Raw genomic sequence first — 57671 nt, forward strand, 5'->3', positions numbered from 1 at the left:
CACCATTACCGCCAACTCTAACCGGTCATTCTCCGAAATAGTAACAGCCTATGACAAACATGGAAACATGCAAGGGCTTAAACGCTATGGAAACACCGGTTCGTCAAATAAGTTAATAGATGATCTTTCATTCGGGTATATGGGTAATCAATTGAAGTATGTCAACGATGCCATTGCAGAAACAGCTGTAAACCAGAGTTTCCATTTCATGGACAAAAGCAAAAGTACCGGAAATGAATTCACTTATGACGGGAATGGCAACATGGTCACAGATAATAACAAAAACATTACCAATATTCAATATAATATTTTAAATTTGCCTAGGAAGGTGCAACTCTCTACAGGTGGGCTAGTTAAGTATACGTATGACGCCGCAGGTATTAAACATAACGTAACCCACCAAGGTGCAGGAGTAAACAAATCTACCGACTACTGCGGCACAGTGATCTATGAAAACGGGATACTCAACAAAATTCTGACAGAAGAGGGATATATCACTTTTGTTGGAACCACACCGACCTACCATTATTACCTGAAAGACCATTTAGGAAACAATCGTGTAGTATTGCATCAAAACGGTTCAACAGTAGAGCAGGTAAACCATTACTACCCTTTCGGCGGGTTATTTGACCAAACAGCCGAAACGCTACAAACCTACAAGTATAATGGCAAGGAACTGGACAGAACGTATGACATAGACTTGTATGATTACTCGGCCAGGTATATGGATGGTGCACTGGGAAGGTTTACGACGATGGATCCAATGGCGGAAAAGTATTATGGGATTAGTCCGTATGCGTATTGTGCGAATAATCCAATGAGGTTTGTGGATCCGACGGGAAAAGATATACTCGTATTAATATGGAGTTCCAATAATAATAGAAGTGGGCATGCTGGGATCGCCATCTCTAATTATAAGCAAGTTAATGTAACCGACTCAAACGGTAATATTGTACATGACGAAAATGGGAACCCACAAACTCAAATGGTGTCTGATGGAACTTACACATATCGAGATTTATGGCCAAAGGAGAGTATTTCGCTTCTTGATAGAACAATTACAAGTCAAGCTGATTATCAAAGCGGTAATATAACGTTAGATGACGCAATTAATAATGATGTCACAAACTTATTCACTTATGGGGAACCGGCTGATGGATTAATTAAGCTTGAAACAAATTATAATACAGACCAAAATGTAAATAAGAGTTTGAATGAATTTGAGCAAAAAAGAACTATATTTTCACCTGAAAGATGGAACTGCTCTACTTATGTGAAAGATGGAATTAATGCTTCAGGAGCAAATGTGTCAAGAGAAGAACCTATTATACCTGGTGTAACAGCCGTTACACCTAACAGGCTCTTTAGAGATACTAAATTATTGAAAAATGCGTCTGTCCTAAAAGAGCCAAATGTCGATTTAAATACCCCTTGGCTTCAAAGAAGGATTAGCTCATCAAAAAAATAATAAAGATATGAAGAAAGTGAATTTATTGACAATGTTTCTCTGTTGTATCATTCTAAGTGGATGTAGTCAAAATGAAACGATTCTGAGCAGAGAAGGAGTTCTGCAAGTAAATGTTAGGAAACATGTAAAAGAAGCGGATAGTTGTAGTTTTTATAAAGAAATTACAGATAAACAATGGATAGATGAGTTTATACTTAGAGTTTATAAAGGGAAACACGATCCTTTCAGACATTACTCTGGAACATATAATATCAATGTTATATATCCTGATACTACTGTTTATCTTGTCATTCAAGAGAACTATATAAAAACAAATCATAAAGCTGGCGCTTTTAAATCAGAATACGAACTATCTGATTTCTTAAAAAACAGTCTTTGTGATTAATTAGTGTCTTACACTAAAAAAGTTGACTAATTTATAACCTCTTTTAAAGTGAATTTTTATCAAGCAGCTACCATTCTCTAACGCGTGGTAGCTGCTTTCTTTCTACAAACCATTAAAAATCATCTATTATTCTGCAACATACAGAGAGCAGATCCACTTCACATAATACTGGTATCCCTAGGACATACCAGTATTATCTCCTAGGCATCTTATTGGTATCTCGTAGAGCTTTTACCACCTGCCGGAAGCCTTTTTAACCGAGCTTACTTTTCTTTAAATTTCTGCATGCAATTAACGCCTTTTTTACGTGCAAAACTTTAAAGTTTTACAGCAACGATATTCGAGCAAACACATAGCTTTGATTGATTACCCATCAACTTTCCCGATTGATTCGGCAAAAGGAAACAATGTTTTCTTGATATCTTTAGATTATTACGTAAATTTGCTCCTTTCACCAAGAAAGCATTATGGCACATCGTTTAAATACCAATAAGCAATTTATGATAGGCAACGGCATTCTGGCATTTGCCATCATCTTCGTCGTTGTCATCTTTGTCTATATGAGTTTCCGGCTAAAACGCCAACTGGATGCCGAGAGATATTACAATGAAACATACACCATTAGCCTCACAAAAGGATTTGTAGGAGATTCGCTAGCTATCTACATCAACGACAGCTTAATTGTCGAGAAACAAATTAGTGAAGAGCCTTTCACTATTGAAGTAGCCCGTTTTGAAGAGCAAAGCGCATTGATGATCGTAGACCAAAACACCGATAAACTATCGACATTCGACCTGAGCAACAAAGGGGGCACAGTTTCGCTGGTTAAGGAAGAAGATGGAATTAAACAGTTAGCACAATAATCCGGAAGTGGTGACAGCCACAGTTTAAAGAAAGGCTTCCGCCGGAAGCGAATAACGTTCACCATTAGGTTTTTCGAACCAAACGGTACTGTTTCCAGAAGTAGCATACTGTTCCAGAAGCAAGTTCAACCTTGTTCGGTAGCAATCGTCCATATTCTCGAATGTCTGGTCCCCGATTTGCGTAATCCGGTCACCAACAGTAATTGTCCGGGACAACTCCTTATCCCAAATAACTGTTATAATCAAATTTGAGCCGATTACACCACAGTTGGCTTTATTGCGGATATCTTTCCACTCACAATCTTTAAAAGGAATAAAACAATATCGTTTACGGGGATAATCAAGAATTATATCTCCCAAATCAGCCATCATAAATCCAATAGAAGTAGTAGGAGCCTCTTGTACCGGTATATTTCTCAAGGTATGTCCACCGAAATTAAATTCAGCAATCAATGCACGGAATTGTTTATGAAAAAGGATTTGCCCATGCAACCCTTTGAAATCAGCACCGTACCCCTCTTCTTCTTCCACAAAAGTCAACAGGTTTTTCTCTTTACACTGTTGATACGCTGCGCTATCAATCAAGATACGCGGGTATTCATTTCCGCTATCAAACAACAACTCGTCCGAAGCACCATTATTTAACCGAACCCAGCAATACGACTTTGAAAAGTCAGTAGCCATCTTCTTCCACTCCAGTTTTCCAGATGTTATACGACTTGCTTTATCGGCCAATATCATAAGCTTTGACTGGCTGTCGAACTTCACCACAAACTCTTTCAGGATATCGCCACCAATGATACCATCTACACCCGAACACCGGAAAAGCCGGGTGTTATTATCAAAGACCTGTGCCTGAAGAGCCTTTACCGGAATACCACCGATTCTCAGATGTTCTACAATGGCCAATGGCTGTTCATTGGTTATACTGTAAACATCTATCACCTTTCTTGTATCATCAGCAATAGACAATTGGCATTCATCTACAACCAAACGAGTCACTGAAGTGAAAGGACTTCCGGTATCCACTATAAATTTATATCGCATATTCTTTATGGATACTTCGATTACAGGAATACGTCCGTTATTCAAGCCCTTATACGGAATCTCTATATACAAGCCTTTGCTTTTACCTTGTCCACACAAACTAAAAACCATACATAGAGATAGAAGAATGAGGTAAATTCGCTTCATAACAGTTATAATTAAAAATCCGTTTTATATTTCTTCAATTCATTACGCAGTTCAAAAGCTTTATTATCTGTCACTGAGTTAAGCAAATCCCAGAAACGGTCGCTGTGATTCATCTCACGGGTGTGGCAAAGCTCGTGCAACAATACGTAATCAATTAAATCTTGCGGCAATAGAACAAGGAAATAAGAGAGGTTAATGTCTTTCTTAGTCGAGCAACTCCCCCATCGCCCACGACTGGAGTTGATCTTTACTTTATTATAGGGTAGATTATGTTTATTGGAGAGCATATAAAGTCGTGGAGGAAGGATTATTTTTGCATTCCGGCGCAAAGCCTCTTCAATTACTTTCCGCAGCCACTCCTGCAATCCCTCATCATCAAAGTTTGCCGTTGGCGGACAAATGATCTTCATCTCACCCAGTTCGGAGTGAGCCAGAAACTTATCGCGCTGGCCGGTAACCACTGACAACTTAAAGAAAGGAGTATCTATCCGAAAGTCCAGGTCAATCTTTTTATGTCTGGGTAACCGTTGTTGTGCTGCACGGAGCCTATGTCGCAAGGATTCAATGGCATTCTGTATTTCCTTATTGGTGGTACCGGGAGGCACAGTAACATAAATCGCATCCGGTTTGGTGCGGAAAGTCAAACGCCTGGCGCGCGGATTAACCCGCACAATCAGTTGTCCCAATTCTTTATCTTCAATTACTCCGATCATTATTAATTTTATATAAAATCCTGCCTCAGTCCAATGCGCCCCACGGTATACCGTAGGTAATAATTACCAACTGATCAGTCAATCAATATCCCTAAACATTTAACCCGAATCAAAAATACAGAGATTTATTGTATTGCACGTAGTTTTCACCCTACAATTTATACAAGACATTGAGAATCAACAAACTCATAAGCAAAATAAATATAAAGAATGAATCATCTCAACTCCCGGAAGCAAAGCATTGACGACTCCGGTTTGCTCCGGATTTGATACATTTTGCAGTTTAACTAAAGATTTTTTAAGCACAATGGTTGAATTTACATTTTTTGAATATCTTTGCATATCTTTTATTAATCCAATTATTCAGAATCTTATGAGAAGACTATCCATCACTTTAGTAGCCTTAGCACTACTACAATCGGGTGTTATGTTTGCACAAAAAAACGCGGAAAAAGGAGAAGAGTATCGTCGTAGTTCACTTTGTACCTATCTGATAGACGAAGGTGAAATGCCCAAAATTGATACTATAAAGCAAGCGTTTCTGGATGCCCCCATTCCAATCAAATATAACGACCACAATGTATGCGAACGTATATTTTCTGTAAATCTTGAAGGGCTTACCGACGAACATAGAAAAGCATTCGAGGCACATATGGCCCAATCTGGTGAAACCAATAAGCCTAAAAAGAAAAAAGGCGGATTTGGTGCTGCATTAGGAGGCTTGGGAAAAGACTTACTTAACGAAGCAGCCGGAGGAAAATCCGTCCTCGTAGACGATAAATCAAAACAAGACATTGAAATAGCTACATATAATTATCTGTTAGAACAGAAAATAGCCAAAGCATTGTTTGACAAATGGTTTATTGATGGAAACGGACAATTTACCGACGCATTGATGCGCGAACGTGGATTGTTTGATGCCTCGGCTTTAGACCTGCAAACTGCTCAGAGCAGCCTTGGCGGTATGGAAATATTAGCCACCGAAGGCGAAGAGTTGGTAAAAAACACATTTGTAGTTGTTTCCCGCTTCCGCTATATGAGCAAAGATGAAGTCATTGCCGAAGGACAAAGTTATGTTGCTACAGCAGGTGCATTAACAGGCAACTCTGAGGCAGCAGGTGCACTTAATGCATTAGGCGGACTTGGAGCTAAAGCTGCACTTGGCGAAGGATACTATGTAACAATCACTTCATATCTTTACCAACTTATCTGGAACGACGAGGTCAAAGCCAAATTATACGAGTTGTGGGATAATAAAGCACAGTATGACACAGCAGATTTCTTCGAACTGAAATACATCGGATCTGAAAGAGCACGCGCAGGAGTAAGAGCAGGTATGTTCACAAAGAAAACAGAAGAAGAATTGATCCGTATTGCTACCATCAATGCAACCGATGCCGTTTTAGCCAAGTTGGAAAAGAAGTATGAAACATTCCGCACAAAAACACCAATAGTCATTACAGAAAATGGTGAGATCACTGCACATATCGGCACTAAAGAAGATTTGAAAGGCGGCGATAAATTTGAAGTACTTGAGCGGATAATAGACAAAAAGACTGGGCTGGAAACTCATCAAAGGGTAGGTACCATCAAAGTAGCTAAAGGTAAAATCTGGAATAACATATACATGGCATCCGACGATGAAAACGCAACTACTGACAGCAATGGATTGACTGCTACCGTATTTGAAGGAAATGCAAAAAGTTTCCGTAACGGAATGCTTATCAGACAGCTAGATTAATCATCATTATATAATCCAGTAAATTGATAATATGCTTCAATGGCGTATTATCAATTTGCATTTTAATACAACAGAATGAAACGTATATTATTTATTGTAACCATTTTGGCTTTGAGCTTTGGCTATGCATCGGCACAAAAGAAAGCAAAGCGACAAGCCGACGAAGCCACTATGTCGTGGAATTATGAGATTGAACAGGTAGCTACCGGAAAAAAAGGAAGCGTAATTGTTAAGATCTGGACCATATCGTCCAAACCAGAAGTAGCTGCCGACCAAGCCAAGAAGAATGCTGTGCATGGCATTATTTTTAAAGGTGTACCCGAGAAAGATCGCCTTCCTTCAAAACGCCCATTGATGAAAGATGTTAATGGTTATGAAGAGAACAAAGCCTTTTTCGATGAATTCCTATCAAACGGAGGCGCTTATATGCGCTTTGTAACACTTACAACAAACGGCGTACTTGATGCCGGCGACCTGCTTAAAATCACTAAAAAGGAATATAAGGTTGGCGTACAGGTAACTGTTAACTATGATGAGTTACGCAAATACCTCGAACAAAGCGGAGTTATCAAGAAACTCGATTCAGGTTTCTAATTGATCCTGACTACAAATTATAACAACATATAACAAAAAATTCCTCAATTCAATTATACAATGAGAACAAGAATAATCCTATCCATAATCTCTATCTTCTGCTTTTCTGTATTATCTTTCGGACAAGCTAAAAAGCCCACATTGATGGTAGTGCCAAGTGACAATTGGTGTGCTACTAATGGTTATATGACTACTGTTGACATGCAGGGAGCCATCGAACAATTCCCCGATTATGAAAATGCACTGTTGAACAATAACCTGACATTTGCCATCAGTAAGATCGGCGAATTGATGAGTTCGCAAGGTTTCGATTTACAAGACTTGGGCATGGTTATGAAGAATCTCCGCAATGATGCCGTTCTGGATGATGTAACAAGATCTTCCGAAGGTAATGACCTTGCTGAAAACGCACGGGAAAGATTAATGAGAGTAGCCAAAGCCGACATCATCATTCAACTGTCGTATCACATTAACAAAGTAGGCCCTAAATATTCGTTAACCTACAACATGCAAGGAATCGATGCTTATACTGAAAAGCAAATAGCTGCTGCATCGGGCACAGGAGAGCAAATCTTTAGCGGAGAGTTTTCTATGCTACTCGAAAAGAGCATTGTAGAAAACATTGGCGGCTTCCAGGGGCAATTTCAGGACTACCTGGATAAGCTTCAGGAGCAAGGTAGAGAGGTAAGACTTGAGTGTAGAGCATGGAATGGCAATGAAATCAATTTCGAATCGGATTACGGTGGCGAAGAGCTTGGATTCCTTATCGAAGAATGGATGGCCGATAACACCGTACAAGGTCGTTTCTCTACGGATGATGCCAGCGAAAACAGAATGACTTTCAGCCAGGTACGCATTCCATTGGTAAACGAAAGAGGACGGGCGGTCGACACACGCCTTTGGGCAAACGGCCTTCGTCGTTGGCTGAAGGAGAAATACAGCATTGAGGCTAAGCTTTACATCAAAGGTTTAGGGAAAGCGATTATAATGGTTGGAGAGAAGTAAACGGACCCCAAAAACCAAAATGACATGATAAAAAGAATCATATTATTTGTAGCTATCGTATTGAGTTTCAACTCTATATCGTCAGCACAAAATACACTTTCGTCGAAAGACATGATTGGCATTACACCGATGCTCAGTTCTTATCTGGAGCTTCCAAGTGATGCCATACGCTCTCTTGAACTAAAACTGACGCAAATAGCGACTCAGAACGGGTTCGGTTCTTATTCCGGACAATTTGTATTGACCTCGAACGTTGTGCTTATTAATAAAGAGGCAACAGCCACGGCTCCCGTGCAACATCTGGTTAATCTTGAGGTTTCGTTCTTTGTAGTCAATGTACTGGAAAACGTGATTGTTGATGAGATGTCGTATACCGTACAAGGGATAGACCGGCTGGAAAACAAAGCCTTTATCCGGGCTATTAACGAGATCAAGCCTAAAACTGTTCAGGTACGCACGTTCATGAACAATGTACGCGAACAGATTATTACTTACTACAACACCCGCATTCCGGCATTGATTTCCAAAGCGAAAGGGCTGAGCGACCGTACCGAATACGATGAAGCCCTGGCGGTGTTGGCTTCCATACCCGAAGCTGTAGACCAGTACCCGATGGTTGCCGAACAGATGGTAGCGATTTACCAGAAGAAGATAGACCGTGAAGCCAGCGCTGCATTGATTGAAGCTAAGGGATATATGACTTTGGGCGACTATGAAAACGCCATGTATTACATAGCCAGTGTTGACCCCAACAGTTCGAAGTTTAAAGAAGCGCATGCCATGTTAAACCAGATCAAGGCCCAACTTACTGCTCAGCAAGCCGAAGCGAAGGAAAAAGAAATCCAGGAGATGGAACAGGCTATGAAGAGATACGACGATGCGGTTATGCTCGAAAAGATGCGCATCCAATCGGCACAGAAAGTGGGCGTAGAATCGGCCAAGTCGCAAGCTTCGCTTTCACAGAGTTTAAACAAATGGTTTTTCGGGAAATTTAAATAATTACGACCTATGAGAGTTTGTCCAAGATGTAAAGAAGAGATGCCGGTTTTATCGAAGATATGCCCGGGCTGCGGATATTTTGATGAAAGCGATGAAGACAGCTACACCCCTACGGAGTTTGCCAACATTCTTGAGAAAATACTATTCGAGATAAAGAGAATACCCGAGCCATCATTCCTTAAGGGCATGAGCCAGCTTACGTTTATTATCTTTCCACTGTTAACGGTCTTCATGTTTGCCCTGGCACTGATCTCCGAAGCCGGATTGTTTTGGATTTTAGGTGCGCTTTTCCTGATCTTCAGCATTATTGCATTGGTGAAGAAAAGCAAAGGAACGCTTGGAAACGATAAGTTCAACAAGCAGTTCAAGGAAGAGAAACATGCCTTCGAATACTATCAACGCATTGCTATCCGCGATTTTGGTAAATCAAGGGAAGTAAGCAAGTTGGCGAACGAGATCGAGGGAATGATTCTGGATATTGAGCAGAAAAGAAAGAAAGCGTCAACACAGAATATGCTGATCTGGGCAGTCATCCTTATCGTTGTGGTTGTACTTGCCAGTGGCGGAACGTTCCAGATGGACCGCGCGCTCAACAAAGTAGAAGACACTGTAGAGGAGGCAATGCAGAAAGGAAGTGAATCATGGCAAAGCGCTATTGATGAGCTAAAAGGCATGTCCGATTCGGATTTTGGCGTAGAACAGAAACGCATAGATATCACACAAATGATTCTCGAAGCAAACGCGCCCGAGGCAGCCGAAACATTCTTTGTTGACTACTGCATGGGAAACCGTATGGACTTTGAAGCTGCTTCGCTGATCGTGAACTACTACAAAGGTAAAGGGGAGACGGAGAAAGCCACGCAGTTTATTGCGAAATGCTCTAAAATGAGATACAGCTCTGATCTCAAGAAGTTAAAGAAAATAATAGAATAACCAAAAACACATGAATTATGGCAATATTTGGTTTTGGAAATAAGAAAGAAGGCGGAGTAATGGATGTTATCCGCTGTGACGAAGAAAACTACTTGATATGGAAATGGTCGCCTTCCGGTATGGAAAGCCGCAAGGAAAACGCCATTCGCTATGGAAGTAGCCTCAGAGTAAAAGATGGCGAAGTAGCTGTTTTCGTATATAAGCAGGCTAACGGAACCATGCAGGATTATATAGAAGGTCCATTCGACCAAACCATAAAAACGGCCAACTTTCCTGTGCTGACAAGCATTGTAGGTAGTGCCTTTGGTGGAGAATCTCCGTTTCAGGCCGAGATTTACTTTATCAACCTGGCCAAAAACATCAGTCTTGCAACCTCTACCTACATTACAGGAATCAGCGATGTACGTTTCAACAGTTTCAAGGTGCCGGTAACTGTGAAAGGGAAACTTATCTTCAACATAACTGATTATAAGGAATATATCAAGATCAACCGGATGCGTAACTACGATCTGGCGCAGTTAAAGGAAGATACAAAGGAAAACATTCAAAGCTATCTGACCGCCGCGATTAAGAAGGTGACCAAGCAGCAGAATATCTCGATGACGGAACTGGACGGTAGTACGGAAGAGGTTACGCTTCAAGTACGCGATCAGGTTATGAGAGAGATGAGTGATATTTTCGGATTGAATGCAAAATCGTTCGTTGTTTCGGCCATTATACCCGACGAAACCTGCCAGGATTATATCAAGCTGACCGAGTCTTTGCAGTCGGCCGAGCTTACTGCCAGAGATACGGACAGTTACGTCTTGAACAAAAACAAGATTGATTTACAGGATATTGGCGCTAAGAACACAGAAGAAGCGCTTCGTATTCAACGTGAAGAAACCCAACGCAGCCAGCGTCTTCAAACCGAGACTGCTTTCATCGGAGCACACCAGCTCAACCAGCAGGCCGATGTGGCTAAAACTGCCGCACAGAGCCTGGGCGAGCTTGGAGGCAGTGGTGGAATGGGCATGGGTGGCGACGGAGGATTCAATCCGGCTGCCATGATGACCGGTATGGCCATGGGTGGCGCCGTAGGCAGCAGTATGACCAATATGATGTCGGGCATGACGCAAGGCTTAAACACCCCACAACCTCCCCAGCCTCCGCAGGGAGCGATAGCAGCATATCACATTGCGGTTAACGGACAGCAATCGGGTCCTTACTCGGTCGATCAACTCCGCCAGCTGATGAGCAATGGTGCCTTCACCAAAGACACTTACGTATGGAAAAACGGTATGCCGGGATGGGATTTTGCCGGTAATGTCGTGGAATTGGCTGTGCTTTTCGCCCCCGTTCCTCCTCCAATACCAGGAAGCACACCGCCGCCTCCGCCAATGTCTAATATGTAATTTACTGAATAAAACGAACTACTATGAGCGATTCGAATCTATCTATCGAGAAAATGGTAGAAATGGCTATGGGATTCTCCATGGGATCATTGTTTGCCAAAAGCATGAACGATGCATACGCCAATAGTGCGGCCAGAGTAAATAACGATCAGCTAAACCAGCCTCCCCGGTTCCTGCATGCCATTATTGACGGCAAGCAGCAAGGGCCATTCAGCGAGGGCGAGGTGTTGGCTTTGATTCAGCAAGGTAGCATTACACAAGATAGTTACATCTGGAAACCAGGCATGCCCGAGTGGAAAAGGGCAAGCGAGGTAGATCAGATGAAACCATCATTCAACACACAGGTTCCCGAACCGCCAAAAGAATAAACGCGTATGAAATTGAATCTATTTTTAAGCATCATTGCGGTTGTGGTTAGCGGATTGGTTTTCTATGGGCTTTACGAAGTGAACAACGAAAAACTGATTTATCCTATCACGGCAACTGTGGTGAACGTGGCGCTACTCGTTTTTACGATGGGCGTATCGTTCGAAGGCTATCCCCGAAGTACAACGATGGCAAAGACAAGCACCGGTATTTTCTGGTTCATTGCCTTGGTCATGAACGTCTTGTTTGTGGTTTTTGAAGCACCCAATGTGGTGCTGATTATTACCAACGTATTATTGCTATCCATCTGCGCAGCGGTTGTATATGGAATACTTAAGTCGAAACAATAATTAGCTGCCATGATGAAAAAACATATCATTTTATCGCTCTTTCTATGCCTGTGCGCAGCCTTTGTCAGTCTGTCCGCTCAGGAAAAGGTGGTAGATAAGAGCGCCAAGAAACGCCCGGTATGGGCATCGGGCTCGGCTCAGGACTATATTATTGGCTTTGCCACGGCAGGCGATCTGGAAACAGCCAAGAACCAGGCGTTGGAAGACGTACGGAAACAGATTATCCGCGCGGTGGCCGAGAACATATCGTTCGCTTCGCAAGGGTCGACACAACAGAAGATGGAGAACAGCGACATTACGATGTTTGTCGACAACTTCGAGTCGAAGTACAAAACGCAGGCCGCTTCGCTTCCGTATATCACCGGTATCTCTTCGTCGAAGATAGAGGAATCGTACTGGGAAAAGCTTCAGGACAAGCAAACGAAGGCCATTTCGTACCTTTACAGCGTGAAGTACCCGCTACCAGCGGGCGAGCTACGGAAGATGATCCTTGCTTTCGAGAAACAAGACCGGGAGATGTACCAAAAGTACACCGAGCTTGAGAAACAGTTGACCCAGGTGTCTTCGCTCGAAGAAATTGACGGGCGTATCGCCGAGCTTAACCCTTTGATAGAGTATTTCTTCGATGACGTCCGGAAAAACGCAGCACGATCGTTGCAACAGCGTTACAGGGATCTTTATAAGAACATCTCCTTCAAGGTGTTCTCCAACAAGTTGGGCGATCATCGCTTTGGGCTTGTGTTGAACGGACGGCCGATCTCTACCTCGCAACGGATTCAGGTTAAGTCGGACGACATATACGACGTGAACGTAGAACCAACAGGCGATGAAATCGTCGTTAAATACCAGTTCGATGGTGCCGAATACGACCGGATGAACGAGGTAACGGTCAACGTTAAGATGGGTGGAAGAACCGTACCCCATAAGTTTTCCTTCATCGTGCGCAAAGCCGGGATAAAACTGTATCCGCAAAAAACGGTTTACCTGACGGCTGCAACAAAGAACGATTCCATCGTGGGGTTGATCAACATCCGCATCCCGATGAAGTCGGAATATAGTACGCCTTACACCATCCGGAACATCACGCTAACCGTTCCCGGACTGGCTAATCCTCTTTTCATAGACGGCATTAACTTCACCTCCAGTCGCAAAGAAGATACGTTTATTCTTGACTATGACGACGAAATGGAAGTGCTCCGCCTCTTGAAAGGCCAGATGGACATGGTGAAGGGAAGCATGGATATAGAGATTCCAGCCGAGGAGATAGATACACGTATTGATTTCTCGCTACCGGTCAAGACGAACTGGTAAGTTATTTAGAATCAATACGCTAAAGAAAATGAGCGGAAATACGCGGAATTAATTAATCCTGTGTATTTCCGCTCATTCCGTTTCGTAAGGTGCCACTCCCAAATGCTACTGGCATTCAAGTAAAATGCTACTGGCATTTGAGCCGGATGCTACTAGCAATTGAACTGAATGCTACTGGCATTTGAAACGAATGCTACTAGCATTTAAAACGGATGAAAGGGCAATGCCATTAAGTAAAGCAAGTGATTAACCGTAGGGGCGGTTCGCGAACCGCCCGAAAATGGTTTTCTGTATATTCCTGTATATTGGGCGGTTCGCGAACCGCCCCTACAGTTAATCATTAACTTTACCTCAACACAAAATAAATAGCTTAGGTTAATGATATTAGGGGATAAAGGGTGGACGTTATTAAATCACTTTCATCTAAAAAACCGCACACCCTGTTCGATTCCGAACAGTACGGGAACAAAGGTATGCACTATAAATCAGCCAATTAGAGTTTTGGCACAGTTCTTGATCCATCATAACCAGAAAAAAAACAGATAAAATAACCGAATCAGATGCAACCTTTTTTTCGAAGGTAACGTCTAACTTACAAAGAAACTCTAAAAACATCAAAAATATGAAAACAAGAACAATCCTTCTGACAGCAATCTTACTGACCGTTCTCACCACAAGCAGCCGCTGCATAAACAACCGCGAGGTTATAACCGGTAGCAAGAACTACATTACACGAGATTATAAAGTAGCCGACTTCGACAAACTCAATCTCGGCACAGTAGCCGACGTTTACTATACACAATCCGCAGATGATAGCTGGACACTTCAAGTCTACGGCCCGGACAATATCGTCGAACTCGTCAATGTCGATGTGAAGGACAATACACTTATCGTCAATATGAAGAAGAAAGGTGTTAAAAAGGCCAACCTGAAAATAAACATTTCTTCTCCCAACCTGCAACACGTCAGAACCCACGGCGTAGGCAACTTCAATATCAAAGAAAAGTTTGAAACAACCAACTTCACCCTTAGAAACGAAGGCGTAGGAGGAATAAAGATCAACGACATCATGTGTACAGACCTCGATATACGTTCCGAAGGCGTAGGAAATGTCTCCATCAAAGGCCAGGCAGAAAAAGCGAGCCTCATCACACAAGGAGTAGGAAACATTGATGCCGACGAACTGAAAAGCGACACCGTAGTGGCCACTGCGGATGGCGTAGGAAGCATCTCATGCTACGCCAAACAATCCATCAATGCCAAAGTAAACGGCGTAGGAAGCATTTCTTACAAAGGAAACCCGGCCGACAAACAAGTAAGGAAAAACGGTATAGGAAGCATTAAACAAAAATAAATAATAAAAAGGAATTGACTTATGAAAAACTTATTTGTACATGTTCTGATAGCAGTATTGATACTAGGTACAACCACTGCTTGCGCGCAAAACCGTGTAGTAGGAAGTAAGAAATACATCACCAAAGATGTAAACGTAGAGAGTTTCCAACACATCGCCATACTTGGAAGCGTAAACCTGATCTACACACAAACCGAAGGTGGTAAACCTCAGATAGAAATCTACGGATCGGACAACATCGTTCCACTCATAGAAACTTCTGTAGAGCACAACACGCTTACCGTGAAATACAAAAGCAATACCAGCATTCAAAACCCCGGCAAACTGGAAGTCAGAGTGGCTGCACCAGCCGTAGAAAGCATGAGAATAACCGGATCGGGAGATATCTCCATTCCAAACGGACTGTCAACATCGGACCTGACGCTTAAAGTCACCGGATCGGGCGACCTTTACGGAAAGAAAATCACCTGCAACAACCTCGACGTAAGCGTATCGGGATCAGGAGATATCGGTCTAAACAACATAAAAGTAACGAATGTCAATGCCACCGTCAGCGGATCGGGCGATCTTCAACTCGATGGAACAACCGTAAATGCCTCCTACCGCGTATCGGGATCGGGAGACATCACAGCCCATAAACTCGTAGCCGACGATGTGGAAGCCACCGTTAGCGGATCGGGCAACGTTACATGCCACGCCGTGAAAACACTGAAAGGAAAAGTAAGTGGCAGCGGCGATGTAGGTTACAAAGGAAACCCTGAAATCTCATTCTCTAAGAAAGGACTCAGAAAACTATAAATTCTCTTTTCACGCTCAACGGCCTAAACCGGACACAACAAGAAAGGGCTACTGCATCACGCGGTAGCCCTCTATTTAGTTAGTCATTAATAGAAATTTGAGAGAATTGAAACTTCACAGCCTCAAGTCGTTTTAATTAAGCACACTAACTATATATTTAAAGCAAATGAAAATTCATTTATGAATGCTTCCGGGTCATCGACTTCGTTAGCGTCGATATAAACTCGGGCTTAATCTTACCCGTAAAGTTTATAATCGCAAAACGGTCTTCTTCTACCATCAGCATGATCAATTCTACGATTGACCCTCCCCGCTTCCTTACAACAATCTGACAATTCTCATTCTCGTCCTCATAAGAAAGATAGGGCTCAAAGCGCTTGGAATGATCCTGTGCCACCTTCAGGGCTTTCTGAAAATAGCTTTCCCCGTTTGCTTCGGAAGAAAGTATCTGCATGCTCTTCAGGTTGGAGATGATTTCCAATATATCTTCGTTCTTTTCCGTGTCACTATTAAGTATCTCTCCCATCATTTTGGGACTTATCGTAACGCGGGTGAGCGTTGAATCTGCTTCGTTCTCTTCCAGAAAGATCGAAGTAAAATCCTGGGCCGACAAAAGAACCGGCAACAGAAATACCCAATACGTCAAAAGAACTCTTTTCATTGTTCGTTTATCATTTCAGTATCCCGCACATCCAACTGTAGGCTATCCACCGGATACTGATCTTTCGATTTATTCATACCCTCAGACAACATCATTAACGCAGAAGAAACTTGTTTATAAGCCACTTCGGGGTCATCGCAGGTATCTGTATAGGCGTCGTAATTATAATCCAACGCATTCTTATCGTCAAAGAACGACTGTTGCAGAATACTTCCGAAAGAAAGTACCACAGCAATCATAGCCGCAGCTTTAAACAGCGGAGCCAAACGGGATACGAACGTAATTCGCTTTGCCTTTACCACCGGAACTTCTATCTGCGACAGGATTCGCTGTTCAAAATCATCGCTGATCTTTATCTGCTGCTGTTCCAACTGATAGACAAACAGATCTTTGTAACGGAGCAAGTGCGCAGGAACCTCGCCTGCAAAGAAAGAACGCAACTCGTCTTCCTCTTGCAAAGAAGTCTCACATTGCCAGTAGCGTTCTAGTAGCTGCTCTATGTACTTATAATCCGTATTCATCTATTTGTGTATATTGCTGTTTAACCTTTTGTCTTGCCCGGAAAAGATTCACTTTCACCTGCTCTTCCGTTAAGTTCAACACTTTGGCAATTTCCTTATAACTCTCTCCTTCAATATCCCTCATCTGCATGACGAGACGCTGTTTCTCAGGAAGTTCATTAATCAGGCGATGGATAATCTGCATTCGCTCCTCGCCCACCAACTTATCATAAGGTCCTGATGCAACAGAAACTTCTTCGATTTCGGAAGTGATTCCTACATTCTGCGCCTCCTTCTTCTGGCTGCGATCAATGGCCAGATTCCTCGCGACAGTCATGCAATATGCTTCTATCGACCCGAACTGCGACCACTCATCCCGCTTATTCCAGACCCGTATCATGGTGTCTTGCACAATATCCTCGGCCTCGGCTCTGTCGAAGGTAATCCTCAACGCTAACCGAAAGAGCTTATCTTTGAGCGGAAGTATATCGTCGCGGAAGCTGATTTCTTGCATCTCTATAAATAATGACGGGTGAGGAAGGGAAAAGTTACAAGAGCACCGTTATTTTTCTTGAATTATTTTTTTATCCGGGTACCACCGTCGCTGTTAATAGCTGATGCTAAGGTAATTACAACCTCGGACACTCCGGCATTAATTGCTTCAAAAGAATTCTCCAGCTTCGGGATCATTCCACCTTGAATAACACCATCGGCCACATATTGCTCAAACTCTGGACGGGTGATCTGAGGAATAACGCTGTCGTCGTCGTTCTCATCTCTTAATACGCCTTTCTTTTCGAAGCAATACACCAGGGTGACGTCAAAGTACTCGGAAAGGGCTTTTGCTGTTTCCCCGGCAATGGTATCGGCGTTGGTATTCAGCATATTGCCTTTACCATCGTGGGTCAGCGGTGCCATGACAGGTACAATGCCTTTGGCTATCAGGTCGGCCAACAGGTTTGCATTTACCTTCTCCACATCGCCCACAAAGCCGTAGTCAACGTCTTTTACGAGGCGTTTAACCGAACGGATTACATCCATATCAGCACCGGTCAGTCCCAGAGCATTGACATTGCGTGCCTGAAGACCGGCAACAATGTTTTTATTGACCAAGCCACCGTAAACCATTGTAACTACTTTCAACGTTTCAGCATCGGTTATACGACGACCGTTTACCATCTGGCTTTCAATGCCCAACTGTGAAGCAATCTTGGTAGCCGAGCGTCCACCGCCATGCACCAGTACTTTATTTCCTTCAATAGCAGCAAAATCATTTAATAGTTGATTCAGAGAAGCCTCTTCCTCGACAATCTTACCGCCTACTTTGATAACTGTTAGTTTCTGTTTCATATTACAAACAAAGCAGCCTCACTCCTCTGGATGGGAGTTACAGCTGCGTATTACATATTGTTATTATATTCTGTAGGGGCGGTTCGCGAACCGCCCCTACAGTATTATTCCAAATACGTATACCCGTAAAGCCCCGAACGGTAATTAGAAAGGAATTCTTTTCCTTCTTCTACCGAGATCTTGCCTTCCTTCACCGACTTCGTCACCCATGTTTCCAGCGTACGAACCAGCTTCTTAGGATTATATTGCACATAATCCAATACCTCGGCTACGGTTTCACCATCAATAATCTGCTCTATATTATATCCCTTTTCATTGACGGAAATATGCACCGCATTCGTATCACCAAACAGGTTATGCATATCTCCAAGTATCTCCTGATAAGCACCTACAAGGAAAACACCCATAAAGTAAGGTTCCTTGTTCTTCAAGGAATGCACAGGCAGATAGTGCGATACATTCTTAGTAGAAATGAAATTCGCAATCTTACCATCCGAGTCGCATGTGATATCCTGCAACGTTGCCGAACGGTCGGGACGTTCATCCAGACGATGCAACGGCATAATCGGGAATATCTGGTCAATAGCCCACGAGTCGGGCAAGGACTGGAACAAAGAGAAGTTACAGAAGTATTTATCCGCCAACAACTTAGACAAACCACGGAATTCATCGGGCGCATGCTTAAGCCCCGAAGCAATCTGGTTGATTTCACGGGTGATAGACCAAAACAAGCGCTCAATCTGCGCGCGGGTTTTCAGGTCTACAATACCATGACTGAACAAATCCAGCGCCTCTTCACGAATCTGTTGCGCATCATGCCAGGCTTCCAGCATCTTGTTCTGATTCAGCGTATCCCAGATGGAGTAAAGTTCACGAACCAATTCATGATCCTCTTCGGTGATCTCTTCATCATCATCCCATTCCGGCAAAGTGGCAGTCTCCAACACCTGGAACACAAGCACAGAGTGATGGGCAGTCAACGCACGGCCACTCTCGGTAATAATATTCGGATGCGGAATTTCATTCTTATCACTGGCATCAACCAACGTAGAAATAGAGTCGTTTACGTACTCCTGAATAGTATAGTTAACGCTACTTTGACTACTCGAAGACCGGGTTCCGTCATAATCAACCCCTAGTCCGCCGCCGATATCAACAAATTCCACCTTAAAGCCCATGGCATGTAATTGTACATAGAACTGCGAAGCCTCACGCAATGCAGTCTTGATACGGCGAATCTTAGTTACCTGGCTACCAATATGGAAATGAATCAGTTTCAGGCAATCCTGCATTTCCTTCTTTTCCAGAAAGTCCAATGCTTCAAGCAACTCACTCGACGTCAAGCCAAACTTACTTGCATCGCCACCCGAATCTTCCCATTTTCCGCTACCCGAAGAAGCAAGCTTAATACGAATACCGATATTGGGGCGAACGTTTAATTGTTTCGCCATTTTGGTGATTAGTCGCAGTTCATTCAGTTTCTCTACAACCAGGAAGATGCGCTTACCCATCTTCTGGGCAAGCAAGGCCAACTCAATATAACTCTCATCCTTATATCCATTGCAGATAATCAAAGAGTCTGAGTCTGTGTTTACAGCGATAACCGCATGTAGTTCCGGTTTGGAGCCAGCTTCAAGTCCCAGGTTGAACTTCTTTCCGTGGCTGATGATTTCCTCCACCACCGGACGCATCTGATTCACCTTGATCGGATAGATAATAAAGTTCTGTCCGTTATAACCATATTCCTTAGATGCCTGTTCAAAGCAACGCGCTGTTTTCTCAATACGGTTATCCAATATATCTGAAAAGCGTAGTAGCATAGGCAGAGCCACATCGCGGATTTGCAGCTCGTCGATCAACTCTTTCAAGTCAACGCTCACCCCATCCTTACGCGGAGTAACCACAACATGCCCCTTATCATTTATACCAAAATACGAAGTCCCCCAACCTGTAATGTTGTAAAGTTCTTCGGAATCCTCAATACGCCATTTTCTCATTTCTTTTCCTACGGTTTTTTTAGTGTAAATAATGGGGCAAAAATACGTATTAATCTATAATTATGCTATTTTTGCAGCTATTAATCACTGCGTTAGCATAAAAACTGAAACTATATGCAACTAGAAAGTACCAATTTCCAATTCGAGAGTGAAATCGCCTGGCAATATCCGGATAAAGGCGTGAGTCGCCAGATCATGGCTTACAACGATGATATGATGATGGTGAAAGTTAAATTTGAAACCGGAGCCATAGGAACACCGCACACACATCCTCACACACAGGCAACCTATATTGTGAGCGGAGCATTTGAATTTACAACAGACGGAGAAACAAAAGTAGTTAAGGCTGGCGACGGGGTTTACATTAAACCGGGCGTCCTGCATGGTTGCAAATGTATCGAAGAAGGATTGCTGATTGATACATTCTCTCCCATGAGAAAAGACTTCCTCTAGTCGATTTGCTTTTCAGCGTTCAGGACCTGTTCTATTTTACTTATCACTTGTTTGGGGGTTATGCCCCACAAACAGGCATAGTCTTTTCGCCAACATGGTTCCTGTCCGAAGACAGAACAAGGGCGGCAGGCCAGGTCTAATTGAATGGTATTGGATGGTAATTGCTTCCATCCCATAAAGCCGGCATACGGATGAGTGGCACCCCAGATAGAAACGACAGGGGTGTTCACTAAAGAGGCCAGATGCATATTGGCAGAGTCCATAGACAGCATTACATCCAGATGACTTATCAGGTTCAATTCCATACCGATATCCAACTTCCCAATCATGGATACAACGGAAGGGTATTTGGCTATCCACGAGTCAAACACTTCCTGCTCGTACTTTCCTCCGCCAAAAAGGAATACTTTTACACCCGGCTGGGTAGAGAAGTGGGCAACGACTTGCTCCTGAAGTTCTACCGGATAAATCTTACCTTTATGCTTGGCAAACGGAGCAATGCCAATCCACTTCTGATCTTCTTTAAGGCCGACAATGGATGCGATCTCCGTAAAGTCGCCCTTGCCCGAATCGTAAATAGAGGTGAACTCTAAAGAAACCGGGAATCCAATTCTAGCCAGCACATCGGCATAGCGTTGAAAAGAACTCTTTTGAGCAACCATTACTTTGTTGTGACGTCGAACCAGCTTAGACTTCCCTTTCCGGCCCTTATGAATGGTAGCTGTCTTTACAACGGAAAAGAGAAGTCTAAGTGATAAATATTTAGAGCGTAACACGCCGTGAAAGTCTGCGACATAATCAAAGTCCATGGCTTTCAACAGGCGATAAAGGCGCCGCAGTCCACCAAGTCCTTCGTTCTCTCCCTTCAGGTCGGCGCCTACGAACGAAACGTTGGCAGGCAATTTCTGGAAAAGAGGTCCCAGTCTGGCACTACTCAATACAGTAATCTCATCTTGTGGATACTGCCGTGCCAACGAATAAATCACAGGAATGGTCATCGCAACATCGCCTATCGCAGAAAAACGGATGACAAGTATCTTGGCCATTAATTACTTTTTGCCATAAAGCACTGGGTTCAGTGCCGGATCATTATACATCTTCATTTGTTTATACACCTTCATGTATTTCTTTCCACTCTCTATATCGGAAAGAAGCTGGTCAATAGCCGAGGACAGGTCTTTTTTCTGTTCCAGAAGGATATTGAGCTTCTGCTCACATTGCCGGTGATGTTCTTCGGATGTATCTGTACGTTTAACTTCCTGCTCCATGTGGTAGATTTTAAGAGCCAGAATAGATAGCCTATCTATAGCCCATGCAGGACTCTCGGTATTAATGGTTGCATCCGGAGCTACTTGTACGTCTTTGTTCTTATCCAGGAAATAGCTGTCGATCAGTTCTACCAGATCGGTACGGTCCTGATTCGACTTGTCAATCTTACGTTTTAATACAAGCGCATCTTCCGGTTTGATGTTCGGATCGCGGATGATATCTTCATAATGCCACTGAACTGTATCAATCCAGTTTTTCAGATAAAGATAATACTCTATGGATTTTACTTCATAGGGATTGTTTATTGGAGTATCCACACTATCTGTTACGTGATATTCCAGAACAGATTTCCAAAAGATTTCGTTGCACAATTCACTGAATGTCATAGTCCTGATTATTTGTTTAATAACAAAGTTACATATTTAATTCCTAAATAAGAAAATTGGGGTTAATGATTTTTAGATAGGCTCCAGCAGTTCGCGTAGCCGTTGTATCGAACTACTTATCTGCCAGCGGTTTTCCAATTCATCGGCACTAAAAGTATATCGAGCCTGCGAGTAGAATTTCATTCGTTCCGCCAGCTTTTCCTTGATAAACCGGAACAGTTCATCTTCTTGCTTTCCTTGTAAAATGGGACGCGATTGAGTGGCCACACTCAACCGTTTGAGTAGTACTTCGGGACTGGCATCCAGAAAAACCGTGATGCCGTGCTTGTTCATATACTCCATATTATCGAAGAAGCATGGTGTTCCGCCGCCTGTGGAAATCACTACATTCTCAAACTCTGCTACTTCATGGAGCATTTTCTTTTCGAGTTCCCGGAACCCGGCTTCGCCTTTTTCGGTAAACAGTTCGCTAACCGTTTTATGATAACGTTCTTCTATATACCAGTCAAGATCAATGAACGGTATATTCAAATCGCGGGCAAAAGCCTTCCCTAAGGTAGTCTTGCCCGCTCCCATATATCCTATTAAGAAAATACGAACCATCTTTAGCGGAGAATTTTCCGCAAAGATATAGATTTATCGCCGGATTATTTGAATACTTTCATCCGTTTATTCAAATCATCCATTTCCTTCTCACCGATCTCGCCGGTAGGAAGGCCGAACGGCATCTGGGCAACGAGTGTCCAGCTCTTTGGCAAGTTCCACGTTTCCAGTACTTTTGCATCAATCAGGGGGTTGTAGTGTTGCAGTGAAGCTCCGAAGCCTGCGTCTTCCAACATTACCCAGGTGGCGAGCTGGTGCATAGCAGATGTGTGCTGTGACCACACAGGGAAGTTATCTTTATAACTTGGGAACGATTTTTGAAGATACTCTACGATTTCCTGTTCTTCAAAGAACAGGATAGTACCATAACCACTGGCAAAGGAGTTATCTATCTTGGCTTCGGTCTGAACAAAGGCCTCGGCTGAGATTCTTTCTTTGAGTGTGGCTTTGACTATTTCCCATAACTGCAAATGGTTCTCACCCAACAATAGTACCATGCGTGTGGTTTGTGAGTTGAAAGCAGATGGAACATGTGTTAAAACGGTTGCAACGATGTTCTCAATTTCCTTATCCGATATGGGTGACTTCGGACTGATTGCATAATGACTTCTCCTGTTGGCCAGAGCGTCGACAAAACTTCTTTTCATTCTTTTCTTCTCCTGTATTTATTAAAGTAATTCTGATTGGTTTTGATTGTTTCTGGTATGGTTTTACGTTATTTCAACCATCCACCCCCTACCCCCGCCAGCGGGGGATAGGCTGCGCTACACAGTATTTCCGCATGGTATCCCCCGCTGGCGGGGGCAGGGGGTGGATTTGGCGCAGTATAGAATTAACTCCTTTCCAATCCGCTTACTCTTTTAGAACACTTACGAAGGCCGATATGTTCAGGTCTGAGATTATATTTGTAACTTTACATGCTGAAAGATAAAGAACCGCAATGGCAAAGCAAAAATATTATGTAGTCTGGGATGGGGTTACCCCTGGAATATACTCTTCCTGGGAAGATTGCCTGCTTCAGACGAAAGGGTACGAAGGGGCTAAATACAAATCGTTTGATACGAAAGAGGAGGCAGAGCGTGCTTATGCTTCTTCTCCTTATGAATATATCGGTAAAAACGCCAGGAAAGAAACAGTAAAGCTTGCCACTTACCCTGATTGTGTTATTGAGAACAGTTTGGCGGTAGATGCCGCTTGCAGTGGGAATCCCGGAGCAATGGAGTATCGCGGTGTGCACATTGCCAGCCGACAGGAGATTTTCCATTTCGGCCCGATGAAGGGAACGAACAATATCGGAGAGTTTCTGGCTATTGTGCATGGGCTTGCATTGTTGAAGCAGAAAGGGTTCGATATGCCGATATACACCGATAGCGTAAACGCGATGAAATGGGTAAAACAGAAGAAATGCAAGACGCAACTCCCCCGCACAGACAAGACAGAAGAGCTCTTCCTGATTATCGAACGGGCAGAGAAATGGCTGAGGGAGAATAAATATACCACTCAAATTATTAAATGGGAAACGAAGCAGTGGGGTGAGATACCTGCGGACTTTGGCAGAAAAGGTCGTTGATCTTTTCTTTAGTTGAAAGTTGAAAATTGAAAGTTGAAAGTTTCGATGCCGCATGGAATCACTTTCAACTTTCAATTTTCAACTTTCAACTCTTATAAACTCTGCATATCGTTTAAGCGTTTGTAGTAGCCTCCTTTTTGCAGCAGCTCATCATGCTTACCGCGTTCCACAATCTCACCTTCGAATAATACACAGATTTCATCGGCATTCTTTATTGTCGACAGGCGGTGTGCGATAGCAATGGTAGTGCGGGTCTTCATCAGACGTTCCAAGGCTTCCTGAACGAGGCGTTCGGATTCGGTATCCAAGGCTGAAGTTGCTTCGTCCAGAATAAGGATGGGAGGATTCTTGAGGATGGCGCGGGCGATGCTGATGCGTTGGCGTTGCCCGCCAGAGAGCTTGCATCCGCGGTCGCCGACATTGGTGTCATAGCCAAACTCGGATTCGGTGATGAATTCGTGGGCATTGGCTATTTTGGCGGCTTCGATCACTTCTTCCATCGTGGCATGCTCAACGCCGAAGGCGATGTTGTTGAAGAAGGAATCATTGAAGAGGATGGCTTCCTGGTTCACGTTTCCAATGAGGCTACGCAGGTCGTGTATGCGTACATCTTTAATGTTGATGCCGTCGATCTGGATTTCGCCTTGCTGCACATCGTGGTAGCGGGGCACAAGATCGACCAACGTAGATTTGCCGGAACCGGATTGACCTACCAAAGCAATGGTTTTGCCCTTTTCAACGGTTAGGTTGATATCTTTCAGTACGTTCCGGTTGTCGTTATAACTAAAGGTAACGTTCTTGAATTCGAGTTTATTGTAGAATCCGGGAAGTGGTGTGGGTTGTTCGGCTTCTTTGATTTTGTTCTCGGCTTGCAGTATTTTGTCAATACGTTCCATAGAAGCCAGCCCTTTGGGAATGTTGTAGCTTGCTTTGGAAAGTTCTTTCAGCGGGTTCAATACACTGTAGAGGATCACCAGATAGAATATGAAGGTGGGGGCATCGATAACCGAGCTGTGTTCGCCCAAGATGAGGTAGCCTCCGAACCAGAGTACGATAACAATAATAACTGTGCCCAGGAACTCGCTCATGGGGTGCGCCATGGCTTGGCGCATGGCTACTTTATTGGTTGCCCTACGGTATTCGTTGCTACATTTGGTAAAGCGGTCTACCATTTTCCCTTCTGCGATGAATGCTTTGATAATGCGTAGTCCGCCCAGGGTTTCTTCCATTTGGGTCATGGTTTCGCTCCATTTCTCTTGTGCATAGAGGGATTTGCGTTTCAGTTTCTTGCCTACAACGCCCATCGCCCAACCCAGTCCGGGCACTACGAGGATGGTAAAGACGGTGAGTTGCCAACTGATGGTGATGAGGGTAACGAAGTATATCAGGATCAGGATGGGGTTTTTGATCAACATATCGAGCGAGCTGGTTACGGATGTCTCCACCTCGTTCACGTCGCCGCTCATACGGGCGATGATATCTCCTTTGCGTTCTTCGGAGAAGAAGGACAGCGGGAGTTGGGTTACTTTCTTGTAGAGCATGACGCGGATATCGCGTACCACGCCGGTGCGCAATGGAATCATCACGGCCGAGGAACCGAAGTAGCAGCCGGTTTTCAGCAGGGTCATTACGGCAAGGAATACACCCAGGAGCAGGAGTGTGGTGGATGGGCCGTGGACTTCGATTAGCTGGGATACGTAGTAATAGAAGTTGTTCTTTGCGATATCCATCAGCCCTGCGTCGCTACTCCAGGACATAAAGGCATAGGTTTCGGCTTCTTCCATCTTAAAGAGAATCTGAAGGATGGGAACGATCAGGGCAAAGGAGAACACGTTCAATATGGCGGATAATATATTTAATGCGACCGCCCAGGTGAGGAACTTCTTGTAGGGGGGGATAAAACGCTTCAATACTTGAAAGAATTCTTTCATTGCGCAAGGGTTATTAGGTGAATAATTTTGTTATGCTATTTCTTGTTGTATATGATAAAGGAGTAAGCATAGGGGTGCTTCTCGTCGGTAGGGTGATCTTCGCGACTTTCCTCTGCCCAGTGGTCGGGACGGATTTCGGGGATCGTTGTATCGCCTTCTTTATGGGTGTGTACACGGGTCAGGTAGAGTCTGTTGGCCTTGTTCCAGGTTTGTTTGTAGATTTCGCCTCCTCCAATGATGAATACCTCGTTTTCACCGGACACTAATTGCAGGGCTTCGTCGAGACTGCCGACAACTTCGCAGCCTTCAAGCTTGAGATCCGGATTGCGTGAGATGATGATATTGCGCCGGTTGGGCAGGGCACGGCCCATAGAGTCGTACGTTTTCCGGCCCATGATCACCGTGTTTCCGGTGGTGTTGGCTTTGAACCATTTCATATCGTTGGGCAACCGCCAGAGCAACTGGTTATTACCGCCGATCACATTGTTTTCTGCCGCAGCAACTATTATGGATATCTTCATTGTTTGTATTTATTCTTTTTCAGCGTTTTCGAGCCGTTTCCTCCTGGCTTCTTCCTGGTCGTGCTGATAACGTTCGAAATCGGCTTTCGTACGTTTCCATCGCTTATGCGTCCACAGCCAGGAGCTTGGGTTCCGGCGTATACTTTCTTCGAGATACTTGTAATACGTATCGGTCAGTTCATAGTCGGGGATGTCTTTCGTCTCCTCAATAATACGTTCTACCTTGCAGGTATAATATCCGCGTTTGGTGTTCACCACGGAACAAAAAACGGCTACACAATTCAGTTTCTTAACGATGCGTTCGGTTCCTGTGATGACGGCGGTGTCTTGATGCAGAAACTCAACCCAGTGGTCGATCATGTGCATCTTCGGTGCCTGATCGGCGATGAAACCGATGATCGTAGGCTTGCCCTCGCGACGGTACGACATCATGACACGGGCGGTATCGGGCATCCGGATGCTGACAGCGCCGAAGCGTCCGCGCAGCCGGAGGAACAGGCGGTCGAAGGCCCGGTTGGCGAGCTTATGATATATCTGCCCCGAAACGACTTCCTGGTTGCGGATGTGCATCGGGAAAGAGGTAATCCACTCCCAATTAAATGTATGGGCGAGGTAGAAAGCTCCGGAACGTCCCTCATCGGCCAGTTCGTTGACGCGTTCCAGCCCCTCGAAGGTCATCCGGCGCAGGATTTCTTTCTCGCTTATGCTGGCCATCTTGATGGATTCGAAGAAATAGTCGCACAGCATAGAGTAGAACTTCTTTTCTATGGAACGGATTTCTTTGATGTCTTTTTCGGGGAAGGAGTTGGTCAGGTTGCGACGCACAACCCGCCTGCGGTAGCGTGCCACGTAGTAAATGAGATAGTAAAGGCAATCTGACAACACATAAAGCCCCTTGAACGGGACCAGTGAAAGCAAATAACATGAACCGTAAAGTAAATAATATAGTATTGCCTCAAAGAATTTCTTCATGTTTATAGTTTCACGGCAGGTTGTTACACCTTGAACGACAACATCTCATTTAATTTTGGCAAAACTAGACAATATTTTGCAGACAGACAACCTTTCCATACATTTTTATGGAAGTTTTAAAACTTTTGGCGGAAAGTGAGTTTTCCTATTGATGGTTTTTTGTAGATTTCTGTATATTGGGCGGTTCGCGAACCGCCCCTACAGTGTTATCTTACGTATTGAATGTGAATACTCAAAGTCTGCAAGTATCTGTCTGTTGTGTTGCCGGTAGGGTTTATCTCACGAGAAAGTTTCTTGGGTTTGCTGACACCCGGGTGTGAACGACCTTGACACCCGGGTCTCAAGGCATCTGACACCCGGGTGTAAATGGGTCTGACACCCGGGTGTCAGCAACCCTAAGAAACTTGCATATTTACAACCCCTTGCAACCGGACAGTGTAAGAGGAGCTTCAAAGATGATATCCGTAGCATTCCTTCCGATGAATACCTTATAATCTCCCTCCGCATCACTCCATCCGTCGGCTTCATAATAGCTCAGGTCGGAGAAAGGTATCTCAATTTGCACGGACTGGCTTGTGCCTTTCTTCAGAAACACTTGCCGGAAGCCTTTGAGTTCTTTCACGGGGCGAGTGGACGGGCCCCATAGTTTGCGCACGTACACCTGAACGAGTTCCGCACCGTCGTACAAACCGGTATTGGTAAGGTTGAGTGAAACTACCAGTCGCCCGGGCTTTACTTCGGTTTGGAAGTTGGTGTATTCAAATTCCGAATAAGAAAGCCCGAATCCGAAGGGATACCGGGGTTTGTGGTCCATATCAATATAACGTCCGGAGTAGTTTCTATCCGATTCCACCGGAGGTCTTCCGGTATTCTTGTGGTTATAATATACCGGTATCTGCCCTAAATGTTTGGGGAAGGACATCGGCACGCGTGCCGAAGGGTTATACTCTCCGGTTACGACATCGAGAATGGCATTTCCGGCTTCGGTGCCCAACCACCAGCAATAGAGAATGGCGGGGGATTTCTCGCTCAATTCGTTGAATATGGTGGGGCGACCTCCCATGATGAGAGTGACTGCATGAGGGGTTACTTCGTAGATCTCCGTCGCCAGTTCCTGCTGAATGGACGGTATATTAATATCTCCTTTTGAACGGGCTTCGCCACTCATGTTCCAGGTTTCGCCGAGCGCAATGAGGGTAAGATCGGCCTTGCGGGCGGCTTCTATGGCTTCGCCGAATCCGGAGCGGTCATCGGCGGAGGTGCTATATCCTGCAATGAAGGTAATGTTGCTCGCGGGATAGCGCTGCTTCAAGGCTTCCAGCAGGGTGACGGCGATGGATTCGTTGCTCAGCGAAACCCAGTTGCCATCCATATCTCTTTTCGAATTGGCCAGGGAACCAATTACGGCAATATCGCGGGGCATATTTACGATGGGCAATATAGCATTCTTGTTCTCCAGCAGAATGATGGATTTACGGGCAACGTCTCTCGCCGTTTCCCGGCTTGCGGCGGAAAGGATTTCTTCGCCTTCGCGCTTTTCATCGCAATACTTATAGGGATCATCGAATAAGCCCAGTTTCATTTTCCAGATCAATACTTGTTTGACAGCACGGTCGAGGGTCGCTTCCGTCACCCTTCCCTCTTCGACCAGTTCTTTCAGGTAATTGCTGTAACAGTTGCTCTCCATATCGATGGTTATGCCGGTGTTGAAGGCTTGCTCGGTAGCCTGCTTCCGGTCTTTACTGTAGCCGTGCACCACCATTTCGCGGATGGCTCCCCAATCGGAAACCACGATTCCATCGAAGTTCCAATCCTTATACAATAGGTTGTAGATGTAAGGATGGGCCGTGGCCGGGATACCATTTATTTCGTTAAAGGCCGACATGAAGCTGGCTATTCCACACTCGGCGGCAACCTTGAAAGGGGGCAGATAGAGGTTATGGAGGGTTTGCAGGGAGACGTCCACGGTGTTGTAATCGCGTCCGCCGATGGCCCCGCTATAAGCGGCAAAGTGTTTGGCGCACGCCATAACGGAGAGTCCGTCGTCGAACGGCGTTTGATAACCTTCGATCATGGCTTTGGCTATTGCGGAAGCGAGGAAGGGATCTTCGCCCGGCCCTTCCATCACACGGCCCCAGCGGGGGTCGCGGGAGACGTCCAGCATGGGCGAAAACACCCAGTGAATGCCCGACACAGCCGATTCGCGGGCGGAGACGCGTGCCGCTCGTCCGATGACTTCGGGGTCAAAACTGGCCGCCTGCGCCAAAGGGATGGGGAAGATGGTTTTGTATCCGTGAATGACGTCTTGGCCAAAAAGTACAGGAATCCCCAGGCGGGATTGAAGGGCGAGGGACTGTAACTCACGGGTATTCTTGCTGCCTTTTACATTGAGCATGGAGCCGATGCGGCCTTGTTTCAGGCTTTCGGCTTTGTTTATGTCGGTCAATACCGGTCCGGTGGCTTCCCAATTGCCGGTAAGCATGTTGAGTTGGCCCACTTTCTCGTCCAGCGTCATGAGGGAGAGGATGGAATCTGCTTTGGTGTTCCATTGGGTATCGTCCTGGGCAAGGATCGAAGCGGAAAGGAACAGGAAAGGGAGGATGGCGCATATAGCTTTCTTCGTTTTCATATTTATTCAATAGTTATAAGTGAACGATGTAATCATACAGTGTAGGGGCGGTTCGCGAACCGCCCACGGCAAAGTGGCATAGCGAAATCGGGCGGTTCGCGAACCGCCCCTACAGTTAATCATTAAGTATCCGGACAATTAACCATCAACAATGGCCTATACAAAAGTAAACCTGTAACCCGAAAACGAGGTACAAGGAAAGACATAAAAGGTATGCCTATGTTCATTTCGCCAAATAGTCCTTCGGCGAAACCCCATAGAAGTCCTTAAACACCTTGCTGAAATACTTGGGATTGTCAATGCCCACCATAAACGACACATCAGTAACGCTATACTGACCAGACAGCAACAGAGGCGCCGCCTGTTTCAACCGTATGATCCGCACAAACTCCGTAGGCGAATTCCCCGTGAGCTGCGTGATCTTATTGTAAAGCAACGTGCGGCTAAGCGCCATCTCCTTACAGATGAACGTAATATCCAGATCGGGATTCGTGATGTTTGCCTCTATCAGCTTTATCAGCTTGGACAGGAAATCATTATCCGCCCTGTTGGATAACTCCACCGCATTGTTATTCTTCAATTCTTCGATGCTGCGGCGTTGCGTGGCTTTTTGCAGTTCAAAAACATTCGCAATCTTACTCAACAAAAGCTCCTTCTCTACCGGCTTCTTGATGTAATCGTCCGCTTTGGCCTTAATCCCCTCCAATATGCTCTTTTCATCGGTAACGCCCGTCAGCAATAAGAAAGGAATATGAGAAGTCTTTATGTTATTCTTTATGCGCTGGCAAAGCTCGAAGCCATTCATTTCGGGCATTAAGTAATCCGACAAGATGAGGTGCGGATAGATCAGGTTCACCAGTTCCAAAGCCTCTTTGCCGTTTTGGCACGTTTTCACCGCGTAAACAGGTTCGAGGCACATCTTCAGGTAGTCGGCCATTTCCGGATTGTCCTCCACAATCAAGATCAATGGTTTCTTTTCGGAAGAAAGGCTCTCCTGCGGGGTATCTTCCATACCCGGCTCACTCTCCATCACCATATCGGGCAAGCGTTCATATTTCAGCGGAAACGACAGGATAAACTCCGTACCCTTGCCCAGCTTACTCTTCAGGTTGATCTTTCCTTTATGAATATGCACCAGCGACCCCACCAGTTTCAAACCGATGCCACTTCCTATTTCTTCCGAATTGATCGCATTATCCGCCCGGAACACATGCTTGAACAGCATATTCTGATCGCGGCTCGATATCCCGATTCCGGTATCCTTCACCGACAACTCCCACTGATCTTGCCTTGCCATCGCCGCGACCACAATCTTCCCCCCGTACGGCGTATATTTAATAGCGTTGGAAAGGATATTATTAATAATCTGCGTAATCTTCTCCTTATCAAACCAGACATCCTGCTGCACAGACGGATCGAAATGACATTCCACGTCAATAAATTTATGGCTCGCCACAACCTTGAAAGACTCTACCCTATACCGCACAAACGATTCCAGGTTTTGCCTGGACAATACCAACCGGCTTGCATTCAAAGAAACCCGCTGGAAGTCGAGCAGCTTACCGATATACACCGACAGCCGTTCCGAATTGTTCAACGCCATTTGCAGCAACTGCGCGCTTTGCCCTTCGGCAATCTCCTTTTGAAGGTCCTTCAACGGGGCTTTGATCAGGTTAAGCGGAGTCAGTAAATCATGCGCCGTGTTGACAAAGAAGTCTATCTTCGACTCCGTTACCTTCTTCTCCTGCCGCATCTTTACCTGCCGGTAGATGTAATACAACATCAATATAAAGATCAGAAGATAAACAATCCTCGCCCACACCGTATTCCACCAAGGCTCGGCAATCTCTACCGAGATCACCCTCTCGGTCTGCCGCTCCCCATCAATAATGGCACACACGCGGAAGGTATATTCCCCCGGCGCCACCTTCGAATAAGAAACCATATGGATAGGCGAAGGAATGGACCAGTCGAGATCGTGCCCTTCCAGATAATAGGAATAAGAGGTCTTCTGCGGTGTCTGAAAGTTAGGTGTGGTAAAATGGAAGGAGAAGAAGTTCTTATTGTACGGCAAATGAATCTCCTTGGTATCTTGAATAGATTGCGCCAACACCGGGTCCTCGCCGGTATAGTATTGAGGCTCGTTGAACAAATCAAACTGATAGACCACCGTCTCATACGTATGGTTCGGGCGGGGCTTCTCTATCTCTGCGGGATTAAACTCAATCGCCCCGTCGGACGATCCGAAGATAAGGTTCCCGTTACGGCACCGGAAGTAAGCCCTGGCGTTAAACTGATTAGACAACAGTCCGTCTTGCTTATCAAACACCTCCACCTCGCGGCTTGTCAAAGAGAACTTATTCAGTTTATCTTCCGTAGAGATCCATAAGTTAGCCTTTTCATCGGGAACGATGGCATAGATATAGCCGGAAGACAGATGGTAGTCTTCGGCCGTGAACTTCTCGTACGTATCGCTGGAATAATCGTAAAGATAGAAGCCGTAATTCCGCACGCCTACCCAGAACTTGCCATTCCCGGCGCGGGAGATAGTGGTCACCGGCTTCTTTATCGAAGTGCCTTTTACGTCGCCCGACTCTTTATCTAACAGGAACAGCCCATTAAAAAGCCCCAATAGAACGGTCTTTTCGTTGGCTTTGGAGAAGCAGTTCACTTTGCTCACATTATACCGGTCGCTCTTGCGGGTCTTTACATTATAGGAAGTGACGTTTCCCATGATCCCTCCAAACCATAGGACATCATCATCCTTGAATATAGAGTAAATGTAGTTCGTCGCAATGATAGAGTTGGGTTGGTCGGCTGATATCTTAGTTACCGTTCCGCTCTTCTTATGAATACGGGCTATGCCCAATGCGTAACCCCCTATCCAGATATCACCCTGGGCGTCCTCGCAGAGGGCAAGTACCACATCTCCCTGCTTGCCGGGCAATGTATTATTGAGGTAATGTTTCCATGTTTTGTTCTTCCGGTCGAACAGGCTCACGCCGTTATTCGTACCGAACCACAGGTCGCCATCGGAGTCTTCCAGAATGGCATTGACTACATTATCGCTTATGGTCTGCCGGTTGTCCGGATGGTGAATATAATAGTCAAACTGCAATTTAGTAGACGATTGGTAAGAAACGCCCTCATGGTAGGTCGCTATCCACAAATCGGATTCCTTATCCAGAAACAGTCCCCGCACATTATTGGAGCCGATGGGAGAATGCACCTTATCGTTATACTGAAAGTTATGGTTCACTTCCAGCGTATGTTTATTGAGGATGAAAACACCTTCCAGGTCAACGCCAACGGCTAACTCCTCCGGTGAATAGGTGATAATGGAGCGCACGGGCTTCGTAACCGAAACCGGGGCCTGCCTCAACGAACCAGGCTGATCGGGATGGATATAATACAACCCCGAGCTTAAGGTTCCGATCAGCAACCGGTTGTGTTCCGGTTCATAGAAGGAATGCAGAACGACTTTGGCATCCAGATAATGATCCGAAAGCACGATATCCTTCTGGCTGCTTCTTTCGGCCAGGTATAAGCCGTTGTTGGTAGACAACACATACTGCTCATTCACTTTAATAATATGATTAACCGCCAGGTTCTTTGTTTCGTTGAAAAGGGTGGTTTCCTGCCTATACGTATCCAGTTCAATCATGCCCCGCGATGTACCGAGCATCAAGGCATAATCATTAATAAACATCACATCATTCAGTATAACGGCATGATCGTTGAAGAAGTCGCGCACAGAGTAAACGATCTCAAACATATCCTGTTCTTCATCGTAGCGGAAGATCAACCCGGATTCGGAGAAAGCCCAGATGGTTTCATCGGGGGAATAGCGCAGATAGTTCACCCCCATCTGCTCGTAGCCTTGCAGGTGATCGGTAATGTAATAGCTCTTGATGTTCTTCCCGTCGAACCGGTCGATGCCCAGCTTCGTGGCAATCCACATAAAGCCGCGTTTGTCTTGCTGGATGGAGAAACACATCCGGTTGCTCAGTCCATCCTCCTCTGTTATATAATAAAAGTTATTCGGAGAAGGGGCAGACAATACAGGAAAGGCCATCAACAAGAAGACCAGATAGTATAGGTATCTCTTTTCGTGTGCTTTCATACAATCAGATATAGGATATTACGCAAGATTACAACTATTTTTTTAATTCAAATAAGAAATCCCCCGGTTTTTGATAGCCCAACCGAAAGAATGAACATAATTGTACCCCAAATGACGTTCCATGTACCTTCTGGATACGTATATCGCCTACTTTTGCCAACATCAACCTCACAGCAGATACCAGAACGAAGATAAATTTAATACCCGTTTACCATGAAAATGTACGTGATAGCATCCATTCTGACGATAACCCTTGCGGGTTGCTCCGGGAAGAGTAAGGAACCTCTCTACCTGGACGCGAACCAACCTGTAGAGAAAAGGGTGAACGACCTCCTGGGCAGAATGACGTTGCAGGAGAAAGTAGCCCAGATGTCGCAATACGTCGGCATAGAGCATATGAAGGTGGCAGAGAAGGAGATGACACTCGAAGAGATGAAGAAAAGCCACGCGCAGGGTTTCTACCCCAACCTTCATTCGTCGGAATTGATCGAGATGACTAAAAGCGGGCTGATCGGTTCCTTCCTCCACGTCACCACCACGAAAGAGGCCAACCTGCTGCAATCTTATGCGGCCGAATCGCGCCTCAAAATCCCCGTACTGATCGGGATTGATGCCATACATGGCACGGGGTTATATCGCGGAGCAACCATATATCCTACGCCCATCGGGCAAGCGGCGACCTTCGAGCCGGCTTTGATTGAGAAGGCATCCAGAGAGACAGCATTGGAAATGCGTGCCACTGGTACCCACTGGACATTTACCCCTAATGTAGAAGTAGCCCGCGACGCCCGCTGGGGACGAGTAGGCGAAACCTTCGGAGAAGACCCGTTGCTGGTCGGGCAAATGGGTGCCGCTACCGTCCGCGGATTGCAAACGGCCGATTTCACCGGGCAAGACAAGGTGATTGCCTGCGCCAAACACTTCATCGGCGGTAGTCAGCCGATTAACGGGATCAACGGGGCGCCATGCGATGTTTCGGACCGTACCCTGCACGAAGTCTTCATGCCGCCTTTTAAGGATTGCCTGGATGCCGGGGTATTTACATTTATGATGGCGCACAATGAAGTGAACGGAGTGCCCTGCCATGTGAGCAAATACCTGATGACGGATGTGCTTCGCAACAGGTGGAACTTCGATGGCATTATCGTGAGCGACTGGATGGACCTGGAACAGGTGCACGAGAAACACCGCACGGCGCCTACCCTAAAGGATGCTTTCGTACAGAGCGTAAACTACGGTATGGACATGCACATGCACGGTCCTTACTTTACGGATATGATTGTGGAAGCGGTAAACGAGGGCTTAATTCCTCAGAAGCGCATTGACGACGCCATACGCGCCATCCTGACGGCCAAGTTCAAGCTGGGCCTGTTCGAGAACCCTTATATCGACGAGGAACAACTGACTGCCGTGCTGTTCAACGCAGAGCACCGGCATACCGCGCTGGAAATAGCGAGGAAGAGCATCACCTTGCTGAAAAACGAAAATAACCTATTGCCCATAGACCGCAGTAAATACAAAAAGATCTTCGTAACCGGTCCCAATGCGGATAATCAAACCATTCTGGGCGACTGGGCATTCCAGCAGCCGGACTCCTGCGTAACCACGGTAATCGAAGGATTGCGCAACGTATCTCCCCAGACGGAATTCAATTTCTTTCCTTTTGGCACCAACCTCCGCACGATGGAGATGTCGCGCGTGCTTCAGGCAAAGGAGCAGGCCCGGAAAGCCGACTTGGCGATTGTCGTTGTGGGCGAGAATTCCATGCGCTATATGTGGCAGGATAAAACCTGCGGCGAGAATGTAGACCGTTACGAACTATCTCTCGTTGGACTGCAACAGCAGTTGGTGGAAGAGATTTACGCCACAGGCGTACCGACTATTGTTGTGTTGGTCAACGGCCGGCCGTTAACTACGGAATGGATAGCCGATCATATCCCTGCATTAATCGAAGCCTGGGAACCGGGTTCCTTTGGCGGACAAGCCATTGCCGAGGTGCTTTTTGGAGACGTCAATCCGGAAGGGAAGCTCCCCATGACCATTCCCAGGGATGCCGGACAGATACAGACTTACTACAATTATAAACAAACCAGCAAATGGTTTAAGTATGGTACCGGCAAGAGCACACCGTTGTTCGAGTTCGGATACGGACTGAATTATTCTTTCTTTGAGTTCAGCCCTGTGAAGCTCTCCGCTGCTAAGATGCCGGTCGATGGCATATTGACTGCATCCGTAGAAGTGACCAACACGAGCCAGGTAGCAGGTGCCGAGGTGGTACAGATGTATATCAAGGATTGCTACAGCTCGGTCGTGCGACCGGTAAAGGAACTAAAGGGATATAAGAAGGTATTCCTGAACCCCGGCGAGAAGGCAACAGTGACCTTTGAGATTACACCGAAAGAACTGAGCTTCTACGATATAGATATGAAGTATGGTGTAGAGAAGGGGGAGTTTGAAATTATGATCGGCAATTCATCCCGCGATGTGGACTTGCAAAAGGAAATGTTCGAGGTAATCTGATGCCATAACTTCGCCCCTACAGTAAGTATGAAACTAATAACTATCAAATCAATGCTTAGAAAACAAACTGCCTTTATCCTCATTGCCTTTTCACTGCTGGCCGTTGCGCCGCAGTTCACCCAGGCCCAGAAAGCGAAAACAATCTACCAGAAAGGTTGGATTGACCTGAATAAGAATGGTCGGATGGACATTTACGAGGACCCCTCCGCCCCTATCGACGCACGCATCACCGACCTGCTTTCGCAGATGACGGTAGAAGAAAAGACCTGCCAGTTGGCTACCCTTTACGGTTACGGAAGGGTGGCAAAGGACGAATTGCCCACTCCGCAGTGGAAGGAAGCACTTTGGAAAGACGGCATCGCCAACATAGACGAACATCTGAATGGTTTGGTGAAGACACAGTACTCCTACCCCTTCAGCAAACATGCCGAGGCCATCAACACTGTGCAACGGTGGTTCATTGAAGAAACCCGGCTAGGCATTCCTGTTGATTTCAGCAACGAAGGCATACATGGGCTGAATCACGACCGTGCCACTCCCCTGCCTGCACCGATCGCCATTGGCTCTACCTGGAACAAAGCACTCGTTCGCCAGGCGGGCGAGATCGTGGGCCGCGAGGGAAAAGCGCTGGGCTACACCAATATCTATGCCCCCATTCTCGACCTGGCACGCGACCCGCGCTGGGGACGGGTGCTGGAATGCTACGGCGAGGAGCCTTATCACGTAGCCGCGCTGGGCAAAGAAATGGTGGCGGGCATACAGTCCAATGGCATAGCCGCTACGCTGAAACATTTTGCCGTATACAGCGTGCCCAAAGGTGGACGCGACGGGCACGCCCGGACCGACCCGCATGTGGCGCCCCGCGAAATGCACCAGCTGCACCTGTATCCTTACCGCAAAATCATCCGCGAGGTGCGACCGATGGGGGTGATGAGCAGTTACAATGACTACGACGGCATTCCGGTATCGGGCAGCTATTACTTCCTAACCGAGTTATTGAGAGAGAAATACGGATTCGACGGTTATGTCGTGTCCGATAGTGAAGCCGTAGAGTTTGTTTACAGCAAACACCGCGTGGCGCAGGACATGAAAGGAGCCGTAAAACAGGTGGTGGAAGCCGGGCTAAACGTAAAAACGAACTTTACACAACCCAGCGATTTCATTCTCCCATTGCGCGAATTGATAAACGAAGGTAGCGTTTCTATGCAAACGCTGGACCGGAATGTGGCCGACGTACTCCGTGTAAAGTTCCGCCTCGGCCTCTTCGACCAGCCCTACGTAACCGATACCAAAGCGGCGGATAAGATCGTGGCTTCTGCGGATACGAAAGACTTTGAACTGGAAATGGCGAAGCAATCGCTTGTACTGCTTAAGAACGAAAACAACCTGCTGCCGCTTGATCTGGGCAAACTCGGGAACATCCTTGTAACCGGTCCGCTGGCTATGGACACCACGGCGTATGTAAGCCGGTACGGTCCGCAGAATATGCGGGTAACGCCGGTATTGGAAGGCATCCGCAACTATGTGGGCAGCGCTGCCAACGTGCACTTCGCCAAAGGATGCGAGGTAGTAGATGCTACCTGGCCCGAGAGCGAGATCATCCCTACTCCACTCACCGACAAAGAGCAACAGCAAATCCGCGAAGCGGTAGACAAAGCGCGCCAATGCGACATCGTGATCGCCGTATTGGGCGAAGATGAACACCGGGTGGGCGAAAGCAAATCGCGTACCGGACTGGGATTACCCGGCCGTCAGTTCCAGTTCTTGCAGGCACTCCATGAAACGGGAAAGCCCATCGTCTTGGTCTTGATCAACGGGCAACCGCTTACCATTAATTGGGAAGACCGCTATATCCCCGCCATTCTCGAAGCCTGGTTCCCCAGCCCCGTGGGTGGGAAGGCGATAGCCGGAACACTGTTCGGGGAATATAACCCCGGGGGCAAACTCTCCGTGACGTTCCCTAAAACGCTGGGGCAGATTGAACTGAACTTCCCGTTCAAACCCGGGTCGCATGCCGGACAACCGGGAGATGGGCCGAACGGATACGGGAAAACAGCCGTCGTAGGTTCGCTCTATCCGTTTGGCTATGGGCTGAGTTATACCACATTTGAATACAAGAACCTAAGAATAACCCCTCCGAAACAGGGAATCAACGGACAAATCAATATTTCGTTCGACATCACCAACACCGGAACGCGCGCCGGAGACGAAGTCGTACAGCTCTATGTCCGCGATCCGTTGAGTACGGTTATATCCTACGACTCTCAACTCAGGGGTTTTGAACGCGTCGCCCTTAAGCCGGGAGAGACGAAAGCCATCCATTTCACCCTTTTGCCCGAAGATCTGGAGATGCTGGATCGGGACATGCACTGGATTGTGGAACCCGGACTGTTCGAGATCCTGATCGGTAGCAGCTCCGAGGACATCCGGCTACATGGCGAGTGCGAAATGGAACTCCGCTAGCACCTCCCCGGGTGGTAGCGACTCATATTTGCCCAAACAAATTATTATTTCAACTTAAATTTAATACCCAATGAAGAACAATGAGACAAGTTAAAGTACCCATTCACTGTAAATGGAAGAAAACTAATACTATTAAAACTTTGATTAATACACATCGAATTATGAATTTACCACTATCATGCACGAAGAAAGTAACAACCGTTCTTCTTCTCCTGTGGGCCATGCTGGCTATCACTGCCCTGCCACTCTCTGCCCAGACCACTCCATCCGGAGCAACTACCCGCCAGATTTCGGGTGTCGTAACCGACGATAAAGGAGAGCCCCTCATTGGCGCCAATGTCATTCTGAAAGAAGCCACCTCCGTGGGTGTTATTACAGACTTCGAAGGCCGATTCTCTATGAACGCCCCCGCCCGGGGAACGCTGCAAATCTCCTACATCGGATATCACTCGCAGGAAATATCCATCTCGGGAAAAGACCATTTCACCGTGAAACTGATGGAAGATTCGAATACGCTCGACGATGTAGTCGTGGTCGGCTACGGCGTTATGAAGAAGAGCGATGTAATCAGCTCCGTCACCACCATTAAAACGGATAAGATGACCAAATCCGCCACCCTCGACGTAGCCGAAATGCTTCGTGGAAAGGCGGCCGGATTGAAGATCACCACATCCGACAATGCCGGACCCGGCGGTAAAGCTGATATCCAGATACGCGGGGTCAACTCCATCTCGGGCGGAACCAGCCCTATTGTCGTGGCGGACGGAGTAGTGATCGGCTCCATCAACGACGTCAACCCCAACGACATTGCCTCCGTTGAAATCCTCAAAGATGCTGCCGCGCAGGCCATCTATGGGGCACGCGCAGCCAATGGTGTGATTCTGCTTACCACTAAACGTGGAGAAACAGGCAAGGCACGCGTCAGCTATCAGGGATACTACGGTATCCAGAACGTAGACCGCAACTTCGATACCTACTCTCCCGAAGAGTTCATCCAGTATAAACGCGAAGCGTACCGTACTACGAACAATAATCAATATGGTGCCGACACCGATGTGTTCAGTCAGCTGGAACTCGAATCTATCCAAAACGGGCAATTCATCGACTGGCAGAAAGAACTGATGCGCACCGGTACCATCCAGAACCATGACATCACCGTGACGGCGGGCAGCGAGCGGACGAAGATATTCGTCAGCGGTAACTTCATGCGCCAAACCGGTGTGGTACCTGCCACTGACTTTACCAAAGGACAGCTGCGCTTTAATCTCGACCAGGACCTCACTTCATGGTTGAAGGTGGGACTGAACACCAGTATGAGTATCTCTACCACCAACGACCCCGGAGTGACCGGACTGTTGCGCGATGCCGTGACCTGTTCGCCCCTCGGCTCTGTTTACGATGCCGAAGGTAACCTCAACATGCACCCCACCGGGTTGCAGGAAAACTGGAACCCATTGATCGACATACAGGAAAAGACCGTAGAGAAGAAGAACCGCAACGACCTGGTGAGCCTCTTCCTGGACTTCAAAATCTTCAAGGGACTCAACTTCCGCGTCAACGCCAGTCGCCGTAGCTGGAACTACAAAGGCGAAACCTACAACACCGCCAAGTCTAAAGCCGGCAATGGCACAGGCATGGGTAGCGGTAGCGTGAAGAACGAGGACGTGAACGAATGGACCATCGACAATATCCTGTCGTACGACAATCAGTTCGGCAAACACCACGTATCCGGAACGCTGATCCAAAGCTGGAACGAACGCAACGAGCATATGAACATGATCGAAGGCTCGCTCATCCCCAACGACTTGCTGGGTGTTTACGGCATTGAAGCGGCCGAAAAGGTTATACCCACTCTCAGCGCATCGCAACGCCGGCTCATCTCTACCGCCCTGCGCGTGCAATACGATTTTGCATCCCGGTACTATGTAACCGTGAGCGGACGTCGCGACGGGTCTTCCGTATTCGGCGCTCAAAACAAATGGGCGGTATTCCCCGCTATGGCACTCGGGTGGAATGTGTACCAGGAAGAGTTCATGCAGAAGTTCGAACAGGTATCCAACCTGAAACTGCGTGGTAGCTACGGTAGCGTGGGTAACGAAGCCATCGCCCCTTACGGCAGTATCGCATCGGCCAACCAGTGGGATTACTATACCAACAAGAAACTGACCGGATATACCCCCGGAGCTGTTCTTTCCAATCCGAAACTGAAGTGGGAAACCTCTACCACCCTGAATCTGGCCGTTGACTTTGGATTCTTCAACAACCGCCTCTCCGGTACCGTGGAATGGTATAACACCCGCACAAAGGACTTACTTGTCGACCGTTCCATCAGTTCCGCCACCGGATACTCTACTATTAAAGATAACATTGGCGAAATCCAGAACCGCGGGCTCGAGGTAATGCTCGAAGGCGTATTGGTTCGCAATCACGACTGGGATGTGCAGGTGGGATTCACCTACTCGCGCAACCGCAACAAGATATTGAAGCTCTTCGGAGATCTTGATGGCGATGGCAAAGAAGACGACTACCCGATCAACAACTGGTTTATCGGTAAGCCCATCAGCGTAGCCAAGATATACGAGGTGGCCGGTATATGGCAGGAAGATGAAATAGATGAGATTGCCAAGTCCGCGCAACCCAACGCCCAACCGGGAGACATCAAGATTGTAGACCGTACCGAAGACGGCAAGCTCGACGATGACGACAAGATGATCGTTTCGCAGTTCCCGAAATGGAACGGCTCGTTCAACCTCAGCGCGAGGTACAAGAACATAGACTTCTCTATGGATATTTACACCGTGCAGGGAATCACCAAGTACAATCCCTTCCTGGCCGAATACAATTACGGGGGTAACATGCGTGCGGTATTCAACGGCATCAAGGTAAACTACTGGACGCCTGAGAATCCAACCGGAAACTTCCCGCGGCCAACCACCAACGGCGCGCTCGAGATGGGACACATCGCCCGCCAGGATGCCTCGTACGTACGTCTGCAAAACCTCACCGTGGGCTATACCCTACCCAAAGTATGGACGGCCAAGGCTCATCTGAGCAACGTAAGGGTGTACTTCACCGGTCAGAACCTACTCACGTTTACCGACTATGAGTCGTACAGCCCCGAGCAGCAGGCTGATAAGTATCCTGAAACCCGCACACTGACTGTTGGCCTACAGGTTGGCTTCTAACCGGATGCGAGTCATAGATAATTCCATCAAATCACAATTAATAATATATGCAATGAAAAAATATATCGTATTCTTTATCATCGGACTGCTGGTGCTCAATACCTCCTGCGAGTCCTGGCTGGAAGAAACACAGTTCGATAAGATCAACAGTTCAACCCTTTACGAAAGCGGCGAAGGACTGGAAATCGGCCTCAACGGGCTGTACGGACTCTCGCGGAAGTTCTTCCGCTTCAACGATGCCGATGCACGCGGCGCCTACTGGTTCTACTGCGCTACCGACCTCGCCATGACACGTACATGGAATGAAGCCGAAATGTATCGCTCAAACATGCGTGCCAATGCCATGCCCGCCGAAATGTGGAACCGCCCGTATCAGATGATCGACCGCGCTTCGGCTATTATCGACGCCGCACCGGGCATTGATATGAAGAGCGACATGCGCGAACGCATCGTTTCGGAAGCCCGCGTCATCCGCGCCTGGGCCTACATCCGGTTAATATCTACGTATGATAACATCCTGCTGGACAGCATACCGACAACTCCGCAAAATGCATTCGACCCGGTGGAGTATAAACCAGCCAACCAGAAAGATGTATATGCCTTTATCGACCGCGATCTGGATTACGCCATCAAGGTATTGGATTACAAGGTGGCTCCGGGAATCGTCGGACAAGGTCTGGCGCGTCAGTTGCGTGCCGAATCGGCCATGTGGCAGGGCGATTATGCAACGGCTGCCAAACACGCAGACGCCATTATTACCAGCGGGCAGCATAAGCTGGTAGGCATCAGCGAAGTTTTTGGAAACAATGTAAACCACAGCGAGAGCCTGATGGCCTGGCAGTTCGATGAGCTGACAGGGGGGAAAGAAACCCTGGCGGGTGGCGATGGCCATGTGTTGGGAGCTGCTTTCCAGGCGCGCTTCTACGAGATAAGCATCCCGGGAGATCCCGTAGCGCCTATCCTCGAAGAGGCCAACTATGGCGGCAACGCTTATGGATGGACGTATCCGAACGCATACCTCAAATCATTATATGATGAGGCCAACGACAAACGTTTCCAGTTCTACTTCTATCCGGAGATACTGCTTGGAAACAATCCGGCTTCGCCGTACTACGAGAAGCCACTGCCGGGCGAGCCTCCGTATTCCACCCAACTCCGTCAGTACACATGGAGCCTGATGAAGTACCGCGATCTGGAAAAACCTGCCAAGCGCGCCTTGTCTTACAAACCGGTTACGGCTTACCGCCTGGCCGAGAGCTATATCCTCGGAGCCGAAGCGCACTGGCGCAATGGTAACACCACAAAAGCACTGGAGTATCTCAATGCCATACGCACCCGCGCCGGACTGGATGATCTGGCTTCTGTCGACCTGCAAACCATCATGGACGAACATGCACGCGAGCTCTGCTTTGAAGGCAAGCGCTGGTTCTTCCTGAAACGCATCGGCAAACTGGTGGAGCAGGTGAACAAGTATCACAAATTCGGTAGTACAACTACCAGCATCCAAGGCACAACCATGAAGGATCATATGGTGCGCTGGCCGATACCGCAGGCGCAGATTGACGCGATGGGTACATTCCCACAGAACCCGGAATATTAGAATTTTCAATAGGATGAATAGAATAGTAATTCTTGTATGTTTCTTGCTCGCATGTGGTTACACATGCGGGCAACGGAACCCAACCGTTCCGGTACAAACACGGCTAAATGCCAAAGACTCGGTTTGGACAACCCACGAGGCACAAACAGTCAAAGGGCTTCCGGGCTATAAACCAAAGAAGGAACCTGCGCTATCGCGCTACGGCGGATATATGGTAAACCGGCAGCAATCTACCGGATTCTTCCGCACAGAGAAACTCGACGGCCGATGGTGGATTATTGATCCGGAGGGCTATCCGTTCCATCACCGCGCGGTGGTGGCGTTCAGTCCCGGAACATCGGCCAGGCAAAAGCAAGCCTTTGCCGAGAAGTTCGGTTCCAATGCCGTATGGGTAGAGAAGGAAACGGAAATGCTGCGCTCGTATGGATTCAATGGCGCAGGCGCATGGTCGGCTGCCGAAGATATGCACCGTATGGACAACCCGTTGGTTTACACGGCAATCATTTATCCGATGGGCAATTACCGCCGCGAACACCAAAAGGCGTTTGGAGGGAAATACCGCGTTGCCGGCTGGCAGGGATACCGGTTCGATCTGCCTATGGTCTTCGACCCCAGGTTCGATGAGTACGTGGAGGAAGCCGTTCAACCCCTTGCACGTTTCAAGGATGATCCTAATTTACTGGGCTACTTCACCGACAACGAACTCCCCTGGGTGAACGATGCCTTAGACCGCCATTTAACCTTACTGGCAAAAGATGAAGCGGGCTATATCGCAGCAAAGCAATGGCTAGACCAGCGCAAAGGCCGGGATGCCTCCCCAACAGACATCACCGAGGAAGACCGCATGGAGTTTACCGCTTTCTTCTTCGACACGTATATGCGCAAGGTAACGGCTGCGCTCCGCAAAGTAGACCCTAATCATATGTATCTGGGCTGCCGCTTCAATCAGGAGAAGAACCAGGAGTTGACCAACCCGTACATCTTCAGGATTGCAGGTCAGTATATGGATATCATATCTATTAACCACTACCGCAGGTGGCAACCGGATCAGGAACTCATGAACCAATGGGGCGAATGGTCGGGCAAGCCTTTCCTCATCACCGAATGGTACGTAAAAGGCGAAGATTCCGGCTTGCCGAATGAAACGGGCGCGGGATGGAATGTCCATACACAAAACGACCGGGGGCTGTTCTATGAGAACTTCTGCATTGAGCTGCTCAAAAACCCCCATTCCGTGGGGTGGCACTGGTTCCGCTATCAGGATAATGACCCGGAAGACTTAACGACAGATCCTTCGAACCGGGATTCCAACAAGGGTGTAGTGAACAGCGAATATACACCGTGGACGGATGCATTGAAAAGAATGAGGGAGGTGAATGTTCAGACGTATCGGCTTATTCAGCATTTTGATAGTCAGCTTATTCAGCATTTTGATAAATAGAACCGGTCTCAGCATCATACGGCATCAAAAAGGTATTACATAATACACTTGCCTGCAAACATCACTTTGCGTTTGCAGCAAACGTAAGGTTGCGTTTGCTGCAAAGACAAGATCACGTTTGCAGCAAACACAAAGTGATGTTTGCAGCAAACTCAAAACACCCCTTCCAGAAGGCTCACAAGGCATATTTTTTATTGTTTTTGAGCCTTTAAGCAGATTTTGGGAGAAAATTTGAATGGTAAATAATACTTGCAAGTGGGGAAGAAAAAGGGAAATCAACCCAAAAGCTTATAACGAGATGGATTAGTGTAAAACGGATTGGAAAGGAGTGATTTACTGTAGGGGCGGTTCGCGAACCGCCCAATGCCCAGAATACACAGGAAACCATTTTCGGGCGGTTCGCGAACCGCCCCTACAGCTAATCATTTACATTCAAAACTAATCAAAACATTCATAACCATCCAAAAACCCACAAATACAACCCCACAGAACTAAAAAAAGGCCATCTGAAATGAATCAGACAGCCTCATAAATAAACTATCAATCTATTTAATCCTTCAAGATAGACTTAGCAATCCCCATCTCCAATCCGCGCAATTCTGCCAAACCACGTAAACGGCCAATGCAAGAATAACCCGGGTTGGTTTTCTTTTTTAAGTCATCGATCATCTGGTGACCATGATCGGGACGCATCGGAATAGAGAACTGACGTCTTTGTTGCAATTCCAGGAACGCCTTCATAACGTGATACATATCCACATCGCCTTCCAAGTGGTTGGCTTCGTAGAAGTTACCTTCCTCGTCGCGCTGTGTGCTACGGAAATGAACGAAGTTCACGCGGTCGCCGAAACGCTTCATCATGGCTTCAAGGTCGTTGGAATCTACCACACCCAAAGAACCCGTACACAAGCAAAGACCGTTAGATGCGTTAGGAACAGCATCAATCAGCTTCTGGAAATCCTCGGCGCTACTCATAATACGAGGCAAACCAAGAATAGAATATGGAGGATCGTCCGGATGGATCACCAGCATCACACCGGCTTCATCGGCCACAGGAGCGATTTCCTGCAAGAAGTAAATCAGGTTGGCGCGTAGCTTTTCGGCATCTACATTATCATAACGATCCAGTTCTTTCTGGAACTGCTCCAACGTAAAGCTCTCTTCCGAGCCAGGCAGGCCGGCAATCATATTGCGGATGAGCAATTGCTTATCTTCCTCGGTCATTTGCTCGAAGCGGGCTTTCGCTTTCGCTTTTTCTTCGTCGCTGTATTCAGCCTCAGCACCGGGGCGCTTCAACAGGAACAGGTCGAAAGCTACAAAAGCAGCGCGTTCGAAACGAAGTGCACGCGAACCATCGGGAAGTTCGTAAGCCAGGTCGGTACGAGTCCAGTCCAGTACAGGCATAAAGTTGTAAGTCACAATGTTTACACCGCACTTGCCCAGGTTGCGAAGGCTTTCTTTATAGTTCTCGATATACGTCTTGAAATCACCCGTTTGGGTCTTAATATGTTCATGCACAGGAACACTTTCCACCACCGACCATTTAAGGCCCACGGACTCGATCAGTTCCTTGCGTTTCATAATCTCTTCTACCGTCCACACCTCGCCATTAGGAACGTGATGCAAAGCGTTTACTATACCCGTTGCCCCGGCTTGTTTAATATCCCAAAGGCTTACAGGATCATTTGGGCCATACCAGCGCCAAGTTTGTTCACACAGTATCATATAAGTTGAAAGTTGAAAGTTGAAAGTTGAAAGTTAAAAATGGAAAGTCAGAAACAGGAAGAATATACCGCATGGTAACTTTCCATTTTCAACTTTCAACTTTCAACTAATTAATATTACATTGCATAACACTCAAACCCGCCATCCACAACAGCCACTGTTCCGGTAACGAAAGCAGAAGCGTCGCTAATCAGGTAATGGATTGTTCCGAACAACTCTTCAGGACGTCCCATACGACCGAATGGAGTCTGACGGATCACGTCTTGTCCACGCTCTGTATATGTTCCATCCGGGTTGGTCAACAATGCACGGTTCTGCTGGGTAAGGAAGAATCCGGGCGCAATCGCATTGATACGGATACCTTCACCAAATTTCTTGGCCACTTCCGTAGCTGTGTATTTTGTGAAATTAGAAATAGCGGCTTTAGCTGCTGAATATCCTGCTACACGACTCAATGGACGGAAGGCAGACATAGAAGAGAAGTTCACCACACAACCCACTTTTTGGTCGACCATCGGTTTAAGAAATACCTGCGTAGGCAAAACGGTACCCACAAGGTTAAGGTCGACTACTTTACGGAAAGCATCTGCCTGCAAATCAAAGATGGTTTGATCGGGACCGATCGTTGCACCCGGCATATTACCGCCGGCAGCATTCAACAGAACGTCGATACGGCCGTATTTGGCAAGTATATCTTCCCGGTTCTTTTCCAGCACTTCCTTGTTCAATACATCAGTAGCAAGGAAAGAAGCTTCTCCTCCTTTAGTTTTAATTTCTTCTACCAGTGCTGCCCCTGCTTTTTCGTCTCTGTCAAGAATTACAATCTTAGCACCCTGTTCGGCAAGGTACTCACCAATACCGCGTCCGAGTATACCTGCTCCGCCAGTAATAATGACAACCTTGTCTTTAATACAAAATAAATTTCCCATAATACAAAAGTTAGTTAATTAAGTTACTCACTGGCAAATATAGTGATAAATTCAGATGCTCCGATGCCCGTTTCTGATAAAATGTGTGCGCACACAGTGATTTTACCATTTTTTACAGCTTTTATGTACGCCCGGCCATTATATGCCTGTAACTTACGCGAACCAATGGATGTACCCTGGTTCTGAATTAACTTTCCATTACCAACCAGACTGAACTCAACGTATGCCTGGGAATCCAGACAACGAACGCCAGCCGCATCTCTGATTTCAGCCTGAATCAGAACAGTATCATTATCAAGAGGCGTATGCGATAAGACGATTTGTGATTCCTTGCCCCACTTCTCCGTTTGATATTCCTGGGCGATTTCATCGGCAATCCGGAGCTTTTTATCAATGCCTACAGCACGGAGTGTATTGACGCCTTCTTCGTAAACAACATCCCAATGCAGTCCGGCTGCCGGAAAGTCCGGACTGTTCCTCTTCTTTTTGCCTTGCGACACACCGTTAACGAAGAGTTCAACTTCCGGACAGTTGGAGTAAACCAACACTTCTTTCTTTTCGCCCTTTTCACCCCAACGCACAGGCCAGGTATGTCCGTAAATATGTACCATCGGCTCTTTTGCCCAATAAGACTGGAATACATAGTAACTTTCCTTCGGGGTAAGATCGCGCTCAACCACGCCCTTCTGGTTGACATAAGGAACCGGATTCTCCGGACGCAACGGTGTAGAGAAGTCTTTAAAGGTCCAGAATGCAGAACCGGTAAGGTTAGGCATCGTTTCTTGTTCTTTAAGATGCCAGTCGAACAGGCGGACGATGTACGACTCCGACCAGTCGCCTGTTTTGGCGGCGTTGCTAACGGTAGCGAAATCGCCTTCCATATGCCGGCGGGCATGGCTGTCGCCTCCCCATTCGGCATGGAAGAAACGGGTAGCGCCTTCAAAGCCTTTATCGCTCATCTCCCGATAATCTTTGAATGCACGGCTATACCAACCGGCCCAGATGCTGGGCGAATACACATCTATAATGTCTTTACAGAACTCACAACGGCGGATAGCGGTCAGACGGCTATCATCGAGCTTGTGCGACAAGTCGTGCAATTCTTTCATAAAAGCGCGGATAGCATCTTTATCGAAAGATTCAAAGTCACCGGGCCAATCGTTCTCATTTCCCATGCCCCAAAGCACAATAGATGGGTGGTTGTAATGTTGCTCAATCATGTTGGTAAGCATACGGCGGGCTTGTGTTTTATACTGCTCGCCACCCAGTCCACCGCGGCACCAGGGGATTTCTTCCCAGGCCAAAATACCCAATTCATCGCATAAACGAAGCGCAATATCAGATTGCTGGTAGTGCCCCAAACGGATGAAGTTAGCACCCATGTCTTTGATCATTTTCATTTCTTTGATCATCAGTTCCTCGGTAAGAGCAGCCGACAAACCAGCATGGTCCTCGTGGCGATGTGTACCGCGGAGCAACACACGGCGCCCATTCAACATAAAAGGACCTTTCTCAATGAACTCAAAATGACGGAAGCCAAAACGGTCGGTTGCCTGTATGGTCTGACCGTCGACCTCGAGTGTCACCTCACAGGTATAGAGCTGGGGGTTATCGACGTCCCATAAAAAAATATTCTTAATTTCGGTACTAATCAACGTCACATTTACGTCACAATTCATTTTGCAACGTTTTACGTCCGCGTTACCAGAATTCAAAAGTGCCTCACCGTGCGCCAAATCTGCGTCGCAACCCAGTTTCTGCACCTTTTCTATGACGATTTTCCCGTTTGGGTCTTTAACCGTTACGGAAATGGTTCTTTCATGGGTTACGTTTTGCGGGTTATAAAAAGAGACAGCAACATCCAGGCTGCCTTTTTTCCCCTTTTGATCGGTTTGTGGCGTAATTTTGACGCGTTCAAATGAAACTGCGGGGGTATAGACCAGGTTTACATAACGATATAACCCACCGTAAAGGTTGAAGTCGGACATATCCGAAGGGATTGTCTCTACATCACGAAGATTATCGCAACGTACGGCAACCGGAATTTTACCTTTAAAACGGCTATTATAAACACCTGTTTGCTTAAAAGCCTTCACTGCATCGGTTATATCGACCTTCCAACCATCATAACCTCCAATATGGCTACCCACTTTCGTGGTATAAACATAAACCTCCGAACGCTGGCCTGCTCCTTCGAATTCCAGAAGGATACGACCATCAGGGTATGGATTATCCAAATCCAGATACGTACGGTACCAACCTGCTCCCTCATAATAATTCACATCGGGGTCAACCGCATCTTCTGCATTGAAGCAATGCGGAAGGGTCACAGGGGTCCATAGAGGCACAATTTCAGGTTGCCCGGCACGCACAGGGCGCATGACTTCCCAAACACTGCCCATATCCTGACGGATAAATTCCCAACCCTCATTCAGACGGGTCTTTTGCGAGGAAGGCACAACAACAGCAAATGCCTCGCAGATGAGGCAAAGGCATAAAGTGAATAAAGATAATATTCGTTTCATTGGTAAGATTTTAATGGTTTCTTGTAGGGGCGGTTCGCGAACCGCCCGTAAATGGTTTCCTGTGCATTCTGTGCATTGGGCGGTTCGCGAACCGCCCCTACAGTTTTAATAATTTGTAATCCCAGCCTGCCGTAATAGCGCCTCAAGATAGTAATAGTCTGCATAAGAAATAGGTGAATCTATCTCATCATTTTTAGGATAATTCCCAGTAGAATGCAGCAACAGAAACCCTTGTTCCGTTCCGCTCTTTGCCTGATAATGCGCTTCAAGATTATCAATAATCGTATCCGCCCATTTCCTATACGTAGCATTCATTGGTGCAGCAGCATACCCTGCAAGTTCATACAAGCCGGAAGCAAAAACCGTAGCAGCCGACGCATCACGTGGTGATTGTGGTATGGCCGGGTCTTTCATGTCCCAATAAGGAATCAGATCAGCCGGCATATCGGACAGGTTAAAGAAGAACCCTGCGATCTTTTCCGCTTGTTCCAGATAAGCCGGGTCTTTGGTAAAACGGTAACACATTGTGTAACCATACAGTCCCCAGGCTTGTCCGCGGCTCCAGATAGATTCATCATGGATTCCCTGATGAGTTGCCTTAGCAGCCACCTGCCCGGTAATAGTATCGTAACTAACCACATGATAGGACGAATAATCATTGCGGAAGTGATTCTTCAATGTCGTATTCGCATGATTCACCGCTATTTTATGATAGATGGAATCGCCGGTTTCTTGTGTTGCCCAGAACAGAAGTTCAAGGTTCAGCATATTGTCGATAATCACCGGAAAATCCCACTTGTCTTTATTATGGTCCCACGAACGAATGGCTTTTACCGACTCACGATACCGTGAGATTAAAGATTTAGCAGCTTGCAGAGCGACATCTTTATAGGATCTTTCGCCTGTAAGATGATAAGCCTGACCGAAAGAGTTGTAAATAATAAAACCCAGATCGTGTGTACCTGTAAACCGTTTCATCTCCTCAATAGGCCAGGTATAGCTAACAGCCTGCTGACGCCAGTAACTCTGGTGATTATAAGCATACATCTGCCACAAGCTACCCGGAAAGAAACCCGAACACCAGTCGCGTGGTGCAACAAGGCGCAGGCTACCGTCTTTCTCTACCGTACGGGGGCTTACGAGTTTCTTGTTTGCTGCTTCCCTTTTGGCTTTTTCAGTGCATTCCATCGCATATTTCAACTGACCGGTAGCAAAAGCAAAAGCGTTATCTACTACATCAGCTTTGACATAAAGCAGATTGAAACGGTCTTTCCAGCTGATTTCAATATGGGTTCTATATAGATGCAGATAATCAGTACGGGAAGGATTAAAAGTATATATCCGATATAGGTCCTCACTAAGTTTCTGTTGTTTTACTTCCCACTCACTTATTTGTTCGTAAGGCCACTCAGAAACATCTTTTCCTAAATATGGGGTTATGTAATCTACAGCTTTATAGAAATTGCGACCATCGGGAGAGGTGGAATCATCAATGGATATACCCATTTTCTGTGCCATCAGAAAAATATCAATCATATGATGCAGATTAAACTGGGAATACCCGAAAGCAAGCGTTCTTCTTAACTCCTGGGGCTGACGGCCATCGGGTTCTATTTGAGTAAAGATACGCTTCTGGGGAAATTCTTTTATCAAACGTTCGGCAACATCTTTTTTACCCGAATAAATAGCAAAAGCGATAACCTGAGCATCATGGGCAACAGCATGGTTGTTTTTCTGACTTGACTCTTCCTGACCTTGTTCACTGGTCAATATCCAGTTCGAAAGTTCTCCGAACCAGGCTTTAAGTTGTTTTGAATCTTTAGCGGTGAATGACTTGGATTGCTCTAATAATTGTACGCCATCCAGCATCTCTACGAATGAGTAAGTATCAATTACCCCATAACAACGCCCTTTATCGTTATTACGCCCGGGAACCACTTGTGCATAATTCAGGTTGGGATTCATTTTGGTTGCCTTATCAAAGAACCATATCCTGATCAGTTCTGTTGCTTTCCGCGCATATTTCTCATCACCGCTGAAATACCAGGCCAATGATAGCGTTGTTACTCTTTCGGCAAACTCACCCAAACGTACACGGTCAAGCTTCTCAAGTTCGGGATTCGATTCACCATCACGTTGAATATACGGTAATCCATCGGGCTTTGTAGGATCGGGCCAGAAGTAACGGGCCTGACTCATATAATCATGTTTACTTCCACTAGCCGGAGTTTTGTCTTTCATTATCACAGAAAGAGGCTCCATGGTTAGTGCTTTCTCTGCATCATCCAACAAAGCCTGATAAGCTGTTGCATAAGCAGGTTTATGAAGTGACTCTTTTACTTCTTTTAAATGCTCCGGATTCCAGATGGACTGCGCGTTTACTCCCACCATCCAGACCAAAAGCAATACAATGATTGTACTTTTCTTTTTCATGGTATACGATTCTATGTTTTCAAATAAGTTTTCTTAGCTTGATTCCGCTCAGGAAGCTCCTTCCGCTTACATTTTCAAGGCGCACCTGAACGCCATCGCCATTTGCCGGAACAATAAAACGCTTACGGGTTGCATGAAAGTATCCGGCAGCTTTCCCCGGTGAGTAGGCTTCTTCTACGCGAACGCCGTTCATGTAAATATGGAAAGCATTCTCCTGAACGGCCATATCTTCCTTTTCACCGGATAATTGATAAGCAAGTTTCTCCGTCGGGCGGAATATATCGGTAAAGAGTAGTTCTACCTCATACGTACCATCGGGCACATCAAAACGATATCCGGCAGGATTTATCTGCATAGTCTGGAAAAGAGGCCCATCGGTGGTATTTATAATTTCGGTTTGGGTGCTGCCCGGTGTATTATTCTTAGTTCGACCTTCTGTTTGGTTTTCTGTTTGACCCTTTGTGGGTAAATATCCCCATGACCCCGTTACATATGGTTGATCGGGTAGCCATACCAGGTTGTTTTCTTCGCCAGCAAAGAAACAGTTACTACCTACATTTATCGCCAATTCTACCCCATTGATCGAGTTCTTATCGAATTGTAAAGGAATGGCAAGGAAGCGAACACGTACACCATCTTCAAGCCAGTCGCCATCTTTGGATACCGCAACAGCCCGAAGCATATGTTCGCCGGTAGAAAACGGTACGGAATAGACTACGGTATAATTCTCGCTTTTCTTTTTACCCAAAGAGGTTCCATTCATAAAAAGTTCTACCTCGGGCAGGTTGGTATAAATCTTCACCGGTTGCATGACAGGGTTGTCGCCATCCTGCACTCCTGCTCTGTTGTCCCAATCCCTGGAAGCCACATGCAACACCGGGATGTCCTTACGGAATACGGATTTATAATAGTAAAATACATCTTTAGGCGTACGGTCGGCATAAACCAATCCTTTATTGTTGATACGTGGCATGGATTCATCACGCAGAGCCGACGAGAAGTCTATAAAGTTCCAGTGAGTACCTCCCATGATGTATTTCTCCCGTTCAATGACAGGAATATAGTGTTCCAGATAAGCCTGTTGATACTCTATGCTAAAGTCAAAACTTTTAGGAGCCAGGGAGTGAAGCCGTTTATCGGAGCCTGCACCATATTCGCTCACAATCATAGGGTGAGTGGGGTGCTTCTTATGCTGATCTTCCAGGAAGCGATCGAATCCGCTAAAGGTTCCACCATACCAACCCTGATAAAGGTTCCAACCGACAATATCCGTAATTTCTCCCAATCCAACGGTATTATATGAATTACTACCGTGAAATGCCATGGTGCTTATCCGGTAAGGGTCTTCTTCCTTTAGTGCTTTCTCTAAACGATTTGCCAGCGTAAGTGTCCGTTCAAGAACTGGTTTCAATTCTTGTTCTGTTTTATAACGACGTTGGGTGACAAGAAGAATCTCATTCATATATCCCCAGGTAATCACCGAAGGATGATTATAATGTTGCCGTATCATTTCGTGAAGGTTTTGTTCGCAAGCATCGCCATAGCCATCGGTATCCGGTACAATATCAATCACAGGAATCTCTTCCCAGGCAAGGATGCCCAATTTATCGCATTGTTCGAGGATGGCAGCATCTTGCGGATAGTGGGAAATACGCAGAAAGTTTATCCCCATATCTTTCATCAATAGCATATCGCGACGATGGGTTTCGTCGAGCAGTGCTACACCATAAGGCTTCTGGTCCTGGTGACGGCACATGCCTCTGAGTTTATAAGGCTTATCGTTCAGGAAAAAACCTTCGGCTGCATCAAAACGAAACCAACGGAAACCTGTATAATGACTTACTTTATCTTTTATTTCTTTGGTTTTACTGTCGCGGATTACAGTCTCAACCTTATATAGATTGGGGGATTCGGGCGACCATAACTGAGGATTGATTATGGTTTTCGCTATATCATTGAACGCATACAGTTCACCTGCATTCAGGCGTATGGTTCTCTTTATTTTCTGTTGAATATCTCCATTGGGAGTAATGATGGTATGCTCCAATTCCACTTGTGATTTTACCGGAGCATCGTTCTTTATCTCCCCTTTAATCGTAAGGGAGGCTTCTTTCCCGGACACCTGAGGGGTTTGAATAAATATTCCCCCGGAGGCCATATTGGTAAGGTTTATATGTTGTTTATGCGTTGCAATCAACCAAACATCCCGATATATGCCACCGAAAAAGGTGAAATCACCAGAGATGGGTGGGATATCTATACAGCCGTTGTCTATACAAACAGCGATAACATTAGGAGAAGTGAATGAACAGTAAGGTGTGGCATCAAAAGTAAAAGCAGTGTATCCACCGCGATGTTCGCCAACCAACTGTCCGTTAATATATACCTGGGCAGCCTTACTGGCAGCCTCGAATTTCAGGAAGATCTGTTTATCTTTCCAAGATTGAGGTAAGGAGAAGGTTTTACGATACCAACCCTTACCTTTATAATAATCTTTATGTGTGTAAGCATCCGTATTCCATGTGTGGGGAATGGAAACCACTTCCCAATCTTTATCATTAAAAGAAGATTCTTCTGCCTTGGTTATGTCGCCTTTATAGAATCTCCATCCATCGTTTATGGTTTTCTGTTCACGCTGAGCGATAAGAGAGATCAAAGGACAATACAATAATAAAAAAGCAAGAATTAATCGATGTTTCATGGCTACGGATTTTAATTAAGAAGAAGAGGGAGGAGACAGAATATCTATGATGAACTAGGATTCTGTCTCTCAACACTCTTCACATTTATACCTATTGATACTTATGGAACTAATTACTTCACGTTCACTTTTACCTTATAATTTTTAGTAAATGCTCTTACTTCATAATCCTTTGTTTGGCTATTAACGATATTATCCGGATGAGAGATCTCGCCAGCCACAGGATCAAAAGTCAAGACATCAAAAGAACCTTTATTTACGTTCAGAGCTTTCACATAAATATTCTTCACGTCCTTCTTTGCTTGCGAGAAAGTCATAGAGAAGGCATTATCTGCACCGGGTTCCAGTACTGTGCCTTTATCATCTACTATTTGATAATCGACTCCACGTTTCAAGTCGGAAGCACCAGTGGATACGTAATAATAAACCACGACATCATACGAACGAATACGTTCACTATGGAACTGAACAGGGATTTCAATGGTGCTACCTTGGTCTACATTATACTGTACTTTATTATTGTTGAAATTGTTTTTGTCTCCCCAGTTCTCAAAGCCAAAGTAATATACATGTTCCATAGCAGGGTCTCCATTGCCCCACTCATCATTATCACAGCCTACAAATGTGCAGCACAATACGGCTACCAACAATTTGAATATATATTTCATAACTTTCATTTTTTTATTTAATTATTCCCAACCTGGATTCTGAACAATGGCATTGCCTGTCAATGATATCTCGTTCAATGGAATCGGATATAAATAGTCCTTCTTCGGATCAAAACGACGAGATTCTTTAAGTTCTATCACATATACGTCTTCCTGATCGTAAACTTTCACTCCATTTAGCATACCATTTGCATCTGTCAAACGGGCCTGTAGGTCTTTGCGAGCTTTTGATGTTTCATCGTCCACAAACTTAGCACCTACAATATATTGAGGCAATACATTCTCGGCAATTTTCCATCGGATAATATCATCATACCTCATGTTTTCATCGATAAATTCAACTGTTCTTTCACGACGAATTTCTTCAAGCATATTCAAACTGTTCGCTGCAACGAACTCATTAGTTAATTTAACATCGAAACCTACTCTATTACGCATCAGATTAATGGTTTTATCCAATTCGCTGTTTGTAATCGCACCGTTGTATTCGTACAATGCTTCAGCATAAGTAACGAGAACTTCAGCATAACGAATAATCATTTTATCGACATCCTCTTTACTATTTGTACTCCATTGGTCGAGCATAAATCCCTTCTTCAAAGAATACCCGTTGCCATGTTGATTTGAGAATGGTTGATATTCACCTTTATATGCTTCTTCACCTATTTTATACACAGTCATCAGTAATCGTGGGTCGCGATTTTCCAAAGCAGAATCAAAGCTATCTTCCACAACTGGTTTCTTGACTGATTTATCACGTGGAAGACCATCATTGTATAGGAACAAGTCTACCATCTGGCGAGTTACAGAAACAGAGTTCTCCATTTGGCGAGAGTTACCGTGAGTAGTTGTAGGTGCCCCATTAGGGCCATATACCTTAACAAAAATATTCTCTTTGTTACCAGAACCTTCACCATCAAAGTAAAATAGTTTTTGGAAATCCGGGAATAAAGAATGTCCCTCTTTCATTACTGCTTCACAAGCATCAAGTGCAATCTTAAGATGTGCTTTGGCATCACCACCCGATAGGCTATGGTATTTGGTCAAT

At 46.1% G+C, this 57671-nt stretch carries 44 protein-coding genes (1 of these 44 cut by a window edge); 21 read left to right on the plus strand and 23 right to left on the minus strand.

Annotated features, from left to right (window positions below; all coding sequences use genetic code 11):
* The 3 genes from D0T87_RS00425 to D0T87_RS00435 form a co-directional block, all read left to right on the plus strand.
* A partial coding sequence (locus D0T87_RS00425) for an RHS repeat domain-containing protein (RefSeq protein WP_163171739.1) occupies positions 1 to 1468 on the plus strand: 1468 nt, incomplete at its 5' end.
* Between the two features lie 7 nt (positions 1469 to 1475).
* Complete coding sequence (locus D0T87_RS00430; RefSeq protein ID WP_163171740.1) at positions 1476 to 1853, plus strand: hypothetical protein; 378 nt, start codon at positions 1476 to 1478, stop codon at positions 1851 to 1853.
* A 467-nt stretch (positions 1854 to 2320) separates the two neighbouring features.
* The gene (locus D0T87_RS00435) at positions 2321 to 2716 is read left to right on the plus strand and encodes a hypothetical protein (protein ID WP_163171741.1); all 396 of its coding nucleotides are present in this window, start codon (positions 2321 to 2323) and stop codon (positions 2714 to 2716) included.
* A 24-nt stretch (positions 2717 to 2740) separates the two neighbouring features.
* Here the strand turns inward: D0T87_RS00435 and D0T87_RS00440 are convergent, their stop codons facing one another.
* On the minus strand, positions 2741 to 3910 hold the full coding sequence (locus tag D0T87_RS00440) for a retropepsin-like aspartic protease (RefSeq protein ID WP_163171742.1): 1170 nt from the start codon (positions 3908 to 3910) through the stop codon (positions 2741 to 2743).
* Between the two features lie 11 nt (positions 3911 to 3921).
* Positions 3922 to 4623, minus strand: coding sequence for a SprT family zinc-dependent metalloprotease (locus D0T87_RS00445; protein WP_163171743.1), 702 nt, complete (start codon positions 4621 to 4623; stop codon positions 3922 to 3924).
* Between the two features lie 373 nt (positions 4624 to 4996).
* Between D0T87_RS00445 and D0T87_RS00450 the strand changes: the two genes are divergently transcribed.
* From D0T87_RS00450 to D0T87_RS00500, 11 genes are all read left to right on the plus strand, one after another.
* Entirely contained in the window at positions 4997 to 6364 is a 1368-nt protein-coding gene (locus D0T87_RS00450; RefSeq protein WP_163171745.1) for a hypothetical protein, read from the plus strand.
* Between the two features lie 75 nt (positions 6365 to 6439).
* Positions 6440 to 6958: a hypothetical protein gene (locus D0T87_RS00455; RefSeq protein WP_163171747.1), complete on the plus strand. Its 519-nt coding sequence runs from the start codon at positions 6440 to 6442 to the stop codon at positions 6956 to 6958.
* Between the two features lie 60 nt (positions 6959 to 7018).
* Positions 7019 to 7963, plus strand: a complete 945-nt coding sequence (locus D0T87_RS00460; protein WP_203558569.1) for a DUF6175 family protein — start codon at positions 7019 to 7021, stop codon at positions 7961 to 7963.
* A gap of 24 nt (positions 7964 to 7987) precedes the next feature.
* Positions 7988 to 8962, plus strand: a complete 975-nt coding sequence (locus tag D0T87_RS00465; protein WP_163171749.1) for a hypothetical protein — start codon at positions 7988 to 7990, stop codon at positions 8960 to 8962.
* 9 nt (positions 8963 to 8971) lie between these two features.
* Positions 8972 to 9895, plus strand: coding sequence for a hypothetical protein (locus D0T87_RS00470; protein WP_163171751.1), 924 nt, complete (start codon positions 8972 to 8974; stop codon positions 9893 to 9895).
* A 17-nt stretch (positions 9896 to 9912) separates the two neighbouring features.
* Positions 9913 to 11289, plus strand: a complete 1377-nt coding sequence (locus D0T87_RS00475) for an SPFH domain-containing protein (RefSeq protein WP_163171752.1) — start codon at positions 9913 to 9915, stop codon at positions 11287 to 11289.
* Positions 11290 to 11312: 23 nt separating this feature from the next.
* Positions 11313 to 11657: a DUF4339 domain-containing protein gene (locus D0T87_RS00480; protein WP_163171753.1), complete on the plus strand. Its 345-nt coding sequence runs from the start codon at positions 11313 to 11315 to the stop codon at positions 11655 to 11657.
* Positions 11658 to 11663: 6 nt separating this feature from the next.
* Positions 11664 to 12005 carry a hypothetical protein gene (locus D0T87_RS00485; RefSeq protein WP_163171754.1) on the plus strand — a complete coding sequence of 114 codons (342 nt, stop codon included), beginning with the start codon at positions 11664 to 11666 and terminating at the stop codon, positions 12003 to 12005.
* Between the two features lie 9 nt (positions 12006 to 12014).
* Positions 12015 to 13316, plus strand: coding sequence for a hypothetical protein (locus D0T87_RS00490; protein WP_163171755.1), 1302 nt, complete (start codon positions 12015 to 12017; stop codon positions 13314 to 13316).
* A gap of 622 nt (positions 13317 to 13938) precedes the next feature.
* Positions 13939 to 14670, plus strand: a complete 732-nt coding sequence (locus D0T87_RS00495; RefSeq protein ID WP_163171756.1) for a head GIN domain-containing protein — start codon at positions 13939 to 13941, stop codon at positions 14668 to 14670.
* A 21-nt stretch (positions 14671 to 14691) separates the two neighbouring features.
* Positions 14692 to 15468: a head GIN domain-containing protein gene (locus tag D0T87_RS00500; protein ID WP_163171758.1), complete on the plus strand. Its 777-nt coding sequence runs from the start codon at positions 14692 to 14694 to the stop codon at positions 15466 to 15468.
* A gap of 178 nt (positions 15469 to 15646) precedes the next feature.
* On the opposite strand, the gene D0T87_RS00505 is transcribed toward D0T87_RS00500, so the two are convergent.
* The 5 genes from D0T87_RS00505 to speA form a co-directional block, all read right to left on the minus strand.
* Entirely contained in the window at positions 15647 to 16129 is a 483-nt protein-coding gene (locus D0T87_RS00505) for a DUF4252 domain-containing protein (protein WP_163171760.1), read from the minus strand.
* Positions 16126 to 16650, minus strand: a complete 525-nt coding sequence (locus D0T87_RS00510; RefSeq protein WP_163171762.1) for a hypothetical protein — start codon at positions 16648 to 16650, stop codon at positions 16126 to 16128. The genes D0T87_RS00505 and D0T87_RS00510 overlap by 4 nt, the downstream gene beginning before the upstream one ends.
* Complete coding sequence (locus D0T87_RS00515) at positions 16634 to 17143, minus strand: RNA polymerase sigma factor (RefSeq protein ID WP_163171763.1); 510 nt, start codon at positions 17141 to 17143, stop codon at positions 16634 to 16636. Before D0T87_RS00515 ends, D0T87_RS00510 begins: the two co-directional genes overlap by 17 nt.
* Positions 17144 to 17205: 62 nt before the next feature.
* Positions 17206 to 17979, minus strand: coding sequence for an acetylglutamate kinase (argB, locus tag D0T87_RS00520; protein WP_163171765.1), 774 nt, complete (start codon positions 17977 to 17979; stop codon positions 17206 to 17208).
* 104 nt (positions 17980 to 18083) lie between these two features.
* The gene (gene speA, locus D0T87_RS00525; protein ID WP_163171767.1) at positions 18084 to 19976 is read right to left on the minus strand and encodes a biosynthetic arginine decarboxylase; all 1893 of its coding nucleotides are present in this window, start codon (positions 19974 to 19976) and stop codon (positions 18084 to 18086) included.
* Between the two features lie 114 nt (positions 19977 to 20090).
* On the opposite strand from speA, the gene D0T87_RS00530 reads away from it, so the two are divergent.
* The gene (locus D0T87_RS00530) at positions 20091 to 20429 is read left to right on the plus strand and encodes a cupin domain-containing protein (RefSeq protein ID WP_163171769.1); all 339 of its coding nucleotides are present in this window, start codon (positions 20091 to 20093) and stop codon (positions 20427 to 20429) included.
* Here the strand turns inward: D0T87_RS00530 and D0T87_RS00535 are convergent.
* The 4 genes from D0T87_RS00535 to D0T87_RS00550 all read right to left on the minus strand — a co-directional run bounded on the left by D0T87_RS00535 (position 20426) and on the right by D0T87_RS00550 (position 23334).
* Complete coding sequence (locus tag D0T87_RS00535) at positions 20426 to 21475, minus strand: glycosyltransferase family 9 protein (protein ID WP_163171771.1); 1050 nt, start codon at positions 21473 to 21475, stop codon at positions 20426 to 20428. The two genes, D0T87_RS00530 and D0T87_RS00535, sit on opposite strands and share 4 nt — an antisense overlap.
* Before the next feature lie 3 nt (positions 21476 to 21478).
* Positions 21479 to 22084, minus strand: a complete 606-nt coding sequence (locus tag D0T87_RS00540; protein WP_163171773.1) for a DUF4254 domain-containing protein — start codon at positions 22082 to 22084, stop codon at positions 21479 to 21481.
* A 72-nt stretch (positions 22085 to 22156) separates the two neighbouring features.
* Positions 22157 to 22687 carry a shikimate kinase gene (locus D0T87_RS00545; protein ID WP_163171775.1) on the minus strand — a complete coding sequence of 177 codons (531 nt, stop codon included), beginning with the start codon at positions 22685 to 22687 and terminating at the stop codon, positions 22157 to 22159.
* A 44-nt stretch (positions 22688 to 22731) separates the two neighbouring features.
* Entirely contained in the window at positions 22732 to 23334 is a 603-nt protein-coding gene (locus tag D0T87_RS00550; RefSeq protein WP_163171777.1) for a nitroreductase family protein, read from the minus strand.
* Between the two features lie 293 nt (positions 23335 to 23627).
* Here D0T87_RS00550 and D0T87_RS00555 point away from each other — a divergent pair, with 293 nt between their 5' ends.
* The gene (locus D0T87_RS00555) at positions 23628 to 24257 is read left to right on the plus strand and encodes a viroplasmin family protein (RefSeq protein WP_163171779.1); all 630 of its coding nucleotides are present in this window, start codon (positions 23628 to 23630) and stop codon (positions 24255 to 24257) included.
* Positions 24258 to 24349: 92 nt separating this feature from the next.
* Here the strand turns inward: D0T87_RS00555 and D0T87_RS00560 are convergent, their stop codons facing one another.
* The 5 genes from D0T87_RS00560 to D0T87_RS00580 form a co-directional block, all read right to left on the minus strand.
* On the minus strand, positions 24350 to 26188 hold the full coding sequence (locus D0T87_RS00560; RefSeq protein ID WP_163171781.1) for an ABC transporter ATP-binding protein: 1839 nt from the start codon (positions 26186 to 26188) through the stop codon (positions 24350 to 24352).
* Positions 26189 to 26223: 35 nt separating this feature from the next.
* Positions 26224 to 26709, minus strand: a complete 486-nt coding sequence (locus tag D0T87_RS00565; protein WP_163171783.1) for a dihydrofolate reductase — start codon at positions 26707 to 26709, stop codon at positions 26224 to 26226.
* Between the two features lie 9 nt (positions 26710 to 26718).
* Positions 26719 to 27681: a lysophospholipid acyltransferase family protein gene (locus tag D0T87_RS00570; RefSeq protein WP_163171785.1), complete on the minus strand. Its 963-nt coding sequence runs from the start codon at positions 27679 to 27681 to the stop codon at positions 26719 to 26721.
* Positions 27682 to 28093: 412 nt separating this feature from the next.
* Positions 28094 to 30310, minus strand: coding sequence for a glycoside hydrolase family 3 N-terminal domain-containing protein (locus D0T87_RS00575; protein WP_163171787.1), 2217 nt, complete (start codon positions 30308 to 30310; stop codon positions 28094 to 28096).
* 223 nt (positions 30311 to 30533) lie between these two features.
* Positions 30534 to 34433 carry a two-component regulator propeller domain-containing protein gene (locus tag D0T87_RS00580; protein WP_163171789.1) on the minus strand — a complete coding sequence of 1300 codons (3900 nt, stop codon included), beginning with the start codon at positions 34431 to 34433 and terminating at the stop codon, positions 30534 to 30536.
* 213 nt (positions 34434 to 34646) lie between these two features.
* Between D0T87_RS00580 and D0T87_RS00585 the strand changes: the two genes are divergently transcribed.
* From D0T87_RS00585 to D0T87_RS00605, 5 genes are all read left to right on the plus strand, one after another.
* Positions 34647 to 36953 (plus strand): glycoside hydrolase family 3 N-terminal domain-containing protein, encoded by a 2307-nt coding sequence (locus D0T87_RS00585; protein ID WP_203558570.1) that lies wholly within the window; start codon positions 34647 to 34649, stop codon positions 36951 to 36953.
* A 51-nt stretch (positions 36954 to 37004) separates the two neighbouring features.
* The gene (locus tag D0T87_RS00590; protein ID WP_163171790.1) at positions 37005 to 39416 is read left to right on the plus strand and encodes a glycoside hydrolase family 3 N-terminal domain-containing protein; all 2412 of its coding nucleotides are present in this window, start codon (positions 37005 to 37007) and stop codon (positions 39414 to 39416) included.
* 161 nt (positions 39417 to 39577) lie between these two features.
* Positions 39578 to 42601: a TonB-dependent receptor gene (locus tag D0T87_RS00595; RefSeq protein ID WP_163171792.1), complete on the plus strand. Its 3024-nt coding sequence runs from the start codon at positions 39578 to 39580 to the stop codon at positions 42599 to 42601.
* 52 nt (positions 42602 to 42653) lie between these two features.
* Positions 42654 to 44201: a RagB/SusD family nutrient uptake outer membrane protein gene (locus D0T87_RS00600; protein ID WP_163171794.1), complete on the plus strand. Its 1548-nt coding sequence runs from the start codon at positions 42654 to 42656 to the stop codon at positions 44199 to 44201.
* 13 nt (positions 44202 to 44214) lie between these two features.
* Positions 44215 to 45642, plus strand: coding sequence for a hypothetical protein (locus tag D0T87_RS00605; RefSeq protein WP_163171796.1), 1428 nt, complete (start codon positions 44215 to 44217; stop codon positions 45640 to 45642).
* A gap of 549 nt (positions 45643 to 46191) precedes the next feature.
* Here the strand turns inward: D0T87_RS00605 and uxuA are convergent.
* The 7 genes from uxuA to D0T87_RS00640 form a co-directional block, all read right to left on the minus strand.
* Complete coding sequence (uxuA, locus tag D0T87_RS00610; protein ID WP_163171798.1) at positions 46192 to 47367, minus strand: mannonate dehydratase; 1176 nt, start codon at positions 47365 to 47367, stop codon at positions 46192 to 46194.
* A 116-nt stretch (positions 47368 to 47483) separates the two neighbouring features.
* Entirely contained in the window at positions 47484 to 48296 is an 813-nt protein-coding gene (locus D0T87_RS00615; protein WP_163171800.1) for an SDR family oxidoreductase, read from the minus strand.
* Positions 48297 to 48319: 23 nt separating this feature from the next.
* Positions 48320 to 50821, minus strand: coding sequence for a glycoside hydrolase family 2 TIM barrel-domain containing protein (locus D0T87_RS00620; RefSeq protein WP_163171802.1), 2502 nt, complete (start codon positions 50819 to 50821; stop codon positions 48320 to 48322).
* A 105-nt stretch (positions 50822 to 50926) separates the two neighbouring features.
* Positions 50927 to 53254 (minus strand): alginate lyase family protein, encoded by a 2328-nt coding sequence (locus D0T87_RS00625; protein WP_163171804.1) that lies wholly within the window; start codon positions 53252 to 53254, stop codon positions 50927 to 50929.
* Between the two features lie 19 nt (positions 53255 to 53273).
* Positions 53274 to 55955, minus strand: coding sequence for a glycoside hydrolase family 2 TIM barrel-domain containing protein (locus D0T87_RS00630; protein WP_163171806.1), 2682 nt, complete (start codon positions 55953 to 55955; stop codon positions 53274 to 53276).
* Between the two features lie 113 nt (positions 55956 to 56068).
* Positions 56069 to 56623, minus strand: coding sequence for a hypothetical protein (locus tag D0T87_RS00635; protein ID WP_163171808.1), 555 nt, complete (start codon positions 56621 to 56623; stop codon positions 56069 to 56071).
* Between the two features lie 21 nt (positions 56624 to 56644).
* Positions 56645 to 57671, minus strand: the 3' portion of a protein-coding gene (locus tag D0T87_RS00640; RefSeq protein ID WP_163171810.1) for a RagB/SusD family nutrient uptake outer membrane protein. The gene runs 635 nt beyond the window's last position; only the last 1027 of its 1662 coding nucleotides appear in the window; its start codon lies off the right edge, out of view; the stop codon is at positions 56645 to 56647.

It is taken from the genome of Bacteroides sp. 51 (assembly GCF_010500965.1).
In the GTDB taxonomy this organism is placed as follows: Bacteria; Bacteroidota; Bacteroidia; order Bacteroidales; family Bacteroidaceae; genus Bacteroides.

Excerpts from the sequence above, each read along its gene's own strand:
- D0T87_RS00495 (WP_163171756.1), top strand. The coding sequence starts at position 13,939 with ATGAAAACAAGAACAATCCTTCTGACAGCAATCTTACTGACCGTTCTC.
- D0T87_RS00595 (WP_163171792.1), top strand. The coding sequence starts at position 39,578 with ATGAATTTACCACTATCATGCACGAAGAAAGTAACAACCGTTCTTCTT.
- D0T87_RS00620 (WP_163171802.1), bottom strand. The coding sequence starts at position 50,821 with ATGAAACGAATATTATCTTTATTCACTTTATGCCTTTGCCTCATCTGC.
- D0T87_RS00560 (WP_163171781.1), bottom strand. The coding sequence starts at position 26,188 with ATGAAAGAATTCTTTCAAGTATTGAAGCGTTTTATCCCCCCCTACAAG.
- D0T87_RS00580 (WP_163171789.1), bottom strand. The coding sequence starts at position 34,433 with ATGAAAGCACACGAAAAGAGATACCTATACTATCTGGTCTTCTTGTTG.
- D0T87_RS00550 (WP_163171777.1), bottom strand. The coding sequence starts at position 23,334 with ATGAAAAGAAGTTTTGTCGACGCTCTGGCCAACAGGAGAAGTCATTAT.
- D0T87_RS00615 (WP_163171800.1), bottom strand. The coding sequence starts at position 48,296 with ATGGGAAATTTATTTTGTATTAAAGACAAGGTTGTCATTATTACTGGC.
- D0T87_RS00470 (WP_163171751.1), top strand. The coding sequence starts at position 8,972 with ATGAGAGTTTGTCCAAGATGTAAAGAAGAGATGCCGGTTTTATCGAAG.
- D0T87_RS00565 (WP_163171783.1), bottom strand. The coding sequence starts at position 26,709 with ATGAAGATATCCATAATAGTTGCTGCGGCAGAAAACAATGTGATCGGC.
- D0T87_RS00440 (WP_163171742.1), bottom strand. The coding sequence starts at position 3,910 with ATGAAGCGAATTTACCTCATTCTTCTATCTCTATGTATGGTTTTTAGT.
- D0T87_RS00475 (WP_163171752.1), top strand. The coding sequence starts at position 9,913 with ATGGCAATATTTGGTTTTGGAAATAAGAAAGAAGGCGGAGTAATGGAT.
- argB (WP_163171765.1), bottom strand. The coding sequence starts at position 17,979 with ATGAAACAGAAACTAACAGTTATCAAAGTAGGCGGTAAGATTGTCGAG.
- D0T87_RS00465 (WP_163171749.1), top strand. The coding sequence starts at position 7,988 with ATGATAAAAAGAATCATATTATTTGTAGCTATCGTATTGAGTTTCAAC.
- D0T87_RS00460 (WP_203558569.1), top strand. The coding sequence starts at position 7,019 with ATGAGAACAAGAATAATCCTATCCATAATCTCTATCTTCTGCTTTTCT.
- D0T87_RS00590 (WP_163171790.1), top strand. The coding sequence starts at position 37,005 with ATGCTTAGAAAACAAACTGCCTTTATCCTCATTGCCTTTTCACTGCTG.
- D0T87_RS00555 (WP_163171779.1), top strand. The coding sequence starts at position 23,628 with ATGGCAAAGCAAAAATATTATGTAGTCTGGGATGGGGTTACCCCTGGA.
- D0T87_RS00605 (WP_163171796.1), top strand. The coding sequence starts at position 44,215 with ATGAATAGAATAGTAATTCTTGTATGTTTCTTGCTCGCATGTGGTTAC.
- D0T87_RS00600 (WP_163171794.1), top strand. The coding sequence starts at position 42,654 with ATGAAAAAATATATCGTATTCTTTATCATCGGACTGCTGGTGCTCAAT.
- D0T87_RS00535 (WP_163171771.1), bottom strand. The coding sequence starts at position 21,475 with ATGGCCAAGATACTTGTCATCCGTTTTTCTGCGATAGGCGATGTTGCG.
- D0T87_RS00485 (WP_163171754.1), top strand. The coding sequence starts at position 11,664 with ATGAAATTGAATCTATTTTTAAGCATCATTGCGGTTGTGGTTAGCGGA.
- D0T87_RS00585 (WP_203558570.1), top strand. The coding sequence starts at position 34,647 with ATGAAAATGTACGTGATAGCATCCATTCTGACGATAACCCTTGCGGGT.
- D0T87_RS00635 (WP_163171808.1), bottom strand. The coding sequence starts at position 56,623 with ATGAAATATATATTCAAATTGTTGGTAGCCGTATTGTGCTGCACATTT.
- D0T87_RS00500 (WP_163171758.1), top strand. The coding sequence starts at position 14,692 with ATGAAAAACTTATTTGTACATGTTCTGATAGCAGTATTGATACTAGGT.
- D0T87_RS00625 (WP_163171804.1), bottom strand. The coding sequence starts at position 53,254 with ATGAAAAAGAAAAGTACAATCATTGTATTGCTTTTGGTCTGGATGGTG.
- D0T87_RS00540 (WP_163171773.1), bottom strand. The coding sequence starts at position 22,084 with ATGACATTCAGTGAATTGTGCAACGAAATCTTTTGGAAATCTGTTCTG.
- speA (WP_163171767.1), bottom strand. The coding sequence starts at position 19,976 with ATGAGAAAATGGCGTATTGAGGATTCCGAAGAACTTTACAACATTACA.
- uxuA (WP_163171798.1), bottom strand. The coding sequence starts at position 47,367 with ATGATACTGTGTGAACAAACTTGGCGCTGGTATGGCCCAAATGATCCT.
- D0T87_RS00490 (WP_163171755.1), top strand. The coding sequence starts at position 12,015 with ATGATGAAAAAACATATCATTTTATCGCTCTTTCTATGCCTGTGCGCA.
- D0T87_RS00430 (WP_163171740.1), top strand. The coding sequence starts at position 1,476 with ATGAAGAAAGTGAATTTATTGACAATGTTTCTCTGTTGTATCATTCTA.
- D0T87_RS00510 (WP_163171762.1), bottom strand. The coding sequence starts at position 16,650 with ATGAATACGGATTATAAGTACATAGAGCAGCTACTAGAACGCTACTGG.
- D0T87_RS00445 (WP_163171743.1), bottom strand. The coding sequence starts at position 4,623 with ATGATCGGAGTAATTGAAGATAAAGAATTGGGACAACTGATTGTGCGG.
- D0T87_RS00530 (WP_163171769.1), top strand. The coding sequence starts at position 20,091 with ATGCAACTAGAAAGTACCAATTTCCAATTCGAGAGTGAAATCGCCTGG.
- D0T87_RS00515 (WP_163171763.1), bottom strand. The coding sequence starts at position 17,143 with ATGCAAGAAATCAGCTTCCGCGACGATATACTTCCGCTCAAAGATAAG.
- D0T87_RS00570 (WP_163171785.1), bottom strand. The coding sequence starts at position 27,681 with ATGAAGAAATTCTTTGAGGCAATACTATATTATTTACTTTACGGTTCA.
- D0T87_RS00455 (WP_163171747.1), top strand. The coding sequence starts at position 6,440 with ATGAAACGTATATTATTTATTGTAACCATTTTGGCTTTGAGCTTTGGC.
- D0T87_RS00575 (WP_163171787.1), bottom strand. The coding sequence starts at position 30,310 with ATGAAAACGAAGAAAGCTATATGCGCCATCCTCCCTTTCCTGTTCCTT.
- D0T87_RS00505 (WP_163171760.1), bottom strand. The coding sequence starts at position 16,129 with ATGAAAAGAGTTCTTTTGACGTATTGGGTATTTCTGTTGCCGGTTCTT.
- D0T87_RS00630 (WP_163171806.1), bottom strand. The coding sequence starts at position 55,955 with ATGAAACATCGATTAATTCTTGCTTTTTTATTATTGTATTGTCCTTTG.
- D0T87_RS00480 (WP_163171753.1), top strand. The coding sequence starts at position 11,313 with ATGAGCGATTCGAATCTATCTATCGAGAAAATGGTAGAAATGGCTATG.
- D0T87_RS00450 (WP_163171745.1), top strand. The coding sequence starts at position 4,997 with ATGAGAAGACTATCCATCACTTTAGTAGCCTTAGCACTACTACAATCG.
- D0T87_RS00545 (WP_163171775.1), bottom strand. The coding sequence starts at position 22,687 with ATGGTTCGTATTTTCTTAATAGGATATATGGGAGCGGGCAAGACTACC.
- D0T87_RS00435 (WP_163171741.1), top strand. The coding sequence starts at position 2,321 with ATGGCACATCGTTTAAATACCAATAAGCAATTTATGATAGGCAACGGC.